This is a genomic window from Streptomyces kanasensis (assembly GCF_043077165.1).
GTDB classification, from domain to species: Bacteria; Actinomycetota; Actinomycetes; order Streptomycetales; family Streptomycetaceae; genus Streptomyces; species Streptomyces changanensis.
This window is the reverse complement of sequence record NZ_JBIBSF010000001.1, coordinates 380225-435933: the sequence shown is the minus strand read 5'-3', so window position 1 is coordinate 435933 and position 55709 is coordinate 380225. Positions and strand designations below refer to the sequence as shown.

Sequence of the window (55709 nt, the reverse complement as noted above, 5' to 3'; positions counted from 1 at the left end):
CTGCGGGTCTCGCGCTTGCCGATCTTGGTCGCCAGGGTGTCCGGGTGCGTGCTGATCTTGTTGCTGCCGACCTGTGGGAGCGGGTGGCTCCGCTGCTGCCGCCTGCTCCCGAACGGCGCCGCCGGTATCCCGGACGGCTTCGCGTTGCGGACCGTGCGGCTCTCGCGGGCATCATGGACGTCCTGCGGACCGGCGTTGCCTGGCGCGACGTCCCGGCCGAGACCGTGGGCTGCTCCGGAGTCACGGCCTGGCGCCGGCTGCGGGACTGGACCGAGGCCGGCGTCTGGCCGCGCCTGCACGCCACCCTGCCGGCCGAACTGCGCCGCTGCCGGACCTGGACGACTGCTCCGTGGACGGATCACACGTCCGGGCCCTCAAAGGGGGGATCACGTCGGCCCCTCACCCGTCGACCGCGCCCGCCCCGGCTCCAAGTACCCCTGATCGTCGACCGCCACGGAACCCCGCTCGCCGTCACGCTCACCGGCGGCAACCGGACTCCGCACCCGCTACGAGCGACGTGCCGACCTCCACCAGGGCCTGCTCGAACTGGCCCGCAGCCTCATATGCCTGCGCCGCCTGCGAACCTCCTCCTGAATCGATCAGTTAGCCGCGTTGGAAGCCGTTGACGGCCATGCAGATGTTGAAGGCGAAGAGCGAGAGGCCGACGAGGAAGAACGCCAGACTGAAGAGGGTGCGGAACACCTTGCGGATCCAGGAGTACACGGCGAACGCTTCGCCGGGCCTGTCCGGGTGGTAGGCGACCCGCTTGGTCGGGTCGTAGCTCGCGACGGAGGCGGTGCGGGCCACGCCGTGCAGATCGGTGTAGGCGTAGTTCCGATAGCCGCGGTGCACCGCCTCGACGGTGATGCCGTACCGGGGCAGGTACCACTCGTAGTACGGCGTCCTCATCGCGTAGAGACCGAGCACGAGGATGCCCAGGGTCACGGGGGTGCAGATCAGGAAGAGCAACGCGAAGACCCCCGACCCCACGATCGCCATCGCCACCGCCACCGCGACGGTCACGAGGCCGACGGCCCACCTACAGAGCTTGAGCTTGCGCCGGTACGCTTCCCCCTCGGACTCCGCCGGCGTGCCTTCGGTGACGAGGGCCTCGCCGTCGGCCTCCCGCTCTTCGGGCAGGCGCGCGGTGACCGCGTCGGCGAACACCGCGGCCGCCGCCGCGCTCACGCTCCGTACCCGGAACACGGTCGGGTTTGTACCGGCCGGGGCGGTGAGCTCCACGGCGAGGGCACGGCCCTCCGCACGGACCTGGCGAACGGCCTGGAGTGGGATCCGCTTCTCCTTGCGCCACCGGCGCAGGACGAGGGCGTCTTCCTCCGCCTGGAGGGTGGTTCCGCCGGAGCCGCGGAGGACGGGTATGAGCGAGGTGGTGGTGGGCATGGGCGTTGATCGTAAAGGGGGGTGGTCCGGAGGGCCAGGGGTGTCTTGCGGGCCTGCGAAGTCCCACGGCGTCAGGACTCCATTCAGCAACGGCTCGATCGCCTCGCCAACTCATTCTGAAACGATCGGTAAGGGCGTCCCGCCGGGCTCGTGGCGCTCGCCTACCCGTAGGCGGACCCACTCCCACCACCCCGCGCCGGGGCGGTGCGCGCTCCTCGGTGCGCGCCAGCTGCGCCCGCCGTTCCGCCTGGTCGGCGAGGAGCGACAGCTCCTGCTCCAGGCTGTCGGCCCGCTCGCGCAGGCTCTCCATGAGCCCCGCACCCGCGAGTACGTCGAGATCGTCCGCCGGGCCATGTCCCGCGAGCGGCTGGCCTACGACGGCGAGCCCTGGACTCTGCCCTCGGACTGAACGCCGTCGGCGGGCACCACGCGTCCATCGGCCGCCGCATCGCGGCGTACGGCATCGACACCTCCCACTTCCGGACGCCGACGGGACGCGGTCGGCCCCGGCGCGCCCTGACGCCGGAAGGGGTCCTCGTCGAGCAGCCCCCTGCTGGAGCGGCAGAACCCGGGCCTGCAGGCCGTCAGGCGGGACGGTCAGCCCCCGGCCCGCCCCGCCGGACCGTCTCCGTCGCCGACGTCGCGCAGGTCGCGGCCACCGTGCACGCCGTGCTCGGCGAGCCGGCCCACGACCAGGCCCCGCGCCCGGCAGTCGGCCACGACGCCCGGCAGGGCGTCCAAGGCCGCCCGCCACGAGCCGGGAGCGCACATCGCGTCCGAGTCGTGCAGCAGGACCGTCGCCCCGCCCCGCAGTCCCCGCGCCACCTCGGCGCGCACGCCGTCCGGGGTCGCGGTGGACGTCCAGTCGCGGCCCCACACCGACCACAGCACCGTGCGCAGCCCCGCCGCCCGCGCCGCCGCCCACCGGCCACCGGTCAGCACGCCGTACGGGGGCCGGTACCAGAGGGGCCGGCGCCCGGCCACGTCCGCGACCAGCTCCGCCGCCCCGGCCACCTCGCGCACATCGCGCAGCGGCCGGGGCGTCCACGGCCGGTCGTGCCGCCATCCGTGCACGGCCAGCTCGTGGCCCTCCGCCACGATCGCCCGCCCGAGGCCCGGCGCCCGTGCCAACCGCTCGCCCAGCACGAAGAACGTCGCCCGCACCGACAACCGGTCCAGCGCCCGCAGGAACAGCGGCGTCGTGACCGGGTCGGGCCCGTCGTCGAAGGTCAGCGCGACACGGCCGGGATCGCCCTGCCCGTCCAGCGCCGGCCACAGCCTCCGGCGCGCCCCCGGCAGCCACACCGCCGCCGGCACCACGTGCCAGGCGACCAGGCCCGCCGCCACGGCCCCCACCGCTCCCGCCTGCCGTACGCCTCCCACGGCCCCCACCGTTCGCGGGTGCCGCACGGACCTGACCGTTCCCGCGCGACGCACGACGTCCACAGGGCCCGCCGCTCCCGCGTGCACCACCGCCCGCACCGCCGTCACCACGTCCCCTTCCCGTCCTCGCCACCCGTCACCAGCGGCGACCGCGCCAACTCCACGCACGCCACCACCAGGACGATGACGGCGACCGCCTCGAAGACGCCCCGCACGCCCACGGTGACCCGCTCCTCGAACAGCACGACCCCGAGCACCACGCTCAGCAGCGCGTCGCCCATCGTCAGCGCCGGCTGCGACGCCACGAGCGTCCCCGCCCGGAACGTCACCTGCAGCAGCAGGAAGCTCGTCAGACCGACCGCGACGGCCACGTACAGCTGCCACGCCCCGAACAGCAGGCCCATCCCGTCCTGCACCCGCCCCAGCGCGTCCTTCAGCAGCGCCGCCGTGACGGAGAACCCCATCGCCGTGGCCGTGCCCAGCACGGCGGCCCGCGGCGCGGACGGCAGCCGCAGCGCCACCACCACCAGCGCCACCATGGCCGCACCGATCGCCACCCCGGCCCACAGCCAGTCCGCCGCCGGCACCGTGGAGCGCCCACCCGTCGGCTCGGCCAGCGCCAGGAACGCGGCGAGCCCGGCGGCCATCGCCCCGAACGCCCACCACGTGCGCCGGTCCGGGCTGCGCCGGAACACCACCCCGCCCAACACCAGCGTGAACAGCAGCTCCGTACTCATCACCGGCTGCACCACCGCGAGCGGCCCCGTCGCCAGCGCCAGCGCCTGGAAGACGCCCGACACGCCCAACACCACGGACCCCAGCACCCACGCCCGCCGCCGCAGCAGCCCGGGCCACCAGCCGCGCACGGCCGTGCCCGCCGGACCGGCGTCGGCCGCCGCACGCCGCTGGAGCACCGAGGCCGCGGCGTTGCCCACCGCCGCGAGCAGGGCCAGACAGATCGACAGGGCCAGCATCGCGGCGGCTCAGCCGAACCGCTTGGCCATGGCCCGGAAGAAGCCCGGCGCGGCCCCCCGGACACGCGCCGGTACCGTCAGCCACCGCGGTGCGAACACCTCGTCCCGCCCCCGGACGACCGCCCCCCACAGCAGCTCGGCCAACCGCCCGACGGGCACCGGACGCGGCCGCGTGCGGTGGTACGGGACGCCCCGGTGCGCGAAGAACGGCGTGTCGACGGCCCCCGGCACCACCGACGTGACCCCCACGCGCGTACCGGCCAGCTCGTAGCGCAGGCTGTCCGCGAACGCCAAGAGCCCGCCCTTCGTCGCCGCGTAGACCGCCTCGTTCGCCACCCCGGCGCACCCCGCCATCGAACTGACGAGGACCACCCGCCCCACCCCGCGCTCCACCATCCCCGGCAGCAGGAGCCGCACCAACTGCACGACTCCCGTCAGGTTGACCGCCACCAGCCGTTCGACGGTCTCGGGCGGCGTCCGCGTGAACGGACCCGCCCAGCCGATCCCCGCGGACGCGACGAGCACGTCGACCCGCCCCGCCACCTCCAGCGCACGCGCCGCCAGTCGCTCCACACCGGCGAGCCCGTCCAGGTCCTCGCCCGGGAGCGCCACGCCACCGGTACGGCGGGCCACCTCGCCGAGACGGGCCTCGTCCCGCCCGGCGAGCAGCAGCCGCCAGCGCCGCCCGGCATCCCGGGCGAACCGCTCGGCCACCGCCTCACCGATCCCCGACGACGCACCCGTGACGAGCACGACCGGCCGTTTCGTCTCCGCCATGCCAGACCTCCGGACTCGTGCGGCTGCGGCTCAGCCCCCCAGCCTCCCGGTATGTGCCCGGGCCACCTCCCCGCGACGGTCGGCCGGGCCCGCGAACCACCCGAACAGGCCCGCCCGGACCGCCGCGGCCGCCCACCGGCCCTACCATGCAGGGGAAGACGGACCCCTTCCACCGGAAGGCGACCCCATGACACGGCGCTGTCTCGTGTTGAGCGCGAGCATGGGCGCGGGTCACGACACCGTCGCCGCCGAACTGGCCCGCCGGCTGCGCGCCCGGGGCCACGACGTGCACCTCCACGACGTGCTGGCCCTCCTGCCCCCCGGCACCGGACCCGCCCTGCGCGGCTTCTACCGGACGGCGGTCCGCCGCGCGCCCGTCCTGTACACGGCGATCTACCGGGTCTTCCTGGCCGCGCCCCCGCCCCGCCCGGACGGCGCCCGGGCCGTCCCGCACGCCGGCACCTCGCCCCTCGCCGTGTCGGCCGAGCGACCCCTCGCCACGCTCGTCGAACGCCTGCGGCCCGACGTCGTGGTCTCCACCTTCCACCTCGCCGCCCAGATCACCGGCCGGATGCGCGAACGGGGCGCGCTGCGCATACCCAGCGCCGTGTACGTCACGGACTTCGCCGTCCACCGCGGCTGGCTCCACCCGGGCAACGACCTGTACCTGTGCGTCAGCGACGGCGCCGCGGCGGCGGCCCGTACCGGCTCGGGGCGCCGCACCCTCGCCCCGGGACCCGTCGTCGCGCCCGCCTTCCACCTGGCCGGGCAGCCCTTCGACGCGGGGGTCACGGCGACCCCGGCCGATCCGCCCGGGCCCGCCGCAGCGGCCGGCCCCGGCACCCCGGCCCCGCCGGCCGGCCCGGGCGGCCCGTCGGACCCGGGCGTTCCCTCCCGGCCGGCCGCTGCGGCGGACCCGGACGGCGGCGGTGCTCCGGGCCGTCCCACGGTCCTGTTGTCGGCCGGCGCGTGGGGCGTCGGTTCGGCCCTGCCGCACACGGCCGGCGCCCTGGCCCGCCACGGCCTGCGCCCGGTCGTGCTGTGCGGCCGCGACGAGCGGCTGCGTCGCCGTACCGCGCGCGTACCGGGCGCCGTGGCGCTCGGCTGGACCGACGACCTGCCCGGCCTCATGGCCTCGGCCCGCCTCCTCGTCGACAACGCCGCCGGGCAGACGGCCGTCCAGGCGCTCGCCGCCGGGCTGCCGGTCGTCGGCTACCGCCCCATCCCCGGCCACGGCGCCGACGGGGTGCGGCACATGGCGGCGGAGGGGATCACCACCACCGCGGCCGACCTGCCCGCGCTGCTCGCCGCCGCCGACCTCCTCGTCCCCGACGGCCCCGTCCGCGACCGGCAGACGGCCCTGGGCCGCGCCCTCTTCCGCGAGGACGCGGCCGCCCTCGTCGCCGCCCTCGCCACCCCCACGGCGCACGACCCCGCCGACGGCGTGGCCTGAGCCAGGATTCGCCCAAGCCCGTCCCAACGAACCGCCAAGCGCGAACAGGCCATCGCCCCCCGGACGTACGGTGCCGGGCGTGACCTCGACACCCACACACATAGCCACCGGGAACACCGCCCGTCGCGCCCTGCTCCGGGCCGCCCTCGCCGGAGGCGCCGCCCTCGGTGCCGGAACGGCCCTCTCCGCCTCACCGGCCGTCGCCGCCGGGCCCGCACACCGCCCCACCACCCCGAAGGCGGCCCTCCGCGAGCTGCGCCGCGGCAACCACCGCTGGGCCACCCGCCACCAGACGCACCCGCACGAAGCGGGCGCCGACCGGTTGCTGGCCGTCTCCGGACAGCACCCCTTCGCGCTGGTCCTCGGCTGCATCGACTCGCGCGTCCCGCCCGAGCTCGTCTTCGACCAGGGCCTGGGCGACCTGATGACCGTCCGCTCGGCGGGGTGCGTGCTCGACGAGGCGGTCCTCGGCAGCATCGCCTACGGGGTCCTGGAGCTGGACATCCCGCTCGTCATGGTGGTGGGCCACGCCTCGTGCGGCGCCGTGACCGCCGCCGTCCACGCCGCCGAGACGGGCGAGGAACTGCCCGCCCACATCGCGTACGTGGCCGAGCAGATCCGCCCCGCGATCGACCACTCGCAGACCGGCCCGGCCCGCGTCGACGCGACGATCACCGCCAACGTCCGTCTCGTCCGCTCCCGACTGGCCGCCGAACCCGACCTGGCGGAACGGACCGCCACGGGCCGGTTGGCGATCGTCGGCGCACGCTACGAGCTGGGCACCCAGGAGGTCCGACTCGTCCCGTAGCCGTAGCCGTAGCCGTAGCCGTAGCCGTAGCCGTAGCCGTAGCCGTAGCCGTACCGGCCGGCCGGGGACCGGGGGCCGGGCGAACCGGGCGTGCCACGGTCCGGCGAGGTCGGGGACGGCCGCCGTCGCCGGACCGCTGCCCTCGGCGTCAGCCGTCCGGGACGGCGGCCGGACGGCCGGGTTCCTCGGGCGCGGGTCGGTGACGGCACCCGTGCGGGCTAAAACCGGCGCTAAAAGCAGGGATAAAGGACCTGTTAGGGTGGCGGCGGAGGTGACCATGCCCACCGAGGAAGAGCTGTTCGCGGCCGTCGACGCGCTGCTGGACGGCGAGCCGCACCTGCCGCCACCCGCCGAGCGGGCCCGGCTGCGTGAGGCCGCGGGCGTGACGCAGGCCCGTCTCGCGCAGGCCCTCAAGTCGACGACGCAGACGGTGAAGAACTGGGAGAACGGCCGCTCCGAGCCGCGCCCCCCGCGCCTCCAGGCGTACCTCCGCGTCCTCGAAGGATGGGCCGCCAAGTACCCGCCCCCGGCCGTCCCTTCGCAGCACCCGGCGGATCCCGCGTCCGCCGGGCCCGTCCCCACGCCCGCCTCCGCCCCTCCGGAGACCGCGCCCCCCGCGCCTCCCGCCCCCGTGCCCGCGTCTGCCCTCCCGCACGCGGCGCCGGCCGCCGTGCCGCCGGTACCCGCCGCCGTGCCGGCACCCGGCCCCGGCGCGGGGGCGCCCTCCCGCCGGGCGCCCTCCACCGCGCCGGCCGGAACCAGCCGGCCGGCCCGCAGGGTCACGGCATCCACCCGGCCCGGGGCGTCCACCGCCGTCGCCCCGGCCGGCGAGGCGGACTTCCCGAGCGGCCCCCTGGCGGTGCTCGACGGAGACGGCACGGCGTACTGCGTCGGCGGGCTCGTCCTGGACTGCCCCGCCAGGAGCGTCCCCGAGCTGGTCGAGTGGACGCTGGCGGAGTCCGGCGTCGGCGCGCCCCGTCTGCACCGGCACGGCAAGGACTCCGACCCGCTCGTCGTGCTGACCGAGTCGGCGGCCGTACGGTTGGGGCTCCCGCCCCGGCTGGAGGGGCCCGAGGCCCGGCGGAGCCTGCGCCTGCCGCAGGACCACCCGGTCGTCCGCGGGATCACCGAGGCCGGGTGGCGGCTCACCCAGCGCGGCTTCGGTCCCTGGGCGCGCGTCTACCGCCGAGCCGAGGGCACCCGCCGCCAGTGCGTCCAGTTCGCGGTCCTGCCCTGGGACGCGCTGGACCCGCGCGCCTGGGGGACCGCCGCCGAACTGCCACCGCCGCAACTCGCCCGCGTCCTCGGCGTCTACGCCCGGCGGGTCATCACCCCCCGCGGTTCCACGGCCGTCTCGGGCCTGGAGCTCATGACGGCGCTGCGCCCGCCCACCCGCGCCGTGCGGGACGCGGCGACGGGCGCCTGGGTGCCGGGCCGGAACCCCGGCAGCCTCGGTGAGCACGGCGTCGACCCCGCGCCGCCGGAGGCCACGGCCGAGCACCCGGTCGCCCGGGGCTGGACCGGCGGTTTCCTCGACGAGGAGGCGTACCAGTGGGTGCGCGACCCGCGGTCGCTCTCCGACGACGAGTGCTTCCGGCCCTGGGCCGTCGGCCTCGACCTCAACGCCGCCTTCCTCGCCGCGTCGGCCCGCCTCGTCGTCGGCCTGGACGGGCCGGTGGAGGTCGACCGGCCGGCGTTCGACAAGAAGCTCCCCGGCGCGTGGCTCGTGGACCTCTCCCACATCGAGCTGGACCCCCGCCTCCCGTCGCCGTTCACCCCGAACGGGCAGCGCCCCGAAGGCCCCGCCTGGTACGCGACGCCCACCGTCGCCTACGCCGTCGAACTCGGCCACGAGGTCGCGCCGCTGAAGGCGTTCGTCCGCCGGGAGACCGGCCCCTACCTCGACCCCTGGCACGACCGGCTGCGCGACGCCTACGCCGCCACACTCGCCGACGTCGGCATCACCAAGGACCTGGACGAAGCCGGGTTCCTGGCCCGTACCGCCCTCCACCAGCTGCTGCGGTCCGTCGCCCCGGGCGACCCCGCCGCCCTCGACCGGCTGCGGGGGCTGGCGGCGGCCCGGGCCGCGCTCGCCGCGCCCGACCGGCTGCGCGACGCGCTCCGGGAGCACCAGCCCACGGCGAGCGCCCTCCTCCAGGCGGACCCCGCCGACCTGGCCGACCTGGCCGCAGCGGACGACGACGCCCTGCGCGCCGCGGTCGAGCGGCACCGCATGGTCGCCATGGCCCTCTCCGCCGTCAAGTCCACCGTCAAGGGCGGCGTCGGCAAGCTCCGCGAACGCCCGCAGGGCCGCCACTACCGCGACGGGGAGCGTTGGCCGGCGCTCGACCGGCCCACGTGGCGCCCCGACATCCGGGCCGCCGTCATCGCCAAGGCGCGGGTCAACATGCACCGCAAGATGCTGAACACGGCCAAGGCGGCCGGTCTGTACCCGCTGGCCGTCCTCTCCGACTGCGTCGTCTACCCCTCGCCCGGCCCCGCCCCCACCGACCTGCTGCCGCGCGCGGCGGACGGCTCACCGCTGCCGGGCGGATTCCGCCTCGGCCCCTCGCCCGGACTGGCCAAGCACGAGGGGACCCAGGAGATGGCGTGGGCGGTCGACCTGATGGAGCGCCACCTCAACCCCGCCCGCCACATCAAGGGCGGCGACGCCGTCATGGACGAGGGGGAGTGACATGGGGGAGATCGACGAAGCCCTGCGGCGCGCCGACGAGGAGGCGTTCACCCGCGAACCGCCCCGGTCGACCCGGGCCCGGGTCAACTTCCTCCTCGGCAAGGTCGGCACGACCCGGGCCGTCGCCGAGCTGCTCGGCGTGACCCGGCGGTCCGTCGAGCGCTACCGCACGGGGGAGCGCAAGCACCCCCCCAAGGAGATCGCCGACCGTCTGGAGGCCGAGGTCCGCAGCCGCTGGCAGCCGCGGGTCCGCCTCCGGCGCCGCCGCGAGGCCGCCGCCACCACCGGCATCACCGTGGAGACCCGCGCCCGCTTCGGCTACACCGCGCCGATCGGCTCCACCGACGACGGGCGCATGCGGCGCCTGACGGTCCACCTCCCGCCCGCCTACGCGAGCCGCCTGTTCGAGGCACGCCGGCGGGGCGAGTCGGACCGGCAGCTGCGCTCCATCGTCGCGGAGGGCCTCCAGGAGGTGTACTTCAAGGACGGCGGCCGCCGCGCGGACGACCTGGAGGTCGCGTTCACGGACATCGACTACATCGACGTCTCCTTCTGACCCGTCGGTCCACGGAGCCGGCGCGCCGCACCCGAGCCCCGACGCGTCCGCGGGATGCGTCGGCGGGGTGCGGCGGCCGGCTGGTGGCTACGCGCCGCCCGAGGGCTTCAGGGCGCGCAGGCGGGAGTCGAGCTCCCGCTGGTAGAAGTCGATGAACCCGTCCGGGTCGGGCCCGGCGTTCTGCATCACCAGCCGGTCGAAGCCCGCGTCGACGTATCCCTGGGCCATCTCCGTGTACCGCTCCGGGTCGTCGCCGCACGCGAAGGCCTGGAGGATGTCCTCCTCGCGGACGGTCGTGGTGGCGGCGTCGAAGTTCACCGGGTTCGGCAGCTCGCTCATCACCTTCCAGCCCGTCACCGCCCACCGGGACGTCTCCCGGGCGGCCCGCGCCGCGGTGCGCTCGTCCGGCGCCCACGCCATGGGCACCTCCGCGTACCGGGGCCCGGACCCGCCGGCGTCCCGGTAGCCCTGGACGATCTCCGCCTTCGCCTCGGTGGCGAACAGGGCGTCGCCGAGCTCGGCCGCCACGCGCGTGGAGGCGGGGCCGCTCGCCGCGACGGCGAGGAGGGGCGGGGTGTCGGGCAGGTCGAAGACGCGGGCGTCCTCCAGGGTGAGGTGCTTCCCCTCGTACGAGCGGTAACCGCCGCCCCACAGCAGCCGGATGATCTCCAGGGCTTCCCGGAGCATCTCGTGCCGGGTGGACACCGCCGGGTAACCCCCGCCGATGACGTGCTCGTTCAGCCGTTCACCGGAGCCGACGCCGAGCACGAACCGCCCGTCCGACAGCAGCGCGAGCGTCGCGGCGGCCTGGGCGATGATCGCCGGGTGGTAACGCATGGTCGGACAGGTCACGCCCGTGGCGAGCCCGATCCTGCTGGTCCTCGCCGCGATCGTGCCCAGGACCGTCCAGGCGAACGGCGAGTGCCCCTGGTTGTCCAGCCAGGGGTGGAAGTGGTCGCTGATCTCGACGAAGTCGAACCCGGCCTCCTCGGCCAGCACGGCCTGCCGCACCAGCTCACCGGGCCCGTACGCCTCCGCCGCCAACTTGTAACCGATCTCCATACGAGATCCCTCCGCGTGGAACCGTCTGATCCGCGCAGAGGTACCCCGCAGGCGGGTCCCCTAACGGGCGCCGACGGCGGGCGCCGCCCGAACGGGTAGCGCGCCGCCGCGCGCCGCGTCATATGGCGTACGGCCACACGGTGAGCATGTGCGCCCCGTACCAGGAGCCGAAGAGCACCGCCCCCGCCAGGACGGCCACCGCCGTGCGCGGCCGGGTCGCCGCCAGGGCACGGGCGGGAGGCAGCAGGAAGACGAGGGCCGGGACGAGCAGCCGCAGCTTGCAGTGGAAGTAGTTGGACTGGCCGAGGGTGACCACGACGACCGTCGTGCCGTACACCAGCAGCGGTGGCCAGGCGTCCCGCCGCCACGCCGCCGCGGTGAGCCCCAGCAGGGCCAGGACGAGCAGGGCGGTGCTCACCGGCACCCAGCCGTCCTCTCGCGGCAGCACCTCGCGGAGGAAGCGCAGGAAGGCCGCTCCGTTGTCCCACCGCGTGCCCCAGCCGGCCTCCTGTATCAGGAACCACGCGTCCATGCGCCCGAGCCGGTCGCCGACCCAGGCGAGGTAGGCGGGGGCCCCGGCGCAGGCCAGCACGACCGCGGTGACGGGGCGGGCGGCCGGCCGCCGCGCCCGCAGCACGTGCTGCGCGGCCGCGACCGCCACCGCGAGGGCGACGGCCGCGGCGACCGGCCGGGTCAGGCCGCACAGCAGGGTCAGGGACCCCGCCGTGAGCCAGGCCCGCCGGTGCGCCGCCAGCAGGGCACCCGCCGCCAGCGCCGTGAACAGCGCCTCGCTGTACCCCATGAAGAACGTGAGCGCCATGGGCTGGGCGCCGGCGAGCAGCACGATCCCGGCGAGCGCCGTGCGCTCGCCGTGCAGCCGGACCAGCAGGGCGTGCACGGCCCCCAGCATCGCCAGCACGGCGAGGTGGGCGGTGCCGAGCGCCGCCGTTCCCGTGTCGACGCCGGCGAGCGACGCCACGGCGCGGGTCAGCAGGGGGTACAGCGGGAAGAACGCCAGGTCGTTGCCGGTGAGTTCACCCTCGGGGGTGTGGCTGAACCCGTCCGGGTACCCGTGTGCGGCTATGTCCGCGAAGTGCCGGGCGTCCCACGCCAGCAGCCGGTCGCGGATCCCTCCGCCCCCCGGCGGGATCAACAGGGCCAGGAGCCACAGGTGGAGCGCCAGGCTGCCCGCGTACACGAGGCCGACCGCGACCGCCGCCCGGGCGGCCCCCCGGCCGGTCCGGGGTCTGCGCCGTGCCGGCGGGCCGGGCGGGACGGGCGGTGGGACGGGCGGGACGTCGGTCGGCGGAGGAGGCCCCGCCTGCGCGGGGACGGTGGGGAGGGCGGGGCGGGACAGGACCGCGGACCGCTGCGCGGGGGTCGGCACGGCATCGGCTCCTTCGGCGGGTCCCGTACGGACCCGATGGGGTGGGTGGTCGATGCCGGGGATACGCCCGGGCCGCAGGCCCGGTTGACAGGTGAGACGCAGGTCACTCCCGGGACGTCGACGTCGGGGGCATCGACGTCACCGCCGTCACCGCCGTCGACGGCGGCGGGCCGGGCGCGGTGCTCGTGCCGGGGGACGTGGGCAGCCGCGTCGGGGTGGAGGAGGGGGAGGGCGAGGGGGCGGCCGTGGGGGACGGGGTGGCGGAGACGGTCGGCGCGGGGGCGGGCCGCGGCGCCGCCGGCGGCTCGGTGGCCGGGCGGCCGGCCCACACCGCGAGCAGTACCGCCGCGGCGCCGCACGCCACACCCGCCCCGGCGGTCACGGCGCGCCGCCGCCGCAGGGCCCGGCCGCGCTCCCGTACCTCCCGCAGGTCGGCCGGACGGGACCGTTCGGCCGCTGACAGGGCGGCGTGGCGCAGCTCGGCCGCCAGCCGGTCGTGGTGCTCAGGCATCGCGGTCCTCCACGGCGGGGACGTGGTCGTCCAGGTACAGCGCGAGCTTGGCCCGCGCCCGGGAGAGGTGGGTCTTGACGGTTCCCGCCGACAGGCCGGTCTCGACGGCGGTCTGCTCGACGGTGAGGTCGCACACGTAGTACAGGGCGGCGCACTGGCGCTGCCGGGCCGGCATGCGCCGCAGGGCGGCGGCGAGGTCGACCGCCGCGGGGTCGGGTTCGCCGCCGGCGGTGGCGTCGTCCCGGCGCCGCCAGGCGCGCTGCCCGCGCACGATCCGGCGCCACCGGCTCACGGCCAGCCGCCAGGCCACCGTCCGCACCCAGGCCTCCGGCCCCCGTTCGGCGTCGATGCGGTGCCGCTGCGCCCAGGCGCGGGCGAACGCCTCCTGCACGACGTCCTGCGCCTCGTGGAAGTCGCCGGTCATCACGTACAGCTGCCCGGTGAGCCGCCGGACCGCCTGCGCGTAGAACACGGCGAACTCCTCGTCGGTCACGGCGGCTCTCCTGGCGGTCTTCCGGGTGCGAACGGGGGGCGCGGGGCGGGGCGGGGCGCGGCGTGCCGGGGCGTGCGGCGGTACGGGCGGTGGGTCCGGTCGGCCAGGTTATCCACCGCGTGTCCCGCACCCTCATCCGGTATCTCCGCGACCGGGTTCCAGGGCGTCCGCGAGACGTCCGCTCGGGACGGGGACGGGGAAATCCGGGGCCCGCGTGCATGTCCGGGCGTCAGCGGGTACCCGGGCCTTCGTGCCGAGCGCGGCGGCCGAACCGCCGCGCCACCGTCACGAGAGAACGAGGAGCGACTGATGAGCAGGGTGAAGGAGACCGTCGAGGTCGAGGTGCCCGTCCGCACCGCGTACAACCAGTGGACGCAGTTCCAGGAGTTCCCGAACTTCATGGAGGGCGTCGAGGAGGTCCGGCAGGTCGACGACAAGCACAACCACTGGACCACGAAGATCGGCGGTGTCCGGCGCGAGTTCGACACGGAGATCATCGACCAGCTCCCCGACGAGCGCATCGCCTGGCGGACGGTGAGCGGTGACACGCAGCAGAAGGGCGTGGTCAGCTTCCAGCGGGTGGACGACACCCACACGCGCGTCGAGCTCGTCATGGACGTCGAGCCGACCGGCATGGTGGAGAAGGCGGCCGACCTGACCGGCACGATCGACCGCCGCGTGAAGGGCGACATGCGCCGCTTCAAGGAGTACATCGAGACGCGGGGCGGCGAGTCCGGTTCCTGGCGCGGCCGCATCAGGCCCGGCGACTGACGAACGAGCGGACGGGCCGCGACGGCCCGTGACCGAAGCCGAGGGGACCGCGTGCGACGCGGTCCTTTCCGCTGTCCGGACCCCGGCGCACGGCGTGGCCGCGCCGTGCCGCCCGGCGCGTCGCCTGGCCGCGCCACCCGGGCCCGCCGCCCGGGGCGGTGCGGCGCACCCAAGGTGGGTACGTTGACATACCTATCTCTCCAGACCTATTCTCCTCGGGTGCCCCACTCCCGCGCGTCCCTGCAGGACACCGAACGGCTGGCCGCCGCCCTGGCGGAGTGCCTGCCTGCGCTGGAGCGTGCCCTGGAACGCCGGGTCGCCCAGGACTTCGAGCACCCCAAGCCGCCCGAGGGCCAGCTCGCGCTGCTGCGGTACGTCGCCCGCCACGAGGGCGCGACCGTACGTGAGGCGGCGGACGCCCTGCTCATGAGGCCGAACAACGTCAGTGCCCTGGTCTCCCAGCTGACCGACGCCGGTCTGCTGGAGCGCCGGCGCGACACGGCCGACAAGCGCGTGGCGCGCCTGTACCCCACTCCCCGGGCCCGTCGGGAGCTGACGGAGGTCCGGCGGCTCCGCGGCGCCCATCTGGCCGGGGCGCTGCACCTCCTCACCGACGGTGAGATGGACGCCCTCGGTTCGGCGGTCGGTGCCCTCACGTCGCTGGCGCGCCACCTCCACCCCGCAGCCCGGTAACGCCCCGGAGCACCCGGGCCCGCCCGCGCTCCCGCTCTCGCGAACCCGCCCGCAGCGGACCCGGTCCCCGAACCCGGTCCACGACGGTCCGGACCCCAAGGGCGCTCCGCCGCGCCGGACCCCCGGCCCCCGCCGGGACCCGCGCCGGGCGACACCGGCCCCGCGCCGCACCCCCACCGGACACGCGGCACCCGCGCCGCACCCCCACCGCACACCCGGGCCGCGCGCCGCCCACCCGTACCGCCGCGCCCGCCCGCACCCGCGCGCCCGGCGCGCACCGCCGCAGGGCGCCACGCGCGGCACGCCGACGTACCGCGGTGCGGCGGCGCGGCGGGGCCTGCCCGGATCCGGCCGCGGCGCGCGTCACGTCCCCACCCCACCCAACAGTTCGACAGGACGTCACACCCCCATGACCGCCACACCGGTAGCCACCCCTGCCACGCCCGCCCCCGCCCCGCCACGGGCCACGGGCACCACGGGGCGCCGCGCCAACCCCTGGCTCACCCTCCTCGCCGTCGCCTTCGGCCTGTTCATGGTCCAGCTCGACGGAGCCATCGTCGCCATCGCCAACCCGGAGATCGGCCGCGCCCTCGACGCCTCCACCGCCGACCTCCAGTGGGTCACCAACGCCTACCTGCTCGCCCTGGCGGCGAGCCTCATCCTGGGCGGCAAGCTCGGCGACCGCTACGGACGGCGCACGTACTACATGGTCGGCATCGCCGGCTTCACCCTCGCCTCCGTCGCGATCGGCCTGGCCGGGTCGATCGAGGGCGTCGTCCTCTTCCGAGCGGTCCAGGGCTTCTTCGGCGGGCTGCTCATGCCGAACACGCTCGGCCTGCTGCGGGCGGTCTTCCCGCCCCGGCGGTTCGGCATGGCCGTCGGCATCTGGGCCATGGTCTCCGCGGTGTCCACGGCGCTCGGCCCCATCGTCGGCGGGCTGCTCGTCGAGCACGTCTCGTGGGAGTCGGTCTTCTTCATCAACGCCCCCATCGGCCTCCTCGCCCTGCTCGTGGGCGCGGCCGTCCTGCCGCAGAGCAAGAGCCCGGCCGGCGCCCGGCGCTTCGACGTGCCCGGCGTCGTCCTGCTCGCCCTGGGCCTGCTGTCGGCGGTGTTCGGCGTCGTCAAGGGGGAGACCTGGGGCTGGACCTCGGGCGGGACCCTCGGTACCCTCGCCGCCGGCGTGCTGCTCCTCGCGCTGTTCGGCTGGTACGAGACGCGGATCGCGCACCCGCTGCTGCCGATGCGGCTCTTCCGCAACCGCTCCCTCACCGTAGGCACGGTCGTCACGGCGCTCAACTTCTTCGTCCTGCTGGGCGCGATCTTCTTCGTGATGCTCTACCTGCAGAACGTGCGCGGCTTCTCACCCGTCGAGGCCGGTGTGCGCACGCTCCCGCTCAGCCTCGCCTCCCTCGTGGCCTCCCCGCTGGGGGCCGCGCTGACCGGACGCTTCGGGCCCCGGCTGACCATGCCGCTGGGCATGCTCCTCCAGGCAGCCGCGGCCTTCGCCATGCTCACCTGGGACACCTCCTCCTCGTACGCCACCATGTGGCCGCCGTTCGTCGCCCTCGGCCTCGGCGTCGGCATGGTCCTGGCCGCCTCCTCCGACGCGATCGTCGGGCAGGCGCCCGTCGAGGACAGCGGCGTCGCCGGCGGACTCCAGGCGACCGCGCTGCAGATCGGCGGCGCGCTCGGCACGTCCGTCCTGGTCTCCCTCATCAGCGGCCGGGTCGGCTCCGTCCTCGGCCGGGAACTCACCGGGGCGGGCGTACCGCCGGCTCTCGCCGCGCGGCTGACGGAGGCGAAGGACGCCGTCGCCATGGGCGTCGCGCCCGTCTCGGGCGACATGCCGGCCGCGCTGCGGGCCGCGGTCGTGGAGGGCAGCGGTCAGGCGTTCATGAGCGGGCTGCACGTCGCGGCCGTCGTCACCGGCGTGCTGTGCGTCCTCGGCGCCGTCGTCGCGGCGGCCGGGCTCGCCCCGCGCCCCGCCGCCGCACGGGACTGACCCCGGCGCACGCCACCGCCGCGAACCCGCCCTCCCCCACCGGACCGCCGGTGGGGGAGGGCGGGTTTCGCGCGCCGTGACCGTGACCGCGTGCCGTGATGGCGCACCGGGATCGCGGCCGTGCGGCGGGGGCGTGACCGCGAGCCGGGTACGGCCGTCCGGCCGGTCGAACAGGTCCGTCACACCCTGTTCGTGACCCGGACCGGCCGCGTTCCGGGCCGCGTCATCCGACCGCCTCGGTACCGTCCCACGATCATGCCGACGTTCACCCGCTTACCCGTCGAGGAGATTCCCGTGTCCCTCCGCCGATCCGCCCTCACGGCCACCGTGCTGCTCTGCACGGCCGTGGCCGCCACGGCCGTGCCCGCCGGCGCGAGCACCGCCGCGTCCGGCCTTCCCGGCGTCACGCCCAGGGCCGAGACGGCCACCCTGTACGACGACGAGCCGGGCGGCAACGCCGACGCCGACGACCCCGCGATCTGGCGCAACGCGGCCGCGCCCGACCGCAGTCTGGTCATCGCCACGGCCAAGGAGGGCGGACTGCGCGTCTACGACCTCGACGCCCGCCAGGTCCAGTCCCTCCCCGCGCCCCCGCCGACCGCCCCCGACGACGCCCCCGGCCGGTACAACAACGTCGACCTGGTCCTCGGCACCTCCCTCGCCGGACGCCGGTCCGACCTCGCCGTCGTCAGCGACCGCGGCCACGACCGCCTGCGCGTCTACCGCATCGACCGCGACAACCCGGCCGGCCCGCTCACGGACGTCACCGACCCGGGCGCCGCCCCGATCTTCTCCGCGTCCCAGGACGAGATCAACGACCAGGACACCGCCTACGGCCTGGCCACCTGGACCGACCCCGCGACCGGCCGTTCCTACGCGCTCGCCAGCCGCAACAACCGCACCACCGTGGCGCTGCTGGAGCTCGTCGCCCGTCCCGGCGGCACGGTCGGCTACACCAAGGTCCGCACCCTCGACCTGCCCTCAGCGTTCCGCCTCCCCGACGGCACCACCTGGCGCCCGTGCGGCGAACCCGGCGAACTGCCGCAGGTGGAGGGCATGGTCGTCGACCCGGCCGACGGCACGCTGTACGCCGGCCAGGAGGACGTCGGCATCTGGCGCCTGCGCGCCGATCTGACGGGGCAGCCCGTCCTGATCGACAGGGTGCGCGAGTACGGCGTCCCCACGGCGTACGACGAGGAGAGCGACGAGTGCCTGCCCGCCGGCGCCGACCCCGGCCACGGCGGCGAGCACCTCTCGGCCGACGTGGAGGGCCTGACCCTGCTCACCGAGCCGGACGGCGACGGCTACGTCCTCGCCTCCAGCCAGGGTGACGACACCTTCGTCCTCTACGACCGCGAGGTCTCCGACGACAACGAGTACGAGGGCGGGTTCCGCGTCACCGCCTCCCGGACCGTCGACGGCTCCGAGGAGTGCGACGGCGCCGCCGTGCTGAACGCCCCGCTGGGTCGCAAGTACCCCCGCGGTCTGCTCGTCGTCCAGGACGGCGACGACACCCCGGCCGAGAACGACCGCGACGCCACCGGCTTCAAGTTCGTCGACCTCGGGAACGTCCTCGACGCCGTCGAGGACTGATCCGGAACCCCGCCGCCGGCCCGCGTGAGAGGATCCCTTCCGCCGTGGGCCGGCTACTGCGTGGAGGACGACGATGTTCGCGATATCCCTGGGTGACGACGGCGCCGAGCTGCGCCCGCTCGAACCGTGGCAGGCCGAGGAGTTCCTGGCCCACCTGGACCGGGGCCGGGAGTTCATCGGGCGGCACAACGGCCTGCCGGACGTGGTCACCGACCTCGCGTCGAGCCGCGCCTTCCTCCAGGCGTACGCGGAGAAGACGGCCGCCGACACCGGCCGCATCTGCGGGATATGGACGGACGGTCGACTGGTCGGCGCCGTCATCTTCCGCCGGTTCGACGTCCGGCAGGGCAGCGCCGAGGCGGGATGCTGGCTGGAGCCGTCGGCGGTCGGCAGGGGACTGGTGACCCGCGCCGTCCGTGTGCTCGTCGACTGGGCCGTCGAGGAACGCGGCATCCACCGCGTCGAGTGGGTCGTGTCGTCCGGCAACGGGCCCAGCATCGCCGTCGCCCGGCGGCTCGGCATGACGCGCGAGGCCGTGCTGCGCGAGAGCCACCCGTACCGCGGGGCGCGGCACGACGAGGAGGTCTGGTCGGTGCTCGCCCCCGAGTGGCGGGCCGCCCGGCAGGCGCCGTGACCGGCCGGGCCCTCCCGGTGCCCGGCGCACCCCGTCCCGGCCCGTCCTGACCCGGCGCACCCCGTCCCGGCCCGTCCGGTCCGGGGTCATCCGGACGTGGCCCTCCCGGTCCCGGCCCATCCGGTCCGGGCCCCGCACCCGTACCCGCACACCGCCATCCGGCCGGGCCGCATCCGGTCCTCCGGCACATGCGCATCCGGCACCCCCGCGTCCCGCCACCGGCCGGGGCGGGGTGTGCCGCAGTTCACACGGTGTGGTGGGGTGGGGGCGATGAGTCCCGCGGGGAGCGGCGGTCTTCCCTGTCGTACACCCGTGGCGGAAGAGAAGGAGTGCGGCTCGTGCGCATCGTGATCAGCGAGTTCATCAGTCTGGACGGCGTCGTGCAGGGGCCCGGCGGACCGGAGGAGGACACCGACGGCGGCTTCGCCCACGGTGGCTGGACGCAGGCCTACTTCGACCCGGACGTGGTGGGCGGCGCCTTCGACGAGGCGCTCGCCAAGGCCGACGCGCTGCTCTTCGGACGCCGCACCTGGTGGGCCATGGCCGGTGCGTGGCCCGAGCGGGCCGGCGACCCGTTCGCCGACCGGATGAACGCCCTCCCCAAGTACGTGGTCTCCCGCACGCTGGCCGACGACGACCTCTCGTGGGAGAACACCACGCGCATCCCCGGCGACGAGGCCGTCGCCCGCATCCGCGCCCTGCGCGGCGCCGGCGGCGGCGACCTGCTCGTCATGGGCAGTCCCACGCTCGTCCGGACGCTGATGAACGAGGGTCTCGTCGACGAACTCCGGCTGATGGTCATGCCCGTGGTCCTCGGCGGCGGGAAGACCATCTTCCCCACCGACGGCGTCAAGCACCCGCTGGAGCTCGTCTCGACCACCACCAGCGACGCCGGCGTCCACGTCTGCACCTACCGGCCGGCCACCCGGGTGTGACCGCGCCTCCGCGCCCGTGTCCGTGACCGGACGCCGGTGGGGGCCGACCGGTCGGCCCGACGGGGGACCGCGTCACCCGGCCCGCGCGGGCGTCAGGAGGCCCGCCTCCTGCGCCCGCAGCACCGCGCCCAGCCGGTCGGCCGCGCCGAGCTTCCGGTACAGGTTCCCCAGGTGCTTGTGGACCGTCCGCACGGAGATGCCGAGCCGCCGCGCCATCGCCGTCGCGGGCAGCCCCTCCGACAACATCCGCAACACCGTCATCTCCCGACCCGTCAGCGGGGCGCACCCCGTGCCGCCGCCTGCCGGACCGGGTGGGACGGCGGCGGTCGTCCGGCCGGGCGGGGCGGCGGTCGCCCCGGCGGGCGCCGGTGGCGCGCAGCGCCCGGCGGCCGCGGCCAGCAGCGGCCGCACCCGCGCGCAGTACAGCCGGTCACGGGACGTGAAGGGGCGTCCCTCGCGGTAGACGAGGAACGCCCGCCCGCCGCCGCCCGGCAGGGGGACGTCGAGCACGTGGGGCGCGCGGAGCACCCCGCCCGGCGTGGCCCCCGGCGCGGTCGGCCGCCGGACGACGACGACCACCCCGGCCCCGCCCGCCGGCTCCCGCCCGTCCCGCAGCACCACCGCACCCGCGTCGAGCGCCACCAGCAACTCCCGCGCCACCGAACGCCAGAGGTGGTCAGGCGTCCTTGCCTCCAGGACCCCCACCGCCAGGTCGAGCACCCTCTCCCAATCGCACGTCCGCAGAATCGTCATGCTTCCCCCGGTTGTCCATACGTACTTCTCCCCATGGCCGTCCCCGTGGCGGCGGCGCCATCGTAGGACCCAGCGGCACCGGAAATGCGCAATGGCGAATGGACGTCATGCGTGTGTGGTGCCCGCGTGAAAACGACGAGGAAGAAGAGGACACACATGCGACGGATCTCCTCCACCCTCCGCGCCCTCACCGCGGCGTGCCTGCTCGGCGCGGCCACGGTGGGCGGGGCCCTGGCCACCGCCCCGGTGGCCGGCGCCGCCCCCTCCGGCGCCCTGGCCTGCGGCTGGGACCCGGACGCCGCCTCGGGCCGGGCCTACTACAACCACTGCACGAGTGACGGCAGCTGGATCTGGATCCGCGTCGAAAGGCACGGCGCCTCCGGCTTCGACAAGTGCGTCGGGCCGAACCGCACCTACCTGGGCAGCACCTCCGTGATCAAGTACGCCTGGTACAAGGGCGGCACCTGCTGAGAACGCAGCGACGTGCGTGAACGCGCCCGGGAAAACCCCCGGGCGCGTTCCCACACGTCCGTGCGCGGACCGCTGCCGGAATGGTCGGAAAGAGGTCGGGGAACGACCTGCGAACGACCCGCGCATGACCGGTGAATGACCGGATGGCGACGGCGGAGGCCGCCGGTACGCTCCCCCGCATATCCCCGGGGACGTCATTCCGGTGGCTTTCCGGGAATTCCGCCGGCCTGCGGGACCGCGAGGCGGCGGAGCGGCCCGTGCGCGCCGGGCCGACGCGGCGCCGGCGGCCTTCGGCGAGCATCAGGACGTGCGCGGCTCGTCGAAGCTGGCGTGGTAGGACGCCGCCATGTCCTCGCCGGCGTGGCCCTGCGCGGCCGCGCGGCGGAACCGTTCGGCGCCCGCCTCCGCCAGGTCGAGGCGCACGCCGCCACGACGGGCCGCCCGGACGATGAGGTCGGCGTCCTTGGCGGCCGTCGCCAGGGCGAAGCTCGGCGGCGTCAGTCGGTCCTCCAGCACCAGAGCGGCCTTCGCCCGCAGGTAACCCATGTCGAGCGGGCCGTCCGCGACGGTGTCGAAGAAGCCCTGCGGGGCCACCCCGAGGGACTCCGCGAGCGCGAGCACCTCGCCCGTCGCGTGCGTGACCGCCAGCACCCAGCTGTTGGTGACGAGCTTGAGCCGGGTGGCGCTGCCTTCCGCGGCGTCCTCCCCGGTCCACACCGTACGGGTCCCGACGGCGTCGAACACGGGCGTGACCGCCCGGCGCGCGCCGACGGGCCCGGCGGCGAGGACGACGAGCTTCCCCGCCTCCGCGGGCTCGCGGGTGCCGAGCACCGGGGCGTCGAAGAACACCAGACCGTGGGCGTGCGCCAGCTCCGCGAACTCGCCGACCGCCTCCGGCCCGGCGGTCGTCGACTGGACCCAGGCTGCCCCCCGCCGCAGCCCGGGCACCGCCTGCCGCATCACCTCCACCACGGCGTCGCCGTCGTGGAGCACGGTGAGCACCACGTCGGCCCCCCGTACGGCCTCGGCGGGCGTGTCGGCGACGTACGCCCCGTCGGCGGCCAGCGGCTCGGCCTTGGCCCAGGTGCGGTTCCACACGCGGACGCCGAGCCCGGCACGGGCGAGGTTGCGGGCCATCGCCGCGCCCATGATCCCGGTACCCAGGAGGCCCACGGTGACGGTGTCGGTCATGACGGCGGCCTTCCGGTCGTACGGGGTGCGGCGGGCGGTGACGTGCGGGAGCGCGTACGCCCCCCCACGATCTTAGGACCGACCGGTCCCGCTCACCCGCTCACCCGCTCCGACCCGACGCCGGCCGCGCCCGGCGGGGCGTGCGAGCCGCCCGCCCCGCGTCCCGTCCCCCGCCCGGTCGGGCACGGGACGGGGGCCGGCGCCGAGCGCTGACGCCCGACGCCGAGCCCCCGACGCCGGATACCGAGCGACCGTTGCCGGGCGTCGGGCGTCGGGCGTCGGGCGTCGGGCGGAAGCGTGCCGGTGGGAGATCCAGAGGGCCGTCAGTAGGCGCCGTTGAGGCTCCACCACTCGCCGTTCAGCTCCGCGGCGCGCTGGAACGTTCCGGCGCCGGTGCCGCGGTAACCGAGCAGCCAGCCGGGTTGGCCGCCCCGGTAGGACTCGTCGGTGACGGTCACCAGGTCGTTCACGGCGTCGCCGTCGTACGAGCCGACACCGACGAGGTCGCGCATCGCGCCCCAGCCGCTGCCCAGCGGCGTGCGGGCGGCGAAGGCGCCGGTGCCGCGCCCGGGGTAGAGCCACATGCGGCCGGAGGTGTCGCGGGCGAGCACGTCGGCGCGCCCGTCCCGGGTCAGGTCGCCCGTGCCCACCAGGCGGTTCATCGCGTTCCAGCCGGAGCCGTTGCTCTTGCGCGCCGCGAAGGTGCCGTTGCCGCGGCCGGGGTAGAGCCACAGGACACCGTTCCCGTCCCGGGCGAGCAGATCGGCGCGGCCGTCGCCGGACAGGTCCCCCGCCGCCCGCAGCTCCGCCATGGCGTTCCATCCGGACCCGACGGACGTGCGCGTCCCGAACGTGCCGTTGCCGCGGCCCGGATAGAGCCACAGGACACCGCCCTTGTCCCGGGCGAGCAGGTCCTCCCGGCCGTCGCCGGACAGGTCGCCGTGCCGGGTCAGGGCCGTCATGGCGTTCCAGCCGGAGCCGACCAGCCGGCCGGAGCCGTCACCGGGCAGGAACCACAGGCGGCCGACCGCGTCCCGGACGAGGAGGTCGGACCGGCCGTTGCCGTCGAGGTCGGAGAACCGGGCCGGCACGGGCGCCGGCTCGGAGTACCACTGCGGGTAGGCGTTCTGCGAGCACTCCCGCTCGGTCCTGACGAACTTGACGGAACTGATCTCCCGGTCGAACCCGGTGCTCCAGGCGTACGTGCCCGGCCCGCCCGGCGCCTCGGACCAGTAGTAGGCGTCGTCGCCGGCCAGCGAGTAGTCCGGCTCCGTGTAGAGGCAGGCGAACGTCGTACCGCGGTTGGTGTACGAGCGGATCCGGTCGTCCCAGGTGCCGAGCGTCGGCATGTTCGTCTTCGTCTTGAACATGGTGCCGTCGCCCGACGTGCCCGTGAACCCGCAGAAGTACCCGGCCGGGCACCGGTCCGCCCCGGTCGCGGCCTGCGCCGTCGCGGCGGGTAGGGCGGCGGTCGCGAGCAGGCCGCCCGCGACGACTCCCGCCAGGGAACCGGCGAGGCGTCTGAAGGACTTGCGCATGTGGTGGTCTTCCTCCCCTGGCGCGCCCCGGCCACCGGGGCGCGCGTGCACCATGGACGACCGACGGCACCCCCGGAGGGTTGCCCCCGTCGGGACGGATTCCCGCGCGACTTCCCGCCCCCCGGTCCGGGAGCTACCCTCACCACACGATCTTGGACCACCGCACCACCGGAGGAGCCACCCCGTGCGTCCCGGCCCGACCCCCGTACCCCGCACGTCCGACGCCCCCCGGGCGGCGCGCCGAGGAGCCCGGCGGTGACGGGCGACCCGTTGCGGTTCACGGTGCTGGGCTCGGCGACGCCCTACCCGGCCGTGGACAACGCCTGCTCGGGCTACCTGGTGCGCGGCGGCGGCGCCCGGTTGTGGGTCGACGCGGGCACCGGCACCCTCGCCCGGCTCCAGCGCCACCTGCGCCTGGACGAGCTGGACGCGATCTGGATCTCCCACCTGCACGCCGACCACACGGCTGACCTCCTCACCGCGTACTACGGCGCCCTCTACGCCGACGTCCGCCTCGCCACTCCCATCCCGCTGTACGGCCCGCCCGGAACGGCCGACAGGCTCGCGCACTTCCTCACCAACACCGACACCCGCAGCCCCGTCGAATCGGCCTTCGCCGTCGAGGAGTTGCGCGACGGGCACCGCGTCCGGGTCGGCGCGCTCACCCTGACCAGCAGGGCGGTGGCCCACGGGATCCCCGCCTTCGCGCTGCGCGTGGAGGCGGCGGGCCGGTCGCTGGTGTACTCCGGGGACACCGCGCCCTGCCCCGCCCTCACCGGCCTGGCCGCCGGGTGCGACGTGTTGCTCTGCGAGGCCGACGGACCCGAGCCGCCCGCCGGCACCGAGAAGGTGCACCACACGCCGGAGGACGCGGGGGACACCGCCGCGGCGGCCGGAGCACGGCGGCTCGTCGTCACCCACGTGGGGCGCTCGCTCACCCCGCGGCAGGCGGTGGAGCGCGCCGCGACCCGGTTCGACGGACCCGTCGCCCACGCCGACCCGGGGGCCACGTTCCCGGTCGGCTGATCGGCCGAGGGCGTACCACCGGTCGCCCGTGCGCCGGGCCCGTCGCCGCCCCGCTCAGCCCCGCACCGTGCGGAGATGGAGGTCGAGGCCGGTGGTCCCCGGCGTCTCGGTGCCGGGCAGGAGCCGCATGTCGCGGTCGTACCCCCCGCCGGAGAGCGACCGGAACGCGACCGGCTCCTCCGTGAACAGCCCGTCGAGTCGCGCCGCGTACGCCCGGCGCGCCCGGGCGAAGTCCTCCTCGGGCAGCTCGTTCGCCCCGTACACCGCGAACGGCTCCAGCGGCGCCATGCCGGTGAACCAGAACAGCCCGTGCTGGACCGGGTGGAGAACGTGCGGCAGTGCCCCGTGGACGCCCCGGTCGGAGAACGCGCCCTCCCGCGCCCCCACCGTCACGGACACCAGCGCGCGCCGTCCGGCGAGGGCCGCGCCGTCACCATAGGGCGGCGGTACTGCGGGGCCGTAGGCGAACCCGGCTGAGAAGACCCGGTCGACCCAGCCCTTCAGGACGGCGGGCATCGAGAACCACCACAGCGGGAACTGCAGGACCACCGCGTCCGACCAGAGCACCTTCTCCTGCTCGGCGGCGACGTCCGGCGTCAACCGGCCCGAGAGGGTGGCCCGTTCCGACGCGTCCATCACGTCCAGCCGCTTCCCGGGCGTGTGGTCGGGGAAGTCGTCGGCGTCCACCACCGCCTTCCACTTCATCGCGTACAGGTCGGACACCCGCACCTCGTGCCCGGAGGCGCGCAGGTGTTCGGCGGCGAAGCCGGTCAGGGAGGCGGTGAGGGAGCCGGGGTCGGGGTGGGCGGTGACGACGAGGACGTTCTTGCGCTGCTGCGGACCGGTCGTGTTCATGAGCACACGCTCTCCCGGCCCCGCCGGGGCAGCCAGAGCCCTGTTCCTCCGGTGGAACGGCGATCCTGGTACCGGCAGGGCCACGCATACTTGAGCGCATGGAGCGCGTGGACCACCTCGATCCCACGGACGTCGCCGGCCCCACGGACGTCATGGGCCCCCGTGCCGGCTCCGGCGGTGTCCCCGCCACCGCGGCGGGCGGTGGCGCCGACGACCCCCGGCGTGCCCTCGGCGGCTTCCTGCGCGCCCGGCGCGCCCGCGTCGCGCCGGAGCACGTCGGGCTCGCCGGCGGCCGGCGACGGCGCGTCCACGGACTGCGCCGCGAGGAGTTGGCACAACTTGCGGGCATCAGCGTCGACTACTACGTCCATCTGGAGCAGGGCCGCGCGACCCAGCCGTCGCCCGAGGTGCTCGACGCGCTCGCGCGGGCACTGCGCCTCGACGCCGCGGAACGCCGGCACCTCGCCACCCTGGCCGTCGGCAGGCGTGGCGGGCCCGCCCCCACCGCCCCGGTCAGCGCCCTGCTGCGCCGGATCATCGACGCGCTGCACGGCCTGCCGGCCTTCGTGACCGACCCCCGCCTCGACGTGGTGGCCTGGAACGACCTGGGCGGCGCGCTGATGGGCGGGCTCGCCGAGCCGGGCCGCCGTGACCGCAACAACGCCCGGTACCTGTTCCTGGACCCCGCCTCCCGCGAGGTCTTCCCCGACTGGGAGGCCAGGGCCCTGGAGGCTGTCGGGCAGCTGCGGGTCTCCACCGGGCGCTACCCGGACGACGCGGAGCTGGCCGCGCTCACCGCCGACCTCTCTGCGTCGAGCGCCGACTTCCGGCGGCTGTGGGCGCGGGGCGAGGTGGTCATGTGCGGCGCGGGGCGCAAGCGGCTGCGCCACCCGGAGGTCGGCTTGCTGACCCTGGACTACGAGACGCTGCACGTCCCGGCGGCGCCCGGCGAGACGGGGCTCGTCATGCACGTGTTCAGCGCCGAGGAGGGCGGCCCGGATGCCGCCGCCCTCACCCGGCTGGCCGCGATGACCACCGTTCCCGCGCCGGCCGCCGACTGACCACCGCCGCCGGCGCCGCTCCTGCGTCCGCACGGCACTCGTACCGCACCGCTCCGGCCCCGGCCGCCGGGACCGCGGGTCGCAGGCGGTTGTCGTCAGGGATCCGTCAAGACGGCGGGTGGTGCCGTCAGGGAGGTGTCAACGGCGCGGGCGAGCGGCCCGGAACGCGTTGTCCTCGAACGGTCTCTCCGCACACGACCCTTGGAGGAGCTCGCGATGGCCGACGTGGTCTTCGTCGTCGTCACGGCCGCCGTGCTCGCACTGGTGGCCCTCATCGCCAGGGCGGTGGCGAAGGCCTGACCACGGAGAACGCCGCCGGCAAGCCCGCGGCAGCCCGCTCGTGCCGGGCGAGGGGCCCGGTCGCGGACCGGGAACGGTTCCGGCGGCGCTGGGAACGGCCCTGGCGGGACCGGCGGAAAACCGGGTGACGGTGCGGATCAAGATCGACGTACCGTGAGGCCGAACGTGAAGGTTCTCCTGCGAGGAGCGGATTGTTGAGAAGAATGTCGGTTCGCGGCGTCGCCCTGGTGGCCACGGCCGCGGCGGTGCCCACCCTGCTGTTCGGTGTCCCGGCCGTGGCCGCCGGCGGCGACGGGCCCGGCCCCGCCGGCGCGCCTCCCACGGCGACCTCCGCCCGGCCCGCCGCCGCGGAGGACGACGCGGTGGTGATCCGCCGCATGGTCGAGAACCCCTACACGGGCGTCGGCGTGCGCGAGGCGGCACAGAAGGCGCTGGACGGTACGCCCGAGGACATGCGCCGGTTCCTCCAGACCGGCCAGTACGAGGCCCGGATCGTGGACGACCAGGTGCGGACCAGCCGGATCCACCGCGTGGGCGGACCGGAGGTGAAGGCGGCCGCGGAGAAGGCCCTGAGAGGCACACCGCGGGACGTCGTCGAGTTCCTGGAGACCGGGCAGTACGTGGCCCGGCACCAGGACGACCGGGTGCGTACCGTCCGGATCCACAGCGTGGGCGGGCCCGAGGTGAAGGCCGCCGCCAGGAAGGCGCTGAACGGGGGAGCGGACGCGATCGAGCGCTTCCTGGAGACCGGCCAGCACACGGCCCGGCTCCAGGACGACCGGGCGCGGGTCGCCCGGATCGCCCAGGCCGGCGGGATCACCGTCAAGGCGGCCGCCCGGAAGGCGCTCGCCGGCACCCCGGACGACATCCGGCACTTCCTGGACGTCGGCCACCACCAGGCGCACGCGAAGGACCGGGCGGCCGAGAAGGCCGCCCGGGAGAAGCGCCGCTGACTGCCGTCGCCCCGGTACCGTCGCGCGCGGTGCCGGGGCGGTTCGTGCGTCAGTCCGTGGGCGTGCCGATGCGGAGGCGGTTGCCGTCCGGGTCGCGCAGCTCCACCTCGCGCGCCCACGGCAGCTCGCCGACCTGCAGCCCGAAGTCGGCCGCGACGGCCTCGACATCGTCCCGGCGCAGGTAGACGAGCGCGTCCGGGCGGGCGTCCCCGGCGTGTTCCGAAAGGAACAGCCGCACCCGCCCCCGGGCGACCTCGACGAAGGCGGGGAACCCCGGCTCGAAGCGGTGCTCCCACTGCCTGGTGAAGCCCAGCCGCTCGTACCAGCGCACCGCCGCGTCGGCGTCGGCCACCCGCAGGATGGGGATCACCTCGTCGTCCATGCCCCCATCGTGGCAGAACCGCGCCCGCCCGCCGTACGCGCAGGGCACGGGGCGGGCGGACGACGGCCCGGTGAAGGGGTGTCAGGAAGGCTGGTCCAGCTGGTCCGCGAAGGCGCGCAGGGCGTCCGCGAGCTCCTTCTTGGTCGGCAACTGGTCGACCTTCCGGTTCAGTTCGGTGAGGCGCCGGTCGATCTCCGCCAGGTTCGGCGGGGTCGACGGGTGCGGGCCGGGGCCGCTGGTGGGCGGCGGGGTGCCGATCGGGGTCTCGGTCGGGTTCGGCCACTCGCCGCCGCCCGACCCGTCCGTCGAGCCGCCCTCCGAGGATCCGCCTGACGAGCCGCCGTCCGTCGAGCCGCCTTCTGAGGAGCCGCCCTCCGAGGATCCGCCTGACGACCCGCCGTCCGTCGAGCCGCTTCCCACGGTCACGCCGACCGAGCCGCCCCCGTCCGTCCCGACGGTCCCTTCGCCGCTCCCGCCGCCCTCGGTGGGCTCGTCGTTCGGTGGCTGGGTGGTGGACGTCGAGGTGGCCGCGGGGGCGGGTCCCTCGGCCGAGCCGGCTGCGAGGGCGGCGCCGACGCTGAGGGCCACGAGGGCCGCCGCCCCCGCGACGGCCGTCGAGACGCGCTTGATCCGTATGCGGTGTGAGGTGGCAGAGGTCTGAGGGTTCTGTGAGTCTCCCATGCCGGGCAACGTATCCGCCGGTGCCCACCGGACGGGTGACTTCCGGTGATCGCCCCGTCCCGCGAGGGCGTGGCGTCACCTGGTCGGCGCCGCCGCAGGAGGCGTTCCCCGCCGTGCGGGGTAAGGCCCTGGAATGAGAGCACTGGTGATCAACTGCACCCTGAAGACCTCGCCGGAACCCTCCAACACCGAGGCGCTGGCCCGGGTGGTGGCGCAGCAGCTGGAGGCGTACGGGGTGCGGACGGAGTTCGTCCGGGCCGTCGACCTCGACATCAAACCGGGCGTCACCACCGACGCGGGGCCCGGCGACGCCTGGCCGGCCGTCCACGAGCAGCTGCTCCGCTCCGAGATCCTCGTCATGGCGTCACCGACCTGGCTGGGCCGCCCCTCGTCCCTCGCCCAACGGGTCCTCGAACGCATGGACGCGATGCTGTCGGAGACGGACGACCAGGGGCGGCCCGTCGCCTACAACCGCGTGGCGGGCGTGGTCGTCACGGGGAACGAGGACGGCGCCCACCACGTCGTCAGCGAGATCGCCGGAGCGCTGGGCGACATCGGCTACACGATCCCCGGCCAGGCGTGGACGTACTGGCACCTCGGTCCGGGGGCCGGCCCCGACTACCTGGACGACGAGCGCGGCCACGACTGGGCCCACAAGACCGGCCGCGCGATGGCGGCCAACCTCCACGGTGTGGCGAAGGCCCTGCAGGTCACGCCGCTCCAGACGCCGCCTGAGTGACCCGCCCACGCCGCCGGGCCCGCGCGGGTCGCGGAGCCCCGGGCCGCCGCGCCCCCGGGCCGCCTCGTGCCCGGCCGTCGAGCCGGGTGCGCGCGGAGGCGGGGCGGACGCCTTCCGGACGCGCCGCCCGGCGGGCGTGTCAGTCCAGGCTGCCGTTGAGGTACTCGTTGAGGGCCTGGCCCGGTCGCAGTACCGCCGTGCCGTCCTGGAGGTGGAAGCTGCCGAAGCCCATGAGGCTGACCGTCCGGTCGCGACGAAGCGCCTCGGCGAGGGTCCCCGCGTCGGCGACCGTGCCGAACAGGGCCTCCAGGACCCGCCCGACTTCGTCGACCGACACCCGGCCGCCGCGTTCCGCCGCCTTGCGGGCCGTGGCCTCCGCCAGCGCTGACCTGTCCACAAGCAGCTCCAAGCTCCGACAACAGGATGGGGTTCCGCCCGCCGCACCACCGGCGGGCGGGCCCTTCGACGCTAACCGCTGCCCGGTGCCCTCCGCATCGCCGACGGCCGACGGCACGGCCGAACGGGCGAACCCCGACACGCCACCCCCGCCCGGCCGCCCTCTCGCGGTGCCGGGACTCGTCCCGTCACCGGGGGGAGGGCCACCCCTTCGCCTTCAGGCCGACCGGCCGTCCGTCGGCGACGGGCGGACCGCCGTCCCCCAGGCGCCGCGCGCCCGGTACGGCCGGCTCGACCGGCGCCCACGGTTCGCCGAGCCGCGCCGCCCGGCGCGCTGACCCGCCGGGATCCGGAAGCCCGAGCCGACCCGGCGGGAGCCGGGCGTCAGGGGCCAGGGGCCGGGATCCGGGAGTCGGGAGTCGGGAGTCGGATGTAGCGCCGGGCGTCGAGGGCGGGGCGGCCGGGGGCCGGAAGCCGGCCCGGGTATGCCCGCCCAGGCGGTCACCCCGGCGCTCCGGGGCCCGGCACCGAGTGCAGCCACCCAGCTCAGCGGGGGAATCGACCCCGGTCCGCCGGGGTACGCGGCGTTCGTCCCGTACGACGAGGAGCGTGAGCCACATGGAGGAGACCGTGATGCCGTCGCCGCTGACGGCGGCGCCCGACGGCCTGACCGAGCTGCCGAACCTGAGCAGCCTGACGGAGCTGGCCGGGCTCCTGGGGCGGCACGGCTCGCTCTACGTCCGCTGGTCGCGGGGCCCCGCGGAGGACTTGGGGAGCAGCCGCAGTGTCGACCACCTGACCGGTATCACCATGCCCGGCCTGTCGGCGAACCCCCTGGCGGTCGAGGCGTGGTGGGGCGACCGCCCCGTCCGTCTCTGGGTGGCGCGCCGCCTGTACGACTACTGCCACCTCCGTCAGGAGCGCAACGGCGACGTGCGCCCCTGGGCGCTGCGGGGCAGGGAGGTGGGGCGTGGCCCGGACAACGAACCGCTGGTGCGGGACGTGGAGCCGGTGTGCTGGATCGACCTCGCGGTCATCGAGGAGGCCCAGGAGGAGGTCGCGGCGCAGCGGCGCCCGTGGGGGCCGATGCGCCGCGAGCCGTGAGGGCCGGCAGGACGGATGAGGGCCCGGCAGGACGCCTGCGGGCGGAAGAGGACGCGAGGGCGGGGGAGACGCGTGAGGGCGGGGGCGGTCCGGCATGACGGCCGGACCGCCCCCGCCCGTGTCGCCGCGTCGTCGGCGGAACGCCGTCCCGCCGTCAGCGGGCCGGGGCGCGGTCGCCCGCGCCGGCGGCCTCGTACAGGTCCCGGTCCGCCAGGATCAGGGAGCGCTCGCGCACGCAGTCGGCGTGGACGACCACCTCGCTCGGGTCGAGGCCGTCGATCGCCTCCTGGACGGCCTGCAGGGCGGGGCCGTACCGGCGCAACCGCCGCAGCGCCCCCGCCTTGCGGAACAGCGCCTCGGGCCCGAGCCCCCCGGCGAAGGCCGGGGCCTCCAGCAGCCGCAGCATGCGGTCCGCCTGGTCGGGCAGGTCCTCCCCGAGCCACAGGCCGTGCAGCAGGGCGTGGACCACCTTGTCGTCGTCACCCGCCCGGGCCATGACGGAGTCCAGCAGCGGCAGGCCCTCGGTGCGCGAGCGGCCCAGCAGGGCGAAGACGCGCATCGCGTCGCTGTACGGATCGAGGTCCGGCAGCTCGCGGGGACCGCGGCCGAAGAACTCCTCGATGGCGGCGCACCGGAAGTCGTACCGGAGCGTGGTGAGGAAGCAGTGCCACAGTGCGCGGCCGTACGGGTCGCCGGGATCGACCGACGCCACGTGCGCGTCGCTGAGGAAGAGCAGGGCGCTGCGGCCCGCCGCCCGAGCCCGCCAGGAGAGGTCGCCCGTCACCCGCGCCGACTCCGCCCAGGACGCCGAGCCCCGGGCGAGCCACAGGGCGGCCTCCCGCGTCCAGTCGCGCCCGGAGTCGATCTCCTCCGCGACGCGGGCGCGCACCATCACCCAGCCCCGCTCGCGCAGGGCCGTGTCCTCGGACGCCAGCGCCCGTTCCACGGCCTCCGCCGCCCGGGGCAGCCGCCACAGTCCGACCGCGGCCCGCTCGGAGACGGGGGTCCACTGCGGCGCGAGCGCGGCGACCTCCTTCGAGGTCCGCTCCACTCCGGGGTCTCGGTCCATGTCCATGGGGCCCTTCCTGCGCCGTGCGGTGGGCGGGCCGGGGTGCGAGACGGCCGCGACCCGCCCGGGCGCATGCGGTTCAACCGGTCAGCGGACGTCGAACTCGGCCGGGTCGGGGCCGAGCCGCTTGCCCTCGTCGAGGGCGGCGAACGCCGCCATGTCCTCGGCGTCCAGCTCGAAGTCGAAGACGTCGATGTTCTCCCGGATCCGCGACGGCGTCACGGACTTCGGGATGACGACGTTGCCGAGCTGCAGGTGCCAGCGCAGCACGACCTGCGCCGGGCTGCGGCCGTGCTTGCGGGCGACGGCGGCGACGGCCGGCACCTCCAGCAGGCCCTTGCCCTGCCCGAGCGGCGACCAGGCCTCGGTGGCGATCTCGTGGCGGGCGTGGAAGGCGCGGGACTCGGACTGCGCGAGCTGCGGGTGCAGCTCGATCTGGTTGACGGCCGGGACCACGGAGGTGGCGTCGATCAGCCGCTCCAGGTGTTCGGGCAGGAAGTTCGACACGCCGATGGCGCGGGCACGCCCGTCGGCCAGGATCTTCTCGAACGCCTTGTACGTGTCGACGTACGCGTCCAGCGCCGGCACGGGCCAGTGGATGAGGTACAGGTCCACGTAGTCGAGGCCCAGCCGCTCCAGGGAGGCGTCGAAGGCGCGGAGCGTGGAGTCGTGGCCCTGCTCGCTGTTCCACAGCTTGGTGGTGACGAACAGCTCCTCGCGGGGGATGCCCGAGGAGGCGATGGCCTGTCCGGTGCCGCGCTCGTTCTCGTAGACCGCGGCGGTGTCGACGCTCCGGTAACCGGCTTCCAGGGCGGTGCCCACGGCGCTCGCCGCCTCGTCGTCCGGGACCTGCCAGACGCCGAAGCCGAGCTGCGGCATGGAGACACCGTTGTTCAGGATGAGGGAGGGGACCTTGCTCACGGGCGGTCGATCCTTACGTCGTCATCGGTCGGTACATCCGGGGATCAACGATCACACCCGGTGACGCATTCCCGGATCGGTGGTTTCCATGTCGGCCGGCCGGACGGTCCCGCCGCCGTGGCCGGCGGCCCCGGGGCGACGGCCCTGCAGGTGGGGACGAGCAGGGCCCGGACGGCGGGACGGGGGGCGTTACGCCGGACGAGCGTCGGCGTGCCGGCGTCGTCGACCACCGCGCGCGGGCCGGTGCCCGGCGGCACGCAGGCGCACGGATGGGTGGCCGCGTCACGCAGGGTGACGCGGCCACCGCTCGGCCGAGGGGGTGTCCGGGCGGGCCGCGGCGGCGAGCCGCCCGCCGGTCAGCAGCTGCGACCCGAGGTCCGCGGGCACCGCCGCCGGGACGCCGACGAGCGCCGGATCGACGCCCCCCGTGAGCACGGCTCCGGCGGCCGGTCCGAGGCGCGGCGCGGCCGACGTGGCCGCGCTCCACGAGGACGACGCGGTCGAGGCGTGCCCGTCGGGGGAGCGGAGGGCGGGGGCCGGAAGGCGATCCGCCGGCTTTCGGAGGGGGTGCCCGCGGTCGCCTGCACTTCCCTCCGCCCCGCCGCGCCCGACGCTGGTGGGCGGGCCCCAGCCCCCACCTCCACCCCGCCCGCCGACGGCTCGGACGCCAGGGGGCGCGTCGTCGGCCGCCAAGCCGGCGGCAGTCGGCCGCGGGTCCCCGGCCGACCGGCGTTCCCCCGACCGCCACCGCCGGTCCCGACGCCCGGGGCACGCACCTCTCGGGGCCGGCGCCCGGCAGCGGCGCGGTACCGGGTGTGCGGCCGATCGGGTGGGCGCGCCCGGGCCCGGCCGCCGGGCGCGCGGGAGCGCGGGCCCGACGGGGCTACGCTCACCGGCGACTCGGGAGGTCACATGGTCGACGGGGTGATCGGGCGCGCCGCCCGTACCGGTGTGCTGGTTCTGGTGTGCGTCGGGGGAGCGGCCGCCTGCGGTTCGTCCTCCGAGCCGGGGGACCCGCCGGCGTCGCCGTCGAGCAGCCTCCTGCCCGCGTCGCCGACCGCCACGCCGCCGGGCACGCCGTCGTCGCCGTACGCGAGCCGAACCGGCCACTACCAGGTGCCCCAGGTCCCGCAACCGCCCACCGACCGGGGCGCGACGACGACGGACCCCGGGGTCGCGCCCACCCAGACGGTCGCCAGCCCCGACCCGAAGACCCCCGGGCCCAAGCCCCCGGGTCCCGAGAGTCCCGGCGTCGAAGTCCCGCCCGACGCCCCGTGAGCGGGGCCCCGGCGGAGCAACCCCTCGCCAAGGGCCGGGCGGGCGGCGGCGACACGTCGGGCACCGCGCTCGTCAAGGCCCTCGTGGCGCAGGCGTCGCTCGTCGCGGCCCTCATGTTCTACCTCGGCGCGATCTACACGGGACGCTTCTACGGGTACTTCCACCTGGGGCCCGCGTCCCTCGACTTCGCCTTCTCCCACCTGGCGCTGCAGAGCCTCCACCTGCTCCGCCTGGAGGTCCTGACCGTCGGCGCGGTCCTGGTGGTGGTCCTGTTGTTCGCGCGGGCCGGCGCTCGCGAGCGGCCGCCGGTCAGGGCCGCCGCGACGGTCCTCGCGTGGCTGGCGCGCCTCCACCTGGTGTTCGCGGTCGCCGGCCTGGTGCTGCTGGTCCTGTGGCAGCGGATCCAGCCCTACGGCTGGGTCGCGCCGCTCACTCTCGCCGTGGGCCTCCTGCTGGGGCAGAGCCCGACCGTGCGGGGCGGACGCCCGGAGGGCCTGTGGGGCAGGGCCGTACCGGTCTTCGCCGCGCTCCTCCTGTTGTTCTGGTCCCTCACGCTCGTGGCCGGGCACCTCGGCGAGCGGGACGCCCGGGACCGTGCGCGCACCGTGCGCCGGTGGCCCGCCGTCGTCGTCCTGAGCACCCAGCGGCTGGCCATCGCCTCACCGACGGTCACGTACGAGCAGCTCGGCGCCGACCTCCCGCACCGCCACCGCTACACGGGACTGCGCCTCCTCCTGGAACGCGCGGGCCGCTACTACGTCGTGCCCCTGGACTGGCAGCGCAGGACGGATCCGATCTACGTCCTGAAGGAGAGCGAGAACACCTGGATCGCCCTCATGCCGGGAGTACAGCCCTCACGCTGAACCCGGCCGCAGGCCGGAGGGAACCGTTCCGGGGCACGGAAGCGTACGGGGGCGCGCACGCCGGCGTTCCGGTACGGGGCGTTCCGGTACGGGGCGCCCCGATGCGACCGGCCCCGGGCCGCGTCCCGTGCCGGGGAGCGACGGACCGGCTGGAATCGAACGAGCTGTGGGGCGCACCTGGGTGACCGGTATTCACCCGTGCATCGAGACCCGGATCGCAGGCTGCGGCGGCACCGCGCGGACAGTCGTAATCGGAAGGGGTGATTCCGCCGTGAATCCCCCTGTTCACAGGGGGTTTCAGGCCATCTCGCCCTGCCCGGAAACACCCGGAATGTCAGGAAGGGGTGAGCGGTGAGGAGTCTCACAAAAAGCCGAATCTGTTCGAACTTTCGGCTCGACATGGGTCAAGATCCGTGACGACGACAAGCCCTCGCCGCCGTGGCGGGGCGGTCCGGGCGGACGCCGAGTCCTGCCGCTGCCCGGATGACTGAGTCGACGGTATGTGAATCGGCAGGAGTGGAGGACCCAGCAGTACGGGACGTGTGCACCACGGCCGTCCCTTGGGGTGAAGCCGCGTCAGCGGCCGGGCAACTTCGCCAGCCCGAACCCGACAGGTCATCCTTCGCAGGCGGATGACGAAGGGTTGCGCATGACCGCGCAGATGAATGTCCCGTCCGTGCTGTCCCGGACCGGTACGGTCTCGGCTCTCACCATCGCCGCAGTCTGCGGCTCGCTCCTGGCCCCCGGTGTCGCCCCGCAAGCGGAGGCCGCGGCTCCCGCGCCCGCCGTCAAGGCGCTCAACGTGGCGGCCTCGAAGAAGGGCTCCCCGTACAAGTACGGCGCCGTCGGCCCGAAGCGGTTCGACTGCTCCGGGCTCACGCTCTACGCCTACAAGCAGGCCGGCAAGACGCTGCCGCGCACCGCGCAGCAGCAGTACAACAAGACCCGGCACATCTCGGCCGCCGGCCGCCAGAAGGGCGACCTGGTGTTCTTCCACTCCGGTGGGCGGGTCTACCACGTCGGCATCTACGCCGGCAGCAACAAGATCTGGCACTCCCCGAAGGCCGGTTCGGTGGTGAAGCAGGAGCGGATCTGGTCCAAGGCGGTCTACTACGGCCGCGTGCGCTGACGGACACCGTCGGCGCGGGGTGCCGGGACGGCGACGCGTCCCGGCACCCTTGCCGTGCCGGCCGCGAGGGGGCCGTTCAGTCGAGGACGACGCAGGCGGCGGCCGGCAGCTCCAGGGCACCCGCCGGGTGTGGCGTCCCGGTCTCCGGGTCCACGTCGAACCACGTCACGTCGCCGGACCACTCGTTGGCCACGTACAGGCGGCGGCCCGGGGCGTCGAGCACCACGTCCCGCGGCCAGACGCCGCCGCAGCCCACGCTCCCCGTGACGCGGGGCTTCTCCGCGCCGTCCTCCAGGGAGAGCGTGAGCAGCCTGTCGCTGCCGCGCACCGCCACCCACAGGAAGCGCCCGTCCGCCGCGACGCCGACGACCGACGGGTGCAGCCGGCCGCCCTCCGGAGCCGGGTCGGTGTCCACGGCGACTTCCGCGAGCGGCTGCAGCACTCCTGACGCACCGTCCCACCGGCACACCGTCAGCTGCGGTGCCAGCTCGTGCAGGACGTAGACCACCTCGCCGTCCGGGTGGAAGGCGAGGTGTCGCGGCCCCGAACCCGCCCGCAGCGCCGCCTCGCCGTGCACCCGCAGCCCGCCGGTGTCCGGGTCGGGCGCGCAGACCCGCACGGAGTCCGTGCCCAGGTCCACACCGAGCACCCAGCGGCCGCCCGGGTCCCCGACGACCTGGTGGGCGTGCGGCGCCTCCTGCCGGTCCGGGTCCGGGCCGGAACCGTGGTGCGCGAGGACCACGGGCGGCCCGCCGACGGCGCCGTCGGGCGCGAGCGGCAGGCTGCTCACGCTTCCGGAGGCGTAGTTCGCGGTCAGCAGCCTGCCGCCGGCGAGCCCCAGGTGGGTCGGCCCGGCGCCGCCCACCCCGACCGGCGGGCCGAGCGGGGTGAGCCGCGGCCCGTCGGCCCGGAAGGCGGTCACCGCGCCCGGGTCCGTCTCGCTCACCGCGTACAGCACCCCGGCCCGCCGGTCGAGGGCGAGCCACGCCGGGTTCGGCGCGGTGGCGACCACCGCGACCGGGGTCAGCGCCCCGTCCCCGGGGTCCACGGCCGCGACGGTGATGCCGCGGCCACCTCCCGAGGTGTACGAACCGATGTACGCCCACCGCTCGGGTCCCGGCCCACCACCCGGCCCCGCACCTGGCGCGTCGTGTGCGCCCCCGCCCGGCGCGCCGCCGGTACCGCCCGCGTGTGCCGCCGCCGCGTCGTCGCCCACGGTGTCCCCTTTCCTCGCATGTCCTCGGGTGTCCTCGGGGTCCGGCTGTCCTCGGGCGTCCCCGCTGTCCTTGCCCGCGCCGCCCTGGCCGTCCTCGTGGCCGTCCGGAGCCCATCGTCACCGGGCGACGCGGTCGCCGCGCGCCGGAACCCTCTTCCGGGCGGTACGGGTACGGCGACCCGCGCGGGGTGCGGAGGTGGCACGGCCGGGGCGATGATGGACGTACCGGAGGACCCGCGCGGCCGCGAACGCCCACCCCCGGGGGGTGCAACGGAGCGCCGCCATGACCACGCACAAGGTCGGCCGTGACATCACCGTCCTCGGGGACTCGCTCCCCGTCCCCGGGATGGGCTTCCTCACCGTCAACGCCTTCGTCCTGCACGCCCGCGAGCCCGTGGTCGTCGACACCGGGCTCGGCCTCCCCGACCGTGACTTCCTCACCCGGCTCGGCTCCGTGATGGATCCGGTCGACGTGCGCTGGATCTGGCTCACCCACCCCGACCGCGACCACACCGGCGGGCTCTTCGACCTGCTGGAAGCCGCCCCCGACGCACGCGTCGTCACCACGTACATCGGCGCGGGCATCATGTCCACCGAGCGGCCCCTGCCCACGAGCAGGGTCTTCCTGCTGAACCCGGGACAGTCCCTCGACGTCGGCGACCGCACCCTGTACGCCTTCCGGCCGCCGCTCTTCGACAACCCGGCGACCGTCGGCTTCTACGACGACCGCTCCCGCACCTGCTTCAGCTCCGACTGCTTCGGCGGCCCCATGCCGACCTCCGAACTGGCCGACAGCGGGGACGCCGGGGTGCTGGACGCGGACGAGTTGGAGGGGGCGCAGCTGCTGTGGGCGACCGTCGACAGCCCGTGGGTGCACATCGTGGACCGCGACGGGTTCCTGGCCGGCCTCCGGCCGCTGCGCGAGATGGACCCGGAGACCGTGCTCTCCGTGCACCTGCCGCCCGCCGTCGGCATCACCGGGCGGATGCTGGACACCCTCGCGAAGGCGCCCGCGACCGACCCGTTCGTCGGGCCCGACCAGGAGGCGCTGGAGCGGATGCTCGCCGGCTTCGAGCCGGCGCGCCCCCGGGGCGGCGCGCCGGCGGCGTGAAACGGAGGACCGTCCGGCCCGTACGCGGGCGCGGGCGGTCGGGCGGCGCGGTCAGCCGGCCACGAGCTCCGGGTGGTGGCGACGGGCCACCTCCGGGTGGGCGCGCACCCATCCCTTCAGCTCGTTGCGGCCGTACTCGGCGTGCAGCGGGTTGGCGCCGTCCTGGGCGACGCCCGGCGCGTGCTCCAGGTAGGCGCCGGGAACCGTCTCGATCACCGCGTCCAGGCGGGGGTTGTAGAAGAACGGCACGGAGAACCGCTCCACCGCGCCGGGCGGGCTGACGACCCGGTGGTCCGTCGCCGAGAGGTACCCGTCGGTCGCTATCTCCAGCAGCTCGCCGAGGTTCACGACGAACGCGCCGGGCAGCGGCGGCACGTCCAGGTAGCCGTCGCCGGAGCGCACCTGCAGGCCGCCGACCTCGTCCTGGAGGAGAAGGGTCAGGAAACCGTAGTCCTTGTGCGCGCCGACGCCCTGGGCCGCCCCGGACGGCGCCGACCCGGGGTACCGGATGAGCTTCGTGTGCAGGTGCGGCCGGTCCGCGAACGCCCCGTCGAAGAAGTCCGCCGGCGCCCCCAGGGCGGTGAGCAGCTCGCGCAGCAGCCGGTGGGCCACCCCGGCGAGCCGGTCCTGCCAGGCGAGGACGGCCGTGCGCAGCTCCGGCAGCGCCGACGGCCACTGGTTGGGGCCCTCCAGCCAGAGGTACGCCGGGTCGTCCGGGCCCACGGGGACGGGCGGGCGCTCGGCGCCGACGTCCAGCTGGTCGCGCCAGTCGGAACGGCCCCCGGTGAGCTCGTGCCCGACGCGGGTGTAACCGCGGAAGTGGGGCGAGTTCAGATTGCTCAGCGCCAGCCTGTCGGCCTCCGGGAGGGCGAAGAACGCCCTGGTCAGTTCCAGCAGGCGGGCCGTCTCGCCGGAGGTGACGCCATGACCGGTGAGGTGGAGGAACCCGACGTCGCGGGCCGCGGCGAGCAGGTCGCGGTGGAACGCGTCCCGGGTCGCCGGGTCGTCCGCCGCGGACAGGTCGATGACGGGCAGCGAGCGGGTGGTGGCGGCAGTCATGGCCGGCATGGTGGCCTTCCGTTTCGAGTGTGACGAGGCCCCGCTTCCCGATGTTGGCGGGATCGCGGCGTACGGAAGGCGCCGGCGTGGGTGTGCCGGAGAGCGTGCGTCCGCTGCAGGACCGGTGGAGAGGTGGAGAGGGGGAAGTCAGTCCTGGCGCAGACAGCTCATGGTCGTGACGCGCACGTAGTCCACGTGGCGGCGCATCACGAGAAGAGTCACCCGCACAGCTTAGCGCGGGGTGTTCGGGACGGTGGGGAGACGTCCGCCACAACGGGGGGCGGTTCCGGCCCCCGTACCGCCGTGCGCGGCGGAGCCCGGCCCCGCCCGGGCGAGGGCCGGGACGGCCGGAAGACGGCGGAGAGGCGCACCGGACGGCACCGCGCGCCGGCGGGTGCCGCGCCGCGCACCGGGTGCGCCGCGCCGCACCGGACGGCGCCCGCTCACCGGACGGCACCGCCACCCCCGGGCGCCCCGCGCGCACGGCGCCGGCGGCGCGCCGCCGGGCGGGGCGGGAGGCGAGTGGGCAAGGCAGGCGGGACGGCGGGGCGGCGGACGGCGAGACGCCCCGCGACGGGGGTCGCGGGGCGTCTCGCCGTGCCGTCCGGAGCGGTGCCGGAGGGACGGGGTGCGGACCGGAGGGCCGGGCTCAGCCGATCCCGGGCACCAGGCCCAGGGCCGGTGCCACCGGGGCGACGACCTGGCGGAGCTGACCGAGCTCCTGGATCCCGCTGAGGCCGCCGAACTGCTCCGTGATCCGCGGCACCTGCGAGCGGTACTGGGGATCGATGCCGCTGACCGCGAGGTCGTCGACCTGGCTGAGCAGGGAGGGGCCCTGCGGGCCGGGGGCGGGCACGAGGGCCGCGTGCGCGGCCGGTGCGGCCAGGGCGGAGGCCCCGGCGGCGACGGCGAGGGCGGCGAGAACACGCTGGGTCTTGGTCATACCGGGATCAACGCCCCACCTCCGCCCAGGACACGGCCGGCCGGGCGTCGGCGGCCCGCGCGACGGCGGAACGCAGATGCTTCACCATTGCACCATGTGTTACGACCCCGTTACGCCTCGTTAACACGGGTGCATTTCGGGCTCCTAGCCTGGGGCCGTCACCGTCACCGACCGAGAGGACCCCTCCCATGAACGCCCAGACCCGGCGCACGGCACGGACCGCCCGGGCGGCTCGCGCGGCACGGACCACGGTCGGCGCGGGACTCGGCGCCCTGCTGGCCGGGGTGACCGTCCTGGCCCCGCCCGCCACGGCGGCCACCCCGACGGCCGCCGAGCGTGCCGCCTCCGAGCCCGTCGCGCCGTGCGTGACCCACTGGCAGAGCTGGCGCTACACGCAGGTCACCAACGACTGCGCCACGAGCCTCGACGTCAAGGTCGTCTACGAGGACGGCGCCGAGGGCCTCTGCCACCCCGCGCAGCCCGGGACCACCACCACGATCGGCGAGGGCTACACCGGCCGGCACGGCCACGTCGCGTACGTCGCCACCTGCTGAACGGCCCCGCGTACGGCGCCCCCGCCCGTCACCCGATGGGCCCCCGGCCCCGAGCCGGCGCGCGGCGGTGCGCCTAGCGTCGACACGACGGCCACCCACGGCCGTGTCGGAGGAGGCGCCCCATGGACCACCGCACCGCCGCGGCCCGCACCCCCGCGAGCCACAGCCCCGCGGCCCGCACCGCCACCGGCCGCACCCCGGCCGGGCGCAGCGCCACCGGCCGAACCGCCACCCGCCGGGCCAGGCGGGGCCCGGCGTGAGGGGCGGCGCCGGGGCCGTGCCGGTGAGTCCGCTGTACGGCCGGACCGCCGTCGTCACCGGAGCGGCGCGCGGCCTCGGCGCCGCCATCGCCCGCCTCCTGTCCGAGCGCGGGGCCCGGGTGGCGCTCCTCGGGCGGGAGAAGGAGACCCTCGCCCGGGTGCGGGTCCGGCTGCCGGGCGAGGCGTCCTGCTGGGAGGTCGACGTCACCGACGACGCCCGCATGGCGCGGGTCGCCGCGGAGGTCGCCGAGCGGTTCGGCCCCCCGTCGGTCGTCGTCGCGAACGCGGGCATCGCCGAGGGCGGCCCCTTCGCCGAGTCCGACCCGGCCGTCTGGCGGCGCGTCATCGAGGTGAACCTGATCGGCAGCGCCGCCACCGCACGCGCCCACCTCCCCGCCCTGTACGAGACCCGCGGCTACTTCCTCCAGGTCGCCTCCCTGGCGTCCATCGGCGCCGCGCCGATGATGAGCGCCTACTGCGCCTCCAAGGCCGGCGTCGAGTCCTTCGCCCACGCGCTGCGGGCCGAAGTGGCGCACCGCCGCGTCGGCGTCGGCATCGCCTACATCAACTGGACCGACACCGACATGATCCGCGACGTCGACGCGCACGCCGTCCTGCGCGAGCTGCGCGGTCACATGCCGCGCCCGGCCCGCAAGGTGTACCCCGTCGCCCACGTCGCCGGCCGGCTGGTCACCGCGATCGAACGGCGCCGCGCCGCCGTCTACGTGCCGTCCTGGCTGCGGGCCACCCAGCTCGTCCGCGCCGCCATGCCGCCCGTGGTCACGGCGCTGTCCCGCAGGGAACTGCCCCGCCTCGCCGCCCGGCAGCCGTTCGAGCCGACGGGCCTGCTCGGGCCGGGTGGCCGGGCCGACAGCGCGCACCCCCGCCCCACCGGCGACTGACCGGCCGGGGGACCCGCCTGTCGGCCATCCCGGTGAGCCGTACCCCGGCACCGGGCCGTACCGGGCAGGGATGAACGCATCCGTTCCCGTGCCGCACACGGAAGGACGGGGTGTGCAGGCGACGTCAGAGCGAAGGGGGTTGCGCATGCTCGGCATCCGGACGACCGCGCCCGGAGGCGACGGCCGGCCCGGCAGCGGCGGTGCGCGCGACGCGCCCCGCACGGCGCGCGACGCCACCGCGGCCGTCGAGGTGGTCCTCGCGGAACACCTGGGCGGGCGGCTGCGCGAGGCGCGCGAGGTGGACCCCGTCTACGCCCGGGACGTCGCCGGCCGTGTCGCCGCGTTCGTGCAGCGGGGCGGGAAGCGGCTGCGGACGGCGTTCCTGTGGTGCGGGTGGCGCGCCGCCGGGGGCACCGGCGACCCGGATGCCGTCCTGCGGACCGGTGCCGCCCTCGAACTGCTCCAGGCCTGCGCGCTGGTCCACGACGACGTGATGGACGGGTCGCCGGTGCGCCGCGGCGCCCCGTCCGTCCAGGCCGAGTACGCCCGGCTGCACGACACGGGCCGCATGCGGGGCACCCCGGGGGCCTTCTCGACCGCGGCCGCCGTACTCGCCGGTGACCTGGCCCTGGCCTGGGCGGACGACCTGCTGGCCGAGACCGCGCTCACCACCCCCCGCCCACGGCGGCTGCACGCCGAGTGGCGGGCCATGCGCGGCGAGATGGTCGCGGGGCAGTACCGCGACATCCACGCCCAGGCGACCGGCGCGTCCGGCATGGGGGAGGCGGTCGTCATCGCCGTGCTCAAGAGCGCCCTGTACACCGTCGAACGCCCCCTCGCCCTCGGCGGCACGCTGGCCGGCGCGGACGACACCGTCCTGGACGCGCTGCGCTCCGCCGGGCGGTGCGCCGGTCTCGCCTTCCAGCTCCGCGACGACCTCCTCGGCGCCTTCGGGGAGCCCGCGGTGACCGGCAAGCCCGCCGGCGAGGACCTGCGCGGCCGCAAGCTCACCTACCTCCTCGCCGTCACCGCGTCGCTCGCCGCGGCCTCCGGTGACGAGGACGCCGTCGCCGCGCTGCGGCCCCCGGCCGGCGACGTCACGGACGAGGAGGTCGACCGGATACGCGCCGCCATGGAGCGCACCGGGGCCCGCGCCGCCGTGGAGGGGCGCATCGGCGAACTCGCGGCGCTGAGCCTGCGCCACTTCGCCGCCTCCGGGGCCGACGCCGGGGCGCGCGACGACTTCGCCGCGTCGGTGGAGGCGGCGGTCGGCCCCCTGCCGGCCGGGGACGACGCACGCGATGACGCACGCACCGACCCACCGGGCGACCGGCGCACCGACCCACCGAACGGCCGACGGAACGGCGCACCGAACGGCGCGACACCCACGGAGGGGACCGCATGAGGACCGTGCCCGGACCGACCGACCACGTCGTCGTGGTGGGCGCGGGGCTGTCCGGCCTCGCCGCCGCCCTGCACCTGCTCGGCGCGGGCCGGCGGGTGACCGTCGTCGAACGGGACGCCGGACCGGGCGGCCGCGCGGGCCGGCAGGAGCTCGGCGGCTACCGCGTCGACACCGGGCCCACCGTGCTGACCATGCCCGACCTGGCCGACGAGGCGTTCGCCGCCGTCGGCGACAGCCTGTACCGGCGCGTCGAGCTGCTGTCCCTGCACCCCGCGTACCGGGCGCGTTTCGCCGACGGTTCCGCGCTGGACGTCCACACCGGTGCCGACGCCATGGCAGAGGAGGTACGGCGTTTCGCCGGGCCCGCCGAGGCAGACGGCTACCGCAGGCTCAGGACCTGGCTGGAGCGCCTCTACCGGGTGCAGATGCGCCGCTTCATCGACGCGAACTTCGACTCGCCCTTCCAACTGCTCCACCCCGACCTGGCCCGACTGGCGGCGCTGGGCGGCTTCGGGCGGCTGGCCCCGCGCATCGGCTCCTTCCTCTCCGACGAGCGTCTGCGCCGGGTCTTCTCCTTCCAGGCCCTCTACGCGGGCGTGGCCCCCGCCCGCGCCCTCGCCGCGTACGCCGTCATCGCCTACATGGACACCGTCGCCGGCGTGTACTTCCCCCGTGGTGGCATGCACGCCCTGCCGCGGGCGATGGCCGACGCCGCCGCCGACGCGGGCGCCCGCTTCCACTGGTCGGCCGAGGTGACCCGCCTGGAACGCTCGGCGGGGCGCGCGAGGGCCGTCCACCTGTCCACCGGGGAACGCATCGCCTGCGACGCCGTGGTCCTCACCCCCGACCTGCCCGTCGCCCACCGCCTCCTCGGGCGGGCGCCCCGCCGGCCGGTACGGCTGCGGCACTCGCCCTCCGCGGTGATCCTCCACGCGGGCACCGACCGCACCTGGCCCGATCTGGCGCACCACACCATCTCCTTCGGCGCCGCCTGGGAGGGCACCTTCGACGAGCTGACGCGCCGGGGCACGCTCATGAGCGACCCGTCGCTGCTGATCACCCGGCCCACGACGCACGACCCGTCCCTCGCCCCCGAAGGGCGCCACCTGCACTACGTCCTCGCCCCCTGCCCCAACACCACCACGGGCCCCGCCGCCGCGTCCTGGCACGACCTGGGGCCGCGCTACCGCGACAGCCTCGTGGCCGAGCTGGAGAGGCGGGGGCTGGACGGGTTCGCCGCGTCCGTCGAACGGGAACTGCTGGTCACGCCGCTGGACTGGACCGCGCAGGGCCATGCGGCGGGCACGCCGTTCTCCGTGTCCCACACCTTCGCGCAGACCGGGCCGTTCCGGCCGCGCAACCTCGTGCGCGACTGGGACAACGTCGTCCTCGCCGGGTGCGGCACCACTCCGGGCGTGGGCGTCCCCACCGTGCTCGTCAGCGGCAAGCTCGCGGCCGCCCGTGTCACCGGAGGACCCGCCCGCGCCCGGGCCGGAGCACGCGCCGGAGCCGGGGCCGCCGCCGTGGGCCGCGTCCGCACCGGCACGAGGAGCGGTACGAGCACCGGAACAGGAACAGGTACCGGCACCGGGGTCACCGCGCCCGGTTCCCGGCGTCCCCCCGCTCCCGCCGCACCCCGCGCGCGCACCGACGCCCCCTCCCCGAAAGGCAGCGCCGATGACCCGTCGTGAACTGGACGCCGCCGGGATCACCGACCCCGCTCTGCGCTCGGCGTACGCACGGTGCCGGCAGCTCAACGCCCACCACGGCAGGACCTACTTCCTCGCCACCCGGCTGCTGCCCCTCGAACGCCGCTCCGCCGTGCACGCGCTGTACGGCTTCGCCCGGTGGGCCGACGACATCGTCGACGACCTCGACCGCGGACGCACCCCGCACGAACGCGACCGGCTGCTGCGCCACTTGGAGAACGACCTCGCGCACGGGCTGCGCGGCGGGGCCGGGGACGTGCCGGTGGTCCGCGCCGTGGCGGACACCGCCGACCGGTACGGCATCGACCACCGGTTGTTCGCCGACTTCATGGCGTCCATGCGCAGCGACCTCAGCGTCAGGGACTACCCCACCTACGCCGACCTGCGGACGTACATGCACGGATCGGCGGCGGTGATCGGGCTGCAGATGCTGCCCGTGCTCGGCACCGTCGTCCCCCGCGAGGAGGCGGCGCCGCACGCCGCCGCCCTCGGCGTGGCGTTCCAGCTCACCAACTTCCTCCGCGACGTGGGGGAGGACCTGGACCGCGACCGCGTCTACCTGCCGGCGGACCTGCTCGCCGCCCACGGCGTCGACCGGCCGCTGCTGGAATGGAGCCGCCGCACCGGGCGCCGCGACCGCCGCATCCGTGCCGCGCTCACCGCCGCCGAGGCGCTGACCCGGTCCGTGTACCGCCAGGCGGAGCCCGGCATCGCCATGCTCGACCCGCGGGTGCGCCCCTGCATCCGCGCGGCCCGCACGCTGTACGGCGGCATCCTCGACGCCATCGCCGAGGACGGCTACGCGGTGCTGCACCGCCGTTCGGTGGTGCCGCGCCGGCGCCGGGCGGCCGCCGCGGCCGCCGGACTGGCGCACATCGTCGGCGCCCGGGTACGCGCCCGGGTGGCGCCGTGCCCCGCGGCGCCGGCGTACGGAGGACGGACGGAACGGGAGCGGTGCGGCCGATGAGCGAAGGCAGGGACGGGACGCGCTGGACGTCACCGCTGCGGATCCGCCGGGGCCCGGGCTGGGAGGAGCAGCGGCCCACGTGGCGGGAGGCGAAGCCCGCCCTCATCGCCGACGCGCTGAAACGCGCCTCGGCGCGGCCCTCGGGCAACTGGTTCGTCGTCGGCGCCTCACGGGACGTCGGCCCCGGCCGCCCGTACGGCAGGACCGTCGCCGGTGTCGAGGTCGTCCTGTGGCGGTCCCGCTCGGGGGAGCTGCGGGCCGGGCCGGGCGCCTGCCCGCACCTGGGCGCCCCGCTGCGCGACAGCCGCGTCGTGTGCGGGACGCTCGTGTGCCACTGGCACGGACTCGCCCTGGACGGCGGGCCGTCCGGCGGGTGGGAGCCGTACCCGGTCCACGACGACGGGGTGCTGGTGTGGGTCCGGCTGGACCGGGCGGGCGGCGAGGAGCCGCTGGAGCGTCCCGTCGTCCCCGTGCGTCCGGCGTCCGGCGCCGGCGTGGACGCGGTGTTCACCGCCGTCGGACGGTGCGAGCCGGAGGACGTGGTCGCCAACCGGCTCGACCCGTGGCACGGCTCCTGGTTCCACCCGTACTCGTTCGTCGACCTGCGCGTGGTGGGCACCCCGGCGGGCGAGGGGGAGGACGCCTTCGCCGTCGACGTGTCGTTCCGCGTCGCCGGCAGGCTGGTCGTGCCGGTGCGGGCGGAGTTCACCGCGCCCGAACCCCGCACCGTCGTCATGCACATCACCGAGGGCGAGGGCGCGACGTCCGTGGTGGAGACGCACGCCACGCCGCTCACCCCCGAGGGGGCGGCGGCTCCCCGGACCGCCGTCGTCGAGGCGGTCGTCGCCGCCTCCGACCGCCGCGGTTTCGCGCTGGCCCGCGCCACCGCCCCGCTGCTGCGGCCCCTGGTGCGCCGGGCCGCCGGCCGCCTGTGGCGCGACGACCTGGCCTACGCGGAACGCCGCTGGGCCCTCCGCGGCACGGGCCGCTTCCCGGGGTGAGCACGGGCCCCGCCGGGTGGCGGGCGGCTCCGGCGGAGGGCAGAGCGCTCCGGAGAGGGCCCGCTCCCCGGGTCCGGCCAGGCCCGGCGAGCGCCGGCGCTCCCCCGGGATCAGCGAGCGCCGCCTCGCCCGGGACGGGGCCGGAGCGTTCCCCGGACGCGCGCCCGGCCGGCGGCGGGTTGCTGCGGTCAGGCGCGTCCGGCCAGGGCGGCCAGGGCGCGCAGCACCGGCGAGCGGCCCGCGCGCGGGACGGTCCACAGCACCTGGCCCCGCACTCCCCAGCCGGCGAGCAGCGCGTTGGCCGCGAGGAAGCCCGTGGTCGCGGCCCGCTCCATCAGGGCGACCGGCAGGGCGCAGCGGACCGCGTCCCCGGCGGTCACGAGGCCCGGCAGGCCCGTGCGGACCTCCGGGCGGCGGTGGTAGGTGCCGACGGGGAACATCGGACAGTCGGCCCGCCACTCGTGCCGGGCGTCGACGACCCGCGCGTCCCGTGTCTCCGGATAGACCTCGTGCAGCCGCGCCACGAGCCGGCCCTGCACCTCCTTCGGCTCCTCCACGGGGTCGACGGCGTAGGCGTGCAGCTCCACCACCGACCCGCCGGTGCGTGCCGCCCAGCGCGCGGCCTCGCCCTCCCAGCGGTCCAGGACGCTGACGTTGTCCAGGCCGCCGTAGCCGCTCGTCCCGAGGAAGCCCGGCCTGTCCCGGCGCACCGGCCGGTCCAGCCACAGCCGCGACACCAGGAACGGCGGCGCGTCGCGCAGCGCGGCGACGTCGTCCCGCCACGCGGCCCCGCCGAGGCCGGGCGAGGCGGCCACGAGCCGCCGCAGCCCGCCGCCGTCCAGGGCGAGGACCACCGCCTCGTGGCGGTCGGCCGTCCCCGCGCCCTCCACGACGAACCCGCCGCCGTCGACGGCGCGGACGGCGTGCACCGGCGCGCCGGTGCGCACCTCGGCGCCGAGTCCCTCCAGGTACCGGCCCAGGGGGTCCCACAGCGCCCGCGGGTACGGCTCGTCGGGCACGTCGAACAGCAGGCCCTCGGAGGAGCCGAGGAAGTAGATGTGGAACATCACCATCAGCTCGGCGGCCGACAGCTCCCGCGGGTCGGCGAAGAAGCTGCGGGAGAACACCTCGAACGCCAGGTGGCGGGCCGCCTCGGGGAAGCGGATCCGCCGCAGCAGCTCCGTCGCCCCCACGCCGTCGAACCGCTCGTACACCTCGGGCACCCGCACGTCGAACAGCGGGAGCGCCGCCCGGGCGTCCAGGGCGGTGAGGTCCCGCGCGCCGAAGGTCGGGCTCAGGGCGGCGAAGCCGATCGCGCTCCACGGCGGGGTGCGCGGCACCCGCGCGAAACCGTCCGTCACGCCCCGGGCGTGGCGCAGCGGGTAGTCGGGCAGCCCGACCAGCCGGGACAGCCCCGGGTCGGTCCGCCGCAGCAGTCCGCGCAGGTTGTAGTACTGGCGGAAGAAGGCGTGGAACCCGCGGCTCATCGTCACCTCGGAGCCGTCCGCCAGCCGGGTGCGCCATCCCCGGACCCGCCCGCCGAGGGTGTCCTCCCCCTCGTACAGCGTGACGCGGACACCGCGTTCGGCCAGGGCCGTCGCCGCGGCGAGGCCCGCGATGCCGCCCCCGACGACCGCGGCGCGCGGCCCACCGCCGGTGCAGCGCTCCCGTCCGGGCGCGGGCAGGATCACCTCCGCCCTGCGGTCCCGGCCCCGGCGGGCGGCGGGGGCGCGCCCCGCGGTCGCGCTCATCGGGCGGCCGCCGCGCCGGGCCGGCCCCCGCCGGCGAGGAACGTGTGGACCACCCCGGTCTGCCAGCCGGCGACCGGGAGCGTGCGCACGCCGCTGAAGCCGGCGCGGGCCAGGCGGGCCGCGAAGTCCGGAGCGGTGTCGAAGTCGAGCACGCTGCGCCACAGGTGACGGTAGAGCGCCCGGTCGCCGGTGACGGTGCCCGCCGGGATGATCACTCCCCGGCAGACCGCGTTCCACAGCGCCCGGTGGACGGGGGAGCCGCTGAGGCTGTACTCGTGGACCGCCAGGCGACCACCGGGGCGCAGCAGGGCGCGCACGGCGGCCAGGACCGCGTCGGGGTCGGACACGTTGCGGAACAGGTAGGCGGCGAACACCGCGTCGTACGGCTCCTCACGGGCCGTCGCCGCCACCTCCTCGGCGGTCAGGTGCAGGAACCGCACGGTGTCCGGCCACGACTTGGCGAGCGCCCGGCCCAGCATGCCCGCCGACGCGTCGACGGCCGTGATCCGCGCGCGGGGCGCCGCGTCGAGCAGGGCGCGCGTCGAGGAGCCGGTACCGCAGCCGAGGTCCAGGACCCGCAGCCCGGCGCCCCCGTCGGGCAGGCCCAGGCGCCGCGTGGAACGGCGCAGGTCGGCGTGGTAGCCGGGGTTGGCCGCCGTCAGGCGGTCGTACGTGGGGGCGGCGTGGTCGAAGGCGGTGGCGAGGTCGTGGTCCCGCAGGAGGGTCATAGGGGCTTCTCTCCGGATGGCGGTCGGACGGCGGTGCGGCGGGGTGGGAAGGGCACGTCGGGGGCGGCGCGCCGGGGGAGGAAGGGCAGCTCGGCGGCAGTGCGGAGCATGGGCCCGATCGGGGTGCGCAGCCCGATGCCGAACTCCTCCCGGGGCGAGGTGGCGCCGTCGAGGAAGCGCAGCAGGCGCTCGGCCGGAACGCCGCGGAAGAGTCCGGTGAAGAAGTCCGGCCCGTCGACGCGGCCGGCGTCCAGGGCCCGCAGCAGCACGGCGTCCATGGCGAGCGCCCGGCGCCCGTGGGGGCGCGGCACGGGGTCGCGCCCCTCGGCCAGCGCCCGCGCCACGGCCCGGCTCTGCCGCTGCACCGTGGCGAAGGTGTAGCCGGTCGCGGGGCGCGTGGCGCCCCCGGCGGTGCCGATGCGGAAGACGGCGGCCCCGGCCCGGCGGGGGAAGTGCCCGTCGGTCATGGGGATGACGCCCTGTTCGGCCGTCTCCACGCGCAGCGCGCCCAACCCCAGCACCTCGCGGGTGTAGTGGCCCAGGGCGGCCTCGTAGGCGGCGGTGCCGAGCGGGGCACGGGAGAACTCCGTGTACTCGACGAGCGCGCGGTCCGGGGCGAGGGGGAGGACGTACCCGAACGCCAGGCCGTGGCGCGGCTGCGGCACGCGGAAGTCCATGAGGTCGGCGAACGCCGGGTCGAAGCGCGGGACGGCGGTGCGCACGAACCAGCCGCGGAAGTGCTGGAGCAGCGTCGTACGGGCGGGCGGCAGCCGCCGGGGCGGCCGTGAGTCGAAGGCGTACCGGCCCCGCAGGGTGAACTCCCGCCCGTCGGGTGCCGTGCACCGGACCTCCGCCCCGCCCGGCACGTCCCGCACCGTGTGGGCGGTCGCGCGGACGACGCGGGCCCCCGGGTGGTGTGCGAGGCGGGCGTGGACCAGTGTCTCGAAGGCCGTGGAGCGCACCATGCGGTAGCGCAGCGGCGCCGGGTCGGCGGTCAGGGCGCCACCGTCCCGGCCGTGGATCCGCAGCAGGGGCCAGGAGGCGAGCACCGCCTCCTCGAACGCGCCCGGCCCCTCGTCCCAGTAGCACCAGGTGCGTTCGGCGGGGCGCAGCGGGCCGTCGGGCGGCTCGACCACCGTCACGGGGGTGCGGCCCGTCTTCGTCAGCCAGTGCGCGAGGCTCAGCCCCGCGGCGCCGCCCCCCACGATGACGACACCGTCGGGCGTCGCCGGGGAGCGGGGCGCGCCGCGCAGGCCGCTCACCGGGCCCGCCGTCCGGCGAGGGCCGCGGCGGTGCGGCGCGGGGCCCCCGGTCGCCCGGCCCGCCACCGGCCCGCCGCCGGACGGGAGCCGCCGGCGGTACAGGTGGCGTGGGTGGGGCAGGTAGCACCGGCGGCGCTGGTGGTACGGGCAGTGGAGCTGGTACGGGCGGGGCGGGTGGTTTCAGCGGTGGAGGTGGTACCGGCGGGGCCCGGGGCGGGTGCTCGGCGCGCCGTCAGCACGGCGCCCGGCCCGCCGGTACCGCTCGCTCCGCCGGCGTCACCCCGGTCGCAGGCGGTCCGCCCACGCGCCCCGTCGAAGTCCATGCCCCATTCCCTGCCCCGGATCCCGCTGACGTCCCCTCTTCCGCCGGACGACCGCCGCCGGATGCGGCGGAGCGGTCCCCAGGCGGCGGTCATCCGCGTGCCAGGTCCGCCAGGACCTCCCGCGCGGCCCGCGTGCCCGAGGCGAGCGCGCCCTGCACGGACCCCGTCGCCCGGTGGTCCCCGGCCACGTACCGGCCCGGGGCGAACCGTGTCGTGCGGCTCAGCGGCCACGGCGGCGTCATCACGGGGAGCGCGCCCTCGACGGTGTACACGGCGACCTGCCGCCACGAGCCCGTGTCCGTGCCGTACATCTCGGCGAGGCGGCGCCGCACGGCCGGCTCCCCGCCGGGTGGCGCGCCGCCCAGCACGGAGGTCGAGACCAGGGCCGTACCGGGCGGGGCGTACGTGGGGCTGACCTCGGTGAGCACGCACGTGCCGAGGACCGTCAGCGTCGCGTCCACCATGAGGATCGGCTCCCGCAGCGGCGGGACGTCGGCCGCGTGGTAGTAGGTGGTGACGGTGCGGCCGTCCGGGATCCGCAGGCCGGGCAGGAGGCGGGCCGCCGTGGGGGCGTCGGTGGCGACGACCACACGGCCGGCCGGCCGTTCCGAACCGTCGGCGAGGAGCACGCCCCCGTCGGTGAGGGCGGCGACGGGGGCCTCCAGGCGCAGCACCCCCTCGGGCAGCCCGGCCGCGAGCATCGCCGGTACGGCGCCGATGCCGTCGGCGGGCAGGCACGGCGTCCCGCGCGCCATGCTGCGCAGGACCAGGTGGAAGAAGCGGGCGGAGGTCTCCAGCCGGTCCTCCAGGAAGACGCCCGTGAGGAAGGGCCGCAGCACCTCGTCGACGGCCCGCCGTGAGACGCCCGCCCGGCACAGGGCGGCGGCGGTGGTGCGATCGGCCCGGCGCTTCACCACCCGGGCGGGCAGCACGGTGTCGTACGCGCAGATGGCGGCCAGCGCCACGAGGTCACGGCCGGTCAGGACCCCGCCGGACAGGACACCTGCGGACAGGGCGCCCGCGCCCGGGACGCCTCCGGACGGGACGTCCCCGCCCGGGGCGCCGCCGGTCCGCGGGCCGGTGGCCGGGGCCGCGCGCCGGGTGGGGTCGACGAGCCGGACCGGCCCGGCGGAGGTGTGCGCGACCAGGCCCGCGGTGAACGGCCGCAGCCGCAGCCCCCGCAGGGCCAGGCGGCGCCTCACCTGCGGGTAGGAGGTCGTGAACACCTGGAACCCGCGGTCCAGCAGGAACCCGTCGCGCCGGTCGGTGCGCATGCGACCGCCCACCCCGTCCGACGCCTCCAGCAGCGTGACGCGCCGTCCCGCCCGGCACAGGTCCAGGGCGCAGGCGAGTCCCGCGAGCCCGGCGCCGACGACGACCACGTCGGCCGCGGGACTGCGCTGATCGCTCGTCATCCGTCTCCTCCGTCCACCGGCGGCCGGGCCCCGGGGCTGTCCCGCCGATAGGTTCGGGCCGGGCAGGGCGGTCCAGCGGACCACGCCGCGGGCGCCGATGCCAGGAGCCGCCACGGTGGTGACCTCATCGGGTGACGCCCTGCCGGGGGTCGCCCGGTACGACCGCCTCCAGCGCGGCCAGGGCCTCGGCCAGTCCCGGCGGGCGCGGCAGCCCCGGTACCGCCTGCCCCCCGGCCCAGCCCGGGCCGAGCGTCAGGACGGCGGGGTGCCTGCGGGCTCCCCGCACCCCCCACTCCATCGCCGCGACGTGCTGCGCCAGGGGCCGGCTCGCGGTGGTGCGGGACTGGGCCCACAGGCCGACGGCCGCCGGGCCGGTCCTGCGCACCGCCTCCACCAGCGCCTCCACGGGCAGGGCAGCCCCGAACATCCGCACCGGCACGCCGCGTTCGGTGAGCGCGGCGGTCAGCACCTCCAGGGGCAGCGTGTGGTTCTCGCCGGGGACGCAGGCGAGCAGGACGGTCGCCCCGGGCCGGTCACCGGAGGCCGGCGGGGCGCCGGGGGCCGGTGGGCCGGGGGAGACCGGCGGGGCGGCGGGGACGCAGCGGCGCAGGGCGCCGGAGACGTGCCAGGACAGGAAGTGCTCGACCTCCACGTACTTCTCGCCCGAGCTCTCCCACTTGCGCCCCACCGCCTGGAGGGTCGGCATGATCACCTCGGTCCACGCGGTCACCAGGCCGTGGTCGGCGATGACGGCGGAGAGCAGTCCGTCCAGGGAGACGGCGTCGAGGCGCAGCGCCGCCCGGGCGAGGCCCCGGCACTCCCGCCGGGCCCCACCGAGTCGGAGGCCGGTGCCTGCCCGGTCGCGCGGCCGGGCCGCCCGGGGACCGGGGCCGGGCAGCGGCGCGGTCTTCGGCGGCGGCGTGCCCGCGCGCGCCAGCCGCGCCGCCTCGGCGGGCGGCAGACCGGTCGCCGTCAGGGCGCACATCCGCTCCAGCCGGGCCACGTCCGCGGGCGTCCAGCGCCGGTGCCTCCCGCCGGTGTGCGCGTCGGGACCGAGCCCGTAACGGCGGTCCCAGGAGCGCACCGTGGTCGGCGCGACGCCCAGGCGCCGCGCCACCTCACCGGTGGTCAGCCCGCCGCCCGGCCCGTCGTCCACGTGGTCGTCGTCGCTCACCGCTTCAGGATACGACGCACAAGCGACGCACGTTGCTTGCGTCGTTTGTGCGTCCAACACTGGGGGCACGCGCAGGATCCGGCGCGCAGGCCCGTCGGTGCTCCCGTCGCCGCACGGGGCCTCCCCACCCCGCGCAGGCCCCTTCAGGCTGGAGGAAAGCGACCATGAGCACGATCACGCGCCGGGCGGACCGACTGCTCCCCCCGGCCGACGAGACACGGGCCGACGAGACACGGGCCGACGAGACACGGGCCGACGAGGCATGGGCCCAGGGGACACGGGTCGAGGCGGCGCGGGACGAGGAACCGGCGCTGGCCCGTGGCCTCCTCGCGTCGGACGAGACCGCCTTCGCCGCCATATACCGCCGGTGGAGCCCGCTGGTCCACGCGATGGCCACGCGCTCGCTGGGTGACGCGCGCGAGGCCGAGGACGTCACCCAGCAGGTCTTCGTCGCCGCCTGGCGAGGGCGCGCCGGGTTCCGGCCCGAGCGCGGCCCGCTCGGCGCCTGGCTCGTCGGCATCACCCGCCGCAAGACCGTCGACGCCCTCGCGGCCCGGACCCGCCGCCTGCGGCTCGCCGAGGCCGCGGCCCGCCTCTCCGGTACGTCCGTGCCGCCACGGGAGGAGGCCGCGGCCGACGGCGTACTCGACCGCGTCGTCCTCGCCGGTGAGCTGTCCCGGCTGCCGAAGGGGCAGCGGCAGGTCCTGCGCCTCGCCTTCTACGAGGACCTGACGCAGACGCAGATCGCCCGGCGCACCGGCATGCCGCTCGGCACGGTGAAGAGCCACGCCCGCAGGGGCCTGCACGTGCTGCGCCGCAGGATCGAGCAGACCGACGGCGCCGACGCCGCCACCGGCGCGTAGCGCGCCCCGCGCGGGCGGCCGTCCGCACGGGTCCGCCACCCCGCCCCGCGCGTCCTCCCGGTACCGGCACCCCTGTTCGGTCCCGGCCCGCCCCTCACCGGCCGGGGGCCCGGGGCACCACCCGTCGCGCGGCCTGCCGCGCCCAGCGGCCCAGCAGCCAGCGCTCCTCGTACAGCAGCCGTCCCACGAGCGCCCCGCCGAAGACGACGAAGCCGACGCCCACCAGCC

The 55709-nt window shown here is 76.2% G+C and carries 55 protein-coding genes, 1 pseudogene and 1 riboswitch (1 of these 57 cut by a window edge); of the genes and pseudogenes, 30 read left to right on the top strand and 26 right to left on the bottom strand.

What is annotated here, in order from left to right; all coding sequences use genetic code 11:
- Positions 1–44 precede the first annotated feature (44 nt).
- Positions 45–494, top strand: a pseudogene (locus tag ACF053_RS01865) (transposase); the annotation flags it as partial.
- Positions 495–603: 109 nt separating this feature from the next.
- Here ACF053_RS01865 and ACF053_RS01860 read toward each other — a convergent pair.
- Complete coding sequence (locus ACF053_RS01860; protein WP_391951962.1) at positions 604–1401, bottom strand: hypothetical protein; 798 nt, start codon at positions 1399–1401, stop codon at positions 604–606.
- A 40-nt stretch (positions 1402–1441) separates the two neighbouring features.
- On the opposite strand from ACF053_RS01860, the gene ACF053_RS01855 reads away from it, so the two are divergent.
- The gene (locus ACF053_RS01855) at positions 1442–1810 is read left to right on the top strand and encodes a hypothetical protein (RefSeq protein WP_391952648.1); all 369 of its coding nucleotides are present in this window, start codon (positions 1442–1444) and stop codon (positions 1808–1810) included.
- Positions 1811–1998: 188 nt separating this feature from the next.
- Here the strand turns inward: ACF053_RS01855 and ACF053_RS01850 are convergent, their stop codons facing one another.
- From ACF053_RS01850 to ACF053_RS01840, 3 genes are all read right to left on the bottom strand, one after another.
- Positions 1999–2784, bottom strand: a complete 786-nt coding sequence (locus ACF053_RS01850) for a polysaccharide deacetylase family protein (RefSeq protein ID WP_391951961.1) — start codon at positions 2782–2784, stop codon at positions 1999–2001.
- 104 nt (positions 2785–2888) lie between these two features.
- Entirely contained in the window at positions 2889–3758 is an 870-nt protein-coding gene (locus tag ACF053_RS01845; protein ID WP_391951960.1) for a DMT family transporter, read from the bottom strand.
- 9 nt (positions 3759–3767) lie between these two features.
- Positions 3768–4535 (bottom strand): SDR family NAD(P)-dependent oxidoreductase, encoded by a 768-nt coding sequence (locus ACF053_RS01840; protein ID WP_391951959.1) that lies wholly within the window; start codon positions 4533–4535, stop codon positions 3768–3770.
- Positions 4536–4722: 187 nt separating this feature from the next.
- On the opposite strand from ACF053_RS01840, the gene ACF053_RS01835 reads away from it, so the two are divergent.
- The 4 genes from ACF053_RS01835 (at position 4723) to tpg (ending at position 10047) form a co-directional block, all read left to right on the top strand.
- On the top strand, positions 4723–5988 hold the full coding sequence (locus ACF053_RS01835) for an MGDG synthase family glycosyltransferase (RefSeq protein ID WP_391951958.1): 1266 nt from the start codon (positions 4723–4725) through the stop codon (positions 5986–5988).
- A 79-nt stretch (positions 5989–6067) separates the two neighbouring features.
- Entirely contained in the window at positions 6068–6796 is a 729-nt protein-coding gene (locus ACF053_RS01830) for a carbonic anhydrase (RefSeq protein WP_391951957.1), read from the top strand.
- 277 nt (positions 6797–7073) lie between these two features.
- The gene (gene tap / locus ACF053_RS01825; RefSeq protein WP_391951956.1) at positions 7074–9491 is read left to right on the top strand and encodes a telomere-associated protein Tap; all 2418 of its coding nucleotides are present in this window, start codon (positions 7074–7076) and stop codon (positions 9489–9491) included.
- A gap of 1 nt (position 9492) precedes the next feature.
- A complete protein-coding gene (tpg, locus tag ACF053_RS01820; protein ID WP_391951955.1) occupies positions 9493–10047 on the top strand; it encodes a telomere-protecting terminal protein Tpg in 555 nt (184 codons plus the stop codon).
- 87 nt (positions 10048–10134) lie between these two features.
- On the opposite strand, the gene ACF053_RS01815 is transcribed toward tpg, so the two are convergent.
- The 4 genes from ACF053_RS01815 to ACF053_RS01800 all read right to left on the bottom strand — a co-directional run bounded on the left by ACF053_RS01815 (position 10135) and on the right by ACF053_RS01800 (position 13500).
- A complete protein-coding gene (locus tag ACF053_RS01815) occupies positions 10135–11109 on the bottom strand; it encodes a TIGR03557 family F420-dependent LLM class oxidoreductase (protein ID WP_391951954.1) in 975 nt (324 codons plus the stop codon).
- 118 nt (positions 11110–11227) lie between these two features.
- Positions 11228–12496: a hypothetical protein gene (locus tag ACF053_RS01810; RefSeq protein ID WP_391951953.1), complete on the bottom strand. Its 1269-nt coding sequence runs from the start codon at positions 12494–12496 to the stop codon at positions 11228–11230.
- Between the two features lie 103 nt (positions 12497–12599).
- Positions 12600–13007, bottom strand: a complete 408-nt coding sequence (locus ACF053_RS01805) for a hypothetical protein (RefSeq protein WP_391951952.1) — start codon at positions 13005–13007, stop codon at positions 12600–12602.
- Positions 13000–13500: a SigE family RNA polymerase sigma factor gene (locus ACF053_RS01800; protein ID WP_391951951.1), complete on the bottom strand. Its 501-nt coding sequence runs from the start codon at positions 13498–13500 to the stop codon at positions 13000–13002. The genes ACF053_RS01805 and ACF053_RS01800 overlap by 8 nt, the downstream gene beginning before the upstream one ends.
- Positions 13501–13809: 309 nt before the next feature.
- On the opposite strand from ACF053_RS01800, the gene ACF053_RS01795 reads away from it, so the two are divergent.
- The 6 genes from ACF053_RS01795 to ACF053_RS01770 all read left to right on the top strand — a co-directional run bounded on the left by ACF053_RS01795 (position 13810) and on the right by ACF053_RS01770 (position 20128).
- Positions 13810–14271, top strand: a complete 462-nt coding sequence (locus ACF053_RS01795) for an SRPBCC family protein (protein WP_391951950.1) — start codon at positions 13810–13812, stop codon at positions 14269–14271.
- Positions 14272–14490: 219 nt separating this feature from the next.
- A complete protein-coding gene (locus tag ACF053_RS01790) occupies positions 14491–14964 on the top strand; it encodes a MarR family winged helix-turn-helix transcriptional regulator (protein WP_391951949.1) in 474 nt (157 codons plus the stop codon).
- Between the two features lie 409 nt (positions 14965–15373).
- A complete protein-coding gene (locus ACF053_RS01785; protein WP_391951948.1) occupies positions 15374–16966 on the top strand; it encodes an MFS transporter in 1593 nt (530 codons plus the stop codon).
- 294 nt (positions 16967–17260) lie between these two features.
- The gene (locus tag ACF053_RS01780; RefSeq protein WP_391951947.1) at positions 17261–18559 is read left to right on the top strand and encodes a phytase; all 1299 of its coding nucleotides are present in this window, start codon (positions 17261–17263) and stop codon (positions 18557–18559) included.
- A 73-nt stretch (positions 18560–18632) separates the two neighbouring features.
- The gene (locus tag ACF053_RS01775; protein ID WP_391951946.1) at positions 18633–19193 is read left to right on the top strand and encodes a GNAT family N-acetyltransferase; all 561 of its coding nucleotides are present in this window, start codon (positions 18633–18635) and stop codon (positions 19191–19193) included.
- 338 nt (positions 19194–19531) lie between these two features.
- A complete protein-coding gene (locus tag ACF053_RS01770) occupies positions 19532–20128 on the top strand; it encodes a dihydrofolate reductase family protein (protein WP_391951945.1) in 597 nt (198 codons plus the stop codon).
- A 72-nt stretch (positions 20129–20200) separates the two neighbouring features.
- Here ACF053_RS01770 and ACF053_RS01765 read toward each other — a convergent pair whose 3' ends face one another.
- Entirely contained in the window at positions 20201–20881 is a 681-nt protein-coding gene (locus ACF053_RS01765) for a helix-turn-helix transcriptional regulator (RefSeq protein WP_391951944.1), read from the bottom strand.
- A gap of 156 nt (positions 20882–21037) precedes the next feature.
- On the opposite strand from ACF053_RS01765, the gene ACF053_RS01760 reads away from it, so the two are divergent.
- On the top strand, positions 21038–21352 hold the full coding sequence (locus ACF053_RS01760) for a DUF6355 family natural product biosynthesis protein (RefSeq protein WP_391951943.1): 315 nt from the start codon (positions 21038–21040) through the stop codon (positions 21350–21352).
- Positions 21353–21652: 300 nt separating this feature from the next.
- Here ACF053_RS01760 and ACF053_RS01755 read toward each other — a convergent pair whose 3' ends face one another.
- Positions 21653–22543, bottom strand: a complete 891-nt coding sequence (locus tag ACF053_RS01755; protein ID WP_391951942.1) for an NAD(P)-dependent oxidoreductase — start codon at positions 22541–22543, stop codon at positions 21653–21655.
- Positions 22544–22866: 323 nt separating this feature from the next.
- Positions 22867–24081 carry an FG-GAP-like repeat-containing protein gene (locus tag ACF053_RS01750; RefSeq protein ID WP_391951941.1) on the bottom strand — a complete coding sequence of 405 codons (1215 nt, stop codon included), beginning with the start codon at positions 24079–24081 and terminating at the stop codon, positions 22867–22869.
- 255 nt (positions 24082–24336) lie between these two features.
- Here ACF053_RS01750 and ACF053_RS01745 point away from each other — a divergent pair, with 255 nt between their 5' ends.
- Complete coding sequence (locus tag ACF053_RS01745; RefSeq protein WP_391951940.1) at positions 24337–25107, top strand: MBL fold metallo-hydrolase; 771 nt, start codon at positions 24337–24339, stop codon at positions 25105–25107.
- Positions 25108–25161: 54 nt separating this feature from the next.
- Here the strand turns inward: ACF053_RS01745 and ACF053_RS01740 are convergent, their stop codons facing one another.
- Entirely contained in the window at positions 25162–25962 is an 801-nt protein-coding gene (locus ACF053_RS01740) for an NAD(P)H-dependent oxidoreductase (protein ID WP_391951939.1), read from the bottom strand.
- A 98-nt stretch (positions 25963–26060) separates the two neighbouring features.
- Here ACF053_RS01740 and ACF053_RS01735 point away from each other — a divergent pair, with 98 nt between their 5' ends.
- Complete coding sequence (locus ACF053_RS01735; protein ID WP_391951938.1) at positions 26061–27023, top strand: helix-turn-helix transcriptional regulator; 963 nt, start codon at positions 26061–26063, stop codon at positions 27021–27023.
- Positions 27024–27526: 503 nt separating this feature from the next.
- Entirely contained in the window at positions 27527–28276 is a 750-nt protein-coding gene (locus ACF053_RS01730; RefSeq protein ID WP_391951937.1) for an ALF repeat-containing protein, read from the top strand.
- A 49-nt stretch (positions 28277–28325) separates the two neighbouring features.
- Here the strand turns inward: ACF053_RS01730 and ACF053_RS01725 are convergent, their stop codons facing one another.
- Both ACF053_RS01725 and ACF053_RS01720 read right to left on the bottom strand, forming a co-directional pair.
- A complete protein-coding gene (locus ACF053_RS01725) occupies positions 28326–28658 on the bottom strand; it encodes a glyoxalase superfamily protein (protein ID WP_391951936.1) in 333 nt (110 codons plus the stop codon).
- Between the two features lie 81 nt (positions 28659–28739).
- Entirely contained in the window at positions 28740–29339 is a 600-nt protein-coding gene (locus ACF053_RS01720; RefSeq protein WP_391951935.1) for a hypothetical protein, read from the bottom strand.
- A 133-nt stretch (positions 29340–29472) separates the two neighbouring features.
- Between ACF053_RS01720 and ACF053_RS01715 the strand changes: the two genes are divergently transcribed.
- Positions 29473–30078, top strand: a complete 606-nt coding sequence (locus tag ACF053_RS01715) for a flavodoxin family protein (protein WP_058943749.1) — start codon at positions 29473–29475, stop codon at positions 30076–30078.
- Positions 30079–30217: 139 nt separating this feature from the next.
- On the opposite strand, the gene ACF053_RS01710 is transcribed toward ACF053_RS01715, so the two are convergent.
- Entirely contained in the window at positions 30218–30475 is a 258-nt protein-coding gene (locus ACF053_RS01710; RefSeq protein ID WP_058943748.1) for an HU family DNA-binding protein, read from the bottom strand.
- A 617-nt stretch (positions 30476–31092) separates the two neighbouring features.
- Between ACF053_RS01710 and ACF053_RS01705 the strand changes: the two genes are divergently transcribed.
- Positions 31093–31578: a DUF6098 family protein gene (locus tag ACF053_RS01705; RefSeq protein WP_391951934.1), complete on the top strand. Its 486-nt coding sequence runs from the start codon at positions 31093–31095 to the stop codon at positions 31576–31578.
- Positions 31579–31732: 154 nt separating this feature from the next.
- On the opposite strand, the gene ACF053_RS01700 is transcribed toward ACF053_RS01705, so the two are convergent.
- Positions 31733–32653, bottom strand: coding sequence for a hypothetical protein (locus ACF053_RS01700; protein WP_391951933.1), 921 nt, complete (start codon positions 32651–32653; stop codon positions 31733–31735).
- 81 nt (positions 32654–32734) lie between these two features.
- Complete coding sequence (locus ACF053_RS01695) at positions 32735–33568, bottom strand: aldo/keto reductase (protein ID WP_391951932.1); 834 nt, start codon at positions 33566–33568, stop codon at positions 32735–32737.
- A gap of 912 nt (positions 33569–34480) precedes the next feature.
- Between ACF053_RS01695 and ACF053_RS01690 the strand changes: the two genes are divergently transcribed.
- From ACF053_RS01690 to ACF053_RS01680, 3 genes are all read left to right on the top strand, one after another.
- Complete coding sequence (locus ACF053_RS01690; protein WP_391951931.1) at positions 34481–34846, top strand: hypothetical protein; 366 nt, start codon at positions 34481–34483, stop codon at positions 34844–34846.
- Positions 34843–35709 carry a hypothetical protein gene (locus ACF053_RS01685; RefSeq protein ID WP_391951930.1) on the top strand — a complete coding sequence of 289 codons (867 nt, stop codon included), beginning with the start codon at positions 34843–34845 and terminating at the stop codon, positions 35707–35709. The genes ACF053_RS01690 and ACF053_RS01685 overlap by 4 nt, the downstream gene beginning before the upstream one ends.
- Positions 35710–36192: 483 nt before the next feature.
- Positions 36193–36355: riboswitch (cyclic di-AMP (ydaO/yuaA leader) on the top strand.
- A gap of 3 nt (positions 36356–36358) precedes the next feature.
- On the top strand, positions 36359–36838 hold the full coding sequence (locus ACF053_RS01680; protein ID WP_058943742.1) for a C40 family peptidase: 480 nt from the start codon (positions 36359–36361) through the stop codon (positions 36836–36838).
- Between the two features lie 76 nt (positions 36839–36914).
- Here ACF053_RS01680 and ACF053_RS01675 read toward each other — a convergent pair whose 3' ends face one another.
- Complete coding sequence (locus ACF053_RS01675; protein WP_391952621.1) at positions 36915–37934, bottom strand: lactonase family protein; 1020 nt, start codon at positions 37932–37934, stop codon at positions 36915–36917.
- Between the two features lie 403 nt (positions 37935–38337).
- Here ACF053_RS01675 and ACF053_RS01670 point away from each other — a divergent pair, with 403 nt between their 5' ends.
- A complete protein-coding gene (locus ACF053_RS01670; protein WP_391951929.1) occupies positions 38338–39165 on the top strand; it encodes an MBL fold metallo-hydrolase in 828 nt (275 codons plus the stop codon).
- 51 nt (positions 39166–39216) lie between these two features.
- Here ACF053_RS01670 and ACF053_RS01665 read toward each other — a convergent pair whose 3' ends face one another.
- The gene (locus tag ACF053_RS01665; protein ID WP_391951928.1) at positions 39217–40224 is read right to left on the bottom strand and encodes an isopenicillin N synthase family dioxygenase; all 1008 of its coding nucleotides are present in this window, start codon (positions 40222–40224) and stop codon (positions 39217–39219) included.
- Between the two features lie 649 nt (positions 40225–40873).
- Positions 40874–41167 (bottom strand): hypothetical protein, encoded by a 294-nt coding sequence (locus tag ACF053_RS01660; RefSeq protein ID WP_391951927.1) that lies wholly within the window; start codon positions 41165–41167, stop codon positions 40874–40876.
- Between the two features lie 188 nt (positions 41168–41355).
- Here ACF053_RS01660 and ACF053_RS01655 point away from each other — a divergent pair, with 188 nt between their 5' ends.
- The 7 genes from ACF053_RS01655 to ACF053_RS01625 all read left to right on the top strand — a co-directional run bounded on the left by ACF053_RS01655 (position 41356) and on the right by ACF053_RS01625 (position 47965).
- The gene (locus ACF053_RS01655; RefSeq protein ID WP_391951926.1) at positions 41356–41721 is read left to right on the top strand and encodes an alpha-amylase; all 366 of its coding nucleotides are present in this window, start codon (positions 41356–41358) and stop codon (positions 41719–41721) included.
- Positions 41722–41843: 122 nt separating this feature from the next.
- Positions 41844–41981 (top strand): hypothetical protein, encoded by a 138-nt coding sequence (locus tag ACF053_RS01650; protein WP_391951925.1) that lies wholly within the window; start codon positions 41844–41846, stop codon positions 41979–41981.
- A gap of 17 nt (positions 41982–41998) precedes the next feature.
- Positions 41999–42883 carry an SDR family oxidoreductase gene (locus ACF053_RS01645; protein ID WP_391951924.1) on the top strand — a complete coding sequence of 295 codons (885 nt, stop codon included), beginning with the start codon at positions 41999–42001 and terminating at the stop codon, positions 42881–42883.
- A gap of 145 nt (positions 42884–43028) precedes the next feature.
- Complete coding sequence (locus ACF053_RS01640) at positions 43029–44288, top strand: polyprenyl synthetase family protein (protein ID WP_391951923.1); 1260 nt, start codon at positions 43029–43031, stop codon at positions 44286–44288.
- Entirely contained in the window at positions 44285–45979 is a 1695-nt protein-coding gene (gene crtI / locus ACF053_RS01635; RefSeq protein ID WP_391951922.1) for a phytoene desaturase family protein, read from the top strand. The genes ACF053_RS01640 and crtI overlap by 4 nt, the downstream gene beginning before the upstream one ends.
- Positions 45966–46964 carry a phytoene/squalene synthase family protein gene (locus ACF053_RS01630; protein ID WP_391951921.1) on the top strand — a complete coding sequence of 333 codons (999 nt, stop codon included), beginning with the start codon at positions 45966–45968 and terminating at the stop codon, positions 46962–46964. The genes crtI and ACF053_RS01630 overlap by 14 nt, the downstream gene beginning before the upstream one ends.
- Positions 46961–47965, top strand: coding sequence for a DUF5914 domain-containing protein (locus ACF053_RS01625; RefSeq protein WP_391951920.1), 1005 nt, complete (start codon positions 46961–46963; stop codon positions 47963–47965). The genes ACF053_RS01630 and ACF053_RS01625 overlap by 4 nt, the downstream gene beginning before the upstream one ends.
- Positions 47966–48153: 188 nt before the next feature.
- Here ACF053_RS01625 and ACF053_RS01620 read toward each other — a convergent pair whose 3' ends face one another.
- The 5 genes from ACF053_RS01620 to ACF053_RS01600 form a co-directional block, all read right to left on the bottom strand.
- On the bottom strand, positions 48154–49716 hold the full coding sequence (locus ACF053_RS01620) for an FAD-dependent oxidoreductase (protein WP_391951919.1): 1563 nt from the start codon (positions 49714–49716) through the stop codon (positions 48154–48156).
- Positions 49713–50444: a class I SAM-dependent methyltransferase gene (locus tag ACF053_RS01615; protein WP_391951918.1), complete on the bottom strand. Its 732-nt coding sequence runs from the start codon at positions 50442–50444 to the stop codon at positions 49713–49715. The genes ACF053_RS01620 and ACF053_RS01615 overlap by 4 nt, the downstream gene beginning before the upstream one ends.
- Positions 50441–51706, bottom strand: a complete 1266-nt coding sequence (locus ACF053_RS01610; protein WP_391951917.1) for a lycopene cyclase family protein — start codon at positions 51704–51706, stop codon at positions 50441–50443. The genes ACF053_RS01615 and ACF053_RS01610 overlap by 4 nt, the downstream gene beginning before the upstream one ends.
- A 412-nt stretch (positions 51707–52118) precedes the next feature.
- Complete coding sequence (locus ACF053_RS01605) at positions 52119–53444, bottom strand: NAD(P)/FAD-dependent oxidoreductase (RefSeq protein ID WP_391951916.1); 1326 nt, start codon at positions 53442–53444, stop codon at positions 52119–52121.
- Between the two features lie 124 nt (positions 53445–53568).
- Positions 53569–54618, bottom strand: coding sequence for a MerR family transcriptional regulator (locus ACF053_RS01600; protein ID WP_391951915.1), 1050 nt, complete (start codon positions 54616–54618; stop codon positions 53569–53571).
- A 164-nt stretch (positions 54619–54782) separates the two neighbouring features.
- Here ACF053_RS01600 and ACF053_RS01595 point away from each other — a divergent pair, with 164 nt between their 5' ends.
- A complete protein-coding gene (locus tag ACF053_RS01595) occupies positions 54783–55481 on the top strand; it encodes a sigma-70 family RNA polymerase sigma factor (RefSeq protein ID WP_391951914.1) in 699 nt (232 codons plus the stop codon).
- Positions 55482–55575: 94 nt separating this feature from the next.
- Here the strand turns inward: ACF053_RS01595 and ACF053_RS01590 are convergent, their stop codons facing one another.
- A protein-coding gene (locus ACF053_RS01590) for a ribonuclease BN (RefSeq protein ID WP_391951913.1) crosses the window boundary here: on the bottom strand, positions 55576–55709 show its final stretch. It continues 709 nt past the right edge of the window; the window shows 134 of its 843 coding nt (coding positions 710–843); its start codon lies beyond the right edge, outside the window; the stop codon is at positions 55576–55578.

Coding starts and splice junctions, on each gene's coding strand:
- ACF053_RS01860 (WP_391951962.1), bottom strand. CDS start 1,401: ATGCCCACCACCACCTCGCTCATACCCGTCCTCCGCGGCTCCGGCGGA.
- ACF053_RS01845 (WP_391951960.1), bottom strand. CDS start 3,758: ATGCTGGCCCTGTCGATCTGTCTGGCCCTGCTCGCGGCGGTGGGCAAC.
- ACF053_RS01840 (WP_391951959.1), bottom strand. CDS start 4,535: ATGGCGGAGACGAAACGGCCGGTCGTGCTCGTCACGGGTGCGTCGTCG.
- ACF053_RS01835 (WP_391951958.1), top strand. CDS start 4,723: ATGACACGGCGCTGTCTCGTGTTGAGCGCGAGCATGGGCGCGGGTCAC.
- tap (WP_391951956.1), top strand. CDS start 7,074: ATGCCCACCGAGGAAGAGCTGTTCGCGGCCGTCGACGCGCTGCTGGAC.
- tpg (WP_391951955.1), top strand. CDS start 9,493: ATGGGGGAGATCGACGAAGCCCTGCGGCGCGCCGACGAGGAGGCGTTC.
- ACF053_RS01815 (WP_391951954.1), bottom strand. CDS start 11,109: ATGGAGATCGGTTACAAGTTGGCGGCGGAGGCGTACGGGCCCGGTGAG.
- ACF053_RS01805 (WP_391951952.1), bottom strand. CDS start 13,007: ATGCCTGAGCACCACGACCGGCTGGCGGCCGAGCTGCGCCACGCCGCC.
- ACF053_RS01795 (WP_391951950.1), top strand. CDS start 13,810: ATGAGCAGGGTGAAGGAGACCGTCGAGGTCGAGGTGCCCGTCCGCACC.
- ACF053_RS01785 (WP_391951948.1), top strand. CDS start 15,374: ATGACCGCCACACCGGTAGCCACCCCTGCCACGCCCGCCCCCGCCCCG.
- ACF053_RS01775 (WP_391951946.1), top strand. CDS start 18,633: ATGTTCGCGATATCCCTGGGTGACGACGGCGCCGAGCTGCGCCCGCTC.
- ACF053_RS01765 (WP_391951944.1), bottom strand. CDS start 20,881: ATGACGATTCTGCGGACGTGCGATTGGGAGAGGGTGCTCGACCTGGCG.
- ACF053_RS01760 (WP_391951943.1), top strand. CDS start 21,038: ATGCGACGGATCTCCTCCACCCTCCGCGCCCTCACCGCGGCGTGCCTG.
- ACF053_RS01755 (WP_391951942.1), bottom strand. CDS start 22,543: ATGACCGACACCGTCACCGTGGGCCTCCTGGGTACCGGGATCATGGGC.
- ACF053_RS01750 (WP_391951941.1), bottom strand. CDS start 24,081: ATGCGCAAGTCCTTCAGACGCCTCGCCGGTTCCCTGGCGGGAGTCGTC.
- ACF053_RS01740 (WP_391951939.1), bottom strand. CDS start 25,962: ATGAACACGACCGGTCCGCAGCAGCGCAAGAACGTCCTCGTCGTCACC.
- ACF053_RS01735 (WP_391951938.1), top strand. CDS start 26,061: ATGGAGCGCGTGGACCACCTCGATCCCACGGACGTCGCCGGCCCCACG.
- ACF053_RS01730 (WP_391951937.1), top strand. CDS start 27,527: ATGTCGGTTCGCGGCGTCGCCCTGGTGGCCACGGCCGCGGCGGTGCCC.
- ACF053_RS01725 (WP_391951936.1), bottom strand. CDS start 28,658: ATGGACGACGAGGTGATCCCCATCCTGCGGGTGGCCGACGCCGACGCG.
- ACF053_RS01720 (WP_391951935.1), bottom strand. CDS start 29,339: ATGGGAGACTCACAGAACCCTCAGACCTCTGCCACCTCACACCGCATA.
- ACF053_RS01715 (WP_058943749.1), top strand. CDS start 29,473: ATGAGAGCACTGGTGATCAACTGCACCCTGAAGACCTCGCCGGAACCC.
- ACF053_RS01705 (WP_391951934.1), top strand. CDS start 31,093: ATGGAGGAGACCGTGATGCCGTCGCCGCTGACGGCGGCGCCCGACGGC.
- ACF053_RS01700 (WP_391951933.1), bottom strand. CDS start 32,653: ATGGACATGGACCGAGACCCCGGAGTGGAGCGGACCTCGAAGGAGGTC.
- ACF053_RS01690 (WP_391951931.1), top strand. CDS start 34,481: ATGGTCGACGGGGTGATCGGGCGCGCCGCCCGTACCGGTGTGCTGGTT.
- ACF053_RS01680 (WP_058943742.1), top strand. CDS start 36,359: ATGACCGCGCAGATGAATGTCCCGTCCGTGCTGTCCCGGACCGGTACG.
- ACF053_RS01670 (WP_391951929.1), top strand. CDS start 38,338: ATGACCACGCACAAGGTCGGCCGTGACATCACCGTCCTCGGGGACTCG.
- ACF053_RS01665 (WP_391951928.1), bottom strand. CDS start 40,224: ATGACTGCCGCCACCACCCGCTCGCTGCCCGTCATCGACCTGTCCGCG.
- ACF053_RS01660 (WP_391951927.1), bottom strand. CDS start 41,167: ATGACCAAGACCCAGCGTGTTCTCGCCGCCCTCGCCGTCGCCGCCGGG.
- ACF053_RS01655 (WP_391951926.1), top strand. CDS start 41,356: ATGAACGCCCAGACCCGGCGCACGGCACGGACCGCCCGGGCGGCTCGC.
- ACF053_RS01650 (WP_391951925.1), top strand. CDS start 41,844: ATGGACCACCGCACCGCCGCGGCCCGCACCCCCGCGAGCCACAGCCCC.
- ACF053_RS01640 (WP_391951923.1), top strand. CDS start 43,029: ATGCTCGGCATCCGGACGACCGCGCCCGGAGGCGACGGCCGGCCCGGC.
- crtI (WP_391951922.1), top strand. CDS start 44,285: ATGAGGACCGTGCCCGGACCGACCGACCACGTCGTCGTGGTGGGCGCG.
- ACF053_RS01630 (WP_391951921.1), top strand. CDS start 45,966: ATGACCCGTCGTGAACTGGACGCCGCCGGGATCACCGACCCCGCTCTG.
- ACF053_RS01625 (WP_391951920.1), top strand. CDS start 46,961: ATGAGCGAAGGCAGGGACGGGACGCGCTGGACGTCACCGCTGCGGATC.
- ACF053_RS01620 (WP_391951919.1), bottom strand. CDS start 49,716: ATGAGCGCGACCGCGGGGCGCGCCCCCGCCGCCCGCCGGGGCCGGGAC.
- ACF053_RS01615 (WP_391951918.1), bottom strand. CDS start 50,444: ATGACCCTCCTGCGGGACCACGACCTCGCCACCGCCTTCGACCACGCC.
- ACF053_RS01605 (WP_391951916.1), bottom strand. CDS start 53,444: ATGACGAGCGATCAGCGCAGTCCCGCGGCCGACGTGGTCGTCGTCGGC.
- ACF053_RS01595 (WP_391951914.1), top strand. CDS start 54,783: ATGAGCACGATCACGCGCCGGGCGGACCGACTGCTCCCCCCGGCCGAC.